The 55609-nt window shown below is 67.0% G+C and carries 53 protein-coding genes and 2 tRNA genes (2 of these 55 only partly in view); 21 read left to right on the top strand and 34 right to left on the bottom strand.

From position 1 onward, the window contains the following. Positions 1-488, top strand: partial view of a threonine ammonia-lyase gene (gene ilvA, locus BM337_RS15955; RefSeq protein WP_089817717.1) — the 3' end only. 790 nt of this gene lie to the left of the window's left edge; 488 of the gene's 1278 nt are visible here — the last part of the coding sequence; its start codon lies off the left edge, out of view; it ends in the stop codon at positions 486-488. 59 nt (positions 489-547) lie between these two features. Here the strand turns inward: ilvA and BM337_RS15960 are convergent, their stop codons facing one another. The 6 genes from BM337_RS15960 to BM337_RS15985 form a co-directional block, all read right to left on the bottom strand. After that, a complete protein-coding gene (locus BM337_RS15960) occupies positions 548-1909 on the bottom strand; it encodes an aminotransferase class III-fold pyridoxal phosphate-dependent enzyme (protein ID WP_089817719.1) in 1362 nt (453 codons plus the stop codon). A 78-nt stretch (positions 1910-1987) separates the two neighbouring features. Continuing rightward, entirely contained in the window at positions 1988-3658 is a 1671-nt protein-coding gene (locus BM337_RS15965; RefSeq protein ID WP_177227567.1) for a BCCT family transporter, read from the bottom strand. Positions 3659-4088: 430 nt separating this feature from the next. Then, complete coding sequence (locus BM337_RS15970; RefSeq protein ID WP_089817721.1) at positions 4089-4736, bottom strand: DUF8102 family protein; 648 nt, start codon at positions 4734-4736, stop codon at positions 4089-4091. Positions 4737-4876: 140 nt separating this feature from the next. Next, positions 4877-6157: an amidohydrolase gene (locus BM337_RS15975; protein ID WP_089817723.1), complete on the bottom strand. Its 1281-nt coding sequence runs from the start codon at positions 6155-6157 to the stop codon at positions 4877-4879. 143 nt (positions 6158-6300) lie between these two features. Continuing rightward, positions 6301-6696, bottom strand: a complete 396-nt coding sequence (locus tag BM337_RS15980) for a Rid family detoxifying hydrolase (RefSeq protein WP_089817725.1) — start codon at positions 6694-6696, stop codon at positions 6301-6303. 12 nt (positions 6697-6708) lie between these two features. Further along, positions 6709-8091, bottom strand: a complete 1383-nt coding sequence (locus BM337_RS15985) for an aspartate aminotransferase family protein (protein ID WP_089817728.1) — start codon at positions 8089-8091, stop codon at positions 6709-6711. A gap of 240 nt (positions 8092-8331) precedes the next feature. Between BM337_RS15985 and purD the strand changes: the two genes are divergently transcribed. The 3 genes from purD (at position 8332) to BM337_RS16000 (ending at position 11151) form a co-directional block, all read left to right on the top strand. Then, a complete protein-coding gene (gene purD / locus BM337_RS15990) occupies positions 8332-9624 on the top strand; it encodes a phosphoribosylamine--glycine ligase (protein WP_089817730.1) in 1293 nt (430 codons plus the stop codon). 184 nt (positions 9625-9808) lie between these two features. Further along, positions 9809-10279 carry an acyltransferase gene (locus BM337_RS15995; RefSeq protein ID WP_245778688.1) on the top strand — a complete coding sequence of 157 codons (471 nt, stop codon included), beginning with the start codon at positions 9809-9811 and terminating at the stop codon, positions 10277-10279. 86 nt (positions 10280-10365) lie between these two features. Next, positions 10366-11151 carry a class I SAM-dependent methyltransferase gene (locus BM337_RS16000; RefSeq protein WP_089817732.1) on the top strand — a complete coding sequence of 262 codons (786 nt, stop codon included), beginning with the start codon at positions 10366-10368 and terminating at the stop codon, positions 11149-11151. A 147-nt stretch (positions 11152-11298) separates the two neighbouring features. Here BM337_RS16000 and BM337_RS16005 read toward each other — a convergent pair whose 3' ends face one another. The 4 genes from BM337_RS16005 to cobT all read right to left on the bottom strand — a co-directional run bounded on the left by BM337_RS16005 (position 11299) and on the right by cobT (position 15318). Next, complete coding sequence (locus BM337_RS16005) at positions 11299-12087, bottom strand: mechanosensitive ion channel domain-containing protein (RefSeq protein ID WP_089817734.1); 789 nt, start codon at positions 12085-12087, stop codon at positions 11299-11301. Then, positions 12087-12899, bottom strand: coding sequence for a diadenylate cyclase DacZ (gene dacZ / locus BM337_RS16010; RefSeq protein WP_089817736.1), 813 nt, complete (start codon positions 12897-12899; stop codon positions 12087-12089). The genes BM337_RS16005 and dacZ overlap by 1 nt, the downstream gene beginning before the upstream one ends. Before the next feature lie 96 nt (positions 12900-12995). Next, entirely contained in the window at positions 12996-14294 is a 1299-nt protein-coding gene (locus BM337_RS16015) for a cobyrinic acid a,c-diamide synthase (RefSeq protein WP_089817738.1), read from the bottom strand. 19 nt (positions 14295-14313) lie between these two features. Then, a complete protein-coding gene (cobT, locus tag BM337_RS16020) occupies positions 14314-15318 on the bottom strand; it encodes a nicotinate mononucleotide-dependent phosphoribosyltransferase CobT (protein ID WP_089817740.1) in 1005 nt (334 codons plus the stop codon). A 130-nt stretch (positions 15319-15448) separates the two neighbouring features. Between cobT and BM337_RS16025 the strand changes: the two genes are divergently transcribed. Further along, on the top strand, positions 15449-15676 hold the full coding sequence (locus BM337_RS16025; protein WP_089817742.1) for a DUF7385 family protein: 228 nt from the start codon (positions 15449-15451) through the stop codon (positions 15674-15676). A 456-nt stretch (positions 15677-16132) separates the two neighbouring features. Then, on the top strand, positions 16133-17410 hold the full coding sequence (locus tag BM337_RS16030; RefSeq protein ID WP_089817745.1) for an MFS transporter: 1278 nt from the start codon (positions 16133-16135) through the stop codon (positions 17408-17410). Positions 17411-17694: 284 nt separating this feature from the next. Here the strand turns inward: BM337_RS16030 and BM337_RS16035 are convergent. Next, positions 17695-17778 (bottom strand) — tRNA-Leu (locus BM337_RS16035). A 172-nt stretch (positions 17779-17950) separates the two neighbouring features. On the opposite strand from BM337_RS16035, the gene BM337_RS16040 reads away from it, so the two are divergent. After that, complete coding sequence (locus BM337_RS16040; protein ID WP_089817747.1) at positions 17951-18259, top strand: transcription initiation factor IIB family protein; 309 nt, start codon at positions 17951-17953, stop codon at positions 18257-18259. Between the two features lie 36 nt (positions 18260-18295). Here the strand turns inward: BM337_RS16040 and BM337_RS16045 are convergent, their stop codons facing one another. Continuing rightward, positions 18296-18790, bottom strand: coding sequence for a phosphopantetheine adenylyltransferase (locus tag BM337_RS16045; protein ID WP_089817749.1), 495 nt, complete (start codon positions 18788-18790; stop codon positions 18296-18298). 205 nt (positions 18791-18995) lie between these two features. After that, complete coding sequence (locus tag BM337_RS16050) at positions 18996-19595, bottom strand: winged helix-turn-helix domain-containing protein (protein ID WP_089817751.1); 600 nt, start codon at positions 19593-19595, stop codon at positions 18996-18998. Positions 19596-19735: 140 nt separating this feature from the next. On the opposite strand from BM337_RS16050, the gene BM337_RS16055 reads away from it, so the two are divergent. Beyond that, the gene (locus BM337_RS16055; protein ID WP_089817753.1) at positions 19736-20116 is read left to right on the top strand and encodes a putative zinc-binding protein; all 381 of its coding nucleotides are present in this window, start codon (positions 19736-19738) and stop codon (positions 20114-20116) included. Between the two features lie 295 nt (positions 20117-20411). On the opposite strand, the gene BM337_RS16060 is transcribed toward BM337_RS16055, so the two are convergent. From BM337_RS16060 to BM337_RS16070, 3 genes are read right to left on the bottom strand one after another with little or no spacing between them, the layout of a single operon-like run. Then, complete coding sequence (locus BM337_RS16060; protein ID WP_089817755.1) at positions 20412-21488, bottom strand: glutamate--cysteine ligase; 1077 nt, start codon at positions 21486-21488, stop codon at positions 20412-20414. Positions 21489-21513: 25 nt separating this feature from the next. After that, positions 21514-22212 (bottom strand): fibrillarin-like rRNA/tRNA 2'-O-methyltransferase, encoded by a 699-nt coding sequence (locus BM337_RS16065; RefSeq protein ID WP_218155579.1) that lies wholly within the window; start codon positions 22210-22212, stop codon positions 21514-21516. Next, positions 22209-23051: an NOP5/NOP56 family protein gene (locus BM337_RS16070; RefSeq protein WP_089817757.1), complete on the bottom strand. Its 843-nt coding sequence runs from the start codon at positions 23049-23051 to the stop codon at positions 22209-22211. Before BM337_RS16070 ends, BM337_RS16065 begins: the two co-directional genes overlap by 4 nt. A gap of 172 nt (positions 23052-23223) precedes the next feature. Here BM337_RS16070 and BM337_RS16075 point away from each other — a divergent pair, with 172 nt between their 5' ends. Then, complete coding sequence (locus BM337_RS16075; protein ID WP_089817759.1) at positions 23224-23670, top strand: Hsp20/alpha crystallin family protein; 447 nt, start codon at positions 23224-23226, stop codon at positions 23668-23670. Positions 23671-23765: 95 nt separating this feature from the next. Beyond that, positions 23766-25769, top strand: a complete 2004-nt coding sequence (locus tag BM337_RS16080) for an AMP-dependent synthetase/ligase (protein ID WP_089817761.1) — start codon at positions 23766-23768, stop codon at positions 25767-25769. Between the two features lie 48 nt (positions 25770-25817). Here the strand turns inward: BM337_RS16080 and BM337_RS16085 are convergent, their stop codons facing one another. Next, complete coding sequence (locus BM337_RS16085) at positions 25818-26198, bottom strand: secondary thiamine-phosphate synthase enzyme YjbQ (protein WP_089817763.1); 381 nt, start codon at positions 26196-26198, stop codon at positions 25818-25820. A gap of 139 nt (positions 26199-26337) precedes the next feature. Beyond that, a complete protein-coding gene (locus BM337_RS16090; protein WP_089817765.1) occupies positions 26338-26754 on the bottom strand; it encodes a DoxX family protein in 417 nt (138 codons plus the stop codon). A 151-nt stretch (positions 26755-26905) separates the two neighbouring features. Here BM337_RS16090 and BM337_RS16095 point away from each other — a divergent pair, with 151 nt between their 5' ends. Further along, entirely contained in the window at positions 26906-27244 is a 339-nt protein-coding gene (locus BM337_RS16095; protein ID WP_089817767.1) for a winged helix-turn-helix transcriptional regulator, read from the top strand. Between the two features lie 78 nt (positions 27245-27322). After that, the gene (locus BM337_RS16100; RefSeq protein ID WP_089817769.1) at positions 27323-28264 is read left to right on the top strand and encodes a ring-cleaving dioxygenase; all 942 of its coding nucleotides are present in this window, start codon (positions 27323-27325) and stop codon (positions 28262-28264) included. Between the two features lie 41 nt (positions 28265-28305). Here the strand turns inward: BM337_RS16100 and BM337_RS16105 are convergent, their stop codons facing one another. From BM337_RS16105 to BM337_RS16135, 7 genes are all read right to left on the bottom strand, one after another. Then, on the bottom strand, positions 28306-28638 hold the full coding sequence (locus BM337_RS16105; RefSeq protein WP_089817771.1) for a DUF7521 family protein: 333 nt from the start codon (positions 28636-28638) through the stop codon (positions 28306-28308). Position 28639: 1 nt separating this feature from the next. Next, on the bottom strand, positions 28640-28999 hold the full coding sequence (locus tag BM337_RS16110; RefSeq protein ID WP_089817773.1) for a winged helix-turn-helix domain-containing protein: 360 nt from the start codon (positions 28997-28999) through the stop codon (positions 28640-28642). An 80-nt stretch (positions 29000-29079) separates the two neighbouring features. After that, entirely contained in the window at positions 29080-30312 is a 1233-nt protein-coding gene (locus BM337_RS16115; RefSeq protein ID WP_177227569.1) for a hypothetical protein, read from the bottom strand. A 255-nt stretch (positions 30313-30567) separates the two neighbouring features. Continuing rightward, positions 30568-32562, bottom strand: coding sequence for a SpoVR family protein (locus BM337_RS16120; protein WP_089817775.1), 1995 nt, complete (start codon positions 32560-32562; stop codon positions 30568-30570). Continuing rightward, positions 32559-33875: a YeaH/YhbH family protein gene (locus BM337_RS16125; protein WP_089817778.1), complete on the bottom strand. Its 1317-nt coding sequence runs from the start codon at positions 33873-33875 to the stop codon at positions 32559-32561. Before BM337_RS16125 ends, BM337_RS16120 begins: the two co-directional genes overlap by 4 nt. Then, positions 33866-36148, bottom strand: a complete 2283-nt coding sequence (locus tag BM337_RS16130) for a PrkA family serine protein kinase (RefSeq protein WP_089817780.1) — start codon at positions 36146-36148, stop codon at positions 33866-33868. Before BM337_RS16130 ends, BM337_RS16125 begins: the two co-directional genes overlap by 10 nt. A 5-nt stretch (positions 36149-36153) precedes the next feature. Then, positions 36154-38226, bottom strand: a complete 2073-nt coding sequence (locus BM337_RS16135) for a PrkA family serine protein kinase (protein WP_089817782.1) — start codon at positions 38224-38226, stop codon at positions 36154-36156. 470 nt (positions 38227-38696) lie between these two features. Here BM337_RS16135 and BM337_RS16140 point away from each other — a divergent pair, with 470 nt between their 5' ends. From BM337_RS16140 to BM337_RS16150, 3 genes are all read left to right on the top strand, one after another. Then, on the top strand, positions 38697-39077 hold the full coding sequence (locus BM337_RS16140) for a DUF5820 family protein (RefSeq protein ID WP_089817784.1): 381 nt from the start codon (positions 38697-38699) through the stop codon (positions 39075-39077). Positions 39078-39155: 78 nt separating this feature from the next. Continuing rightward, entirely contained in the window at positions 39156-39608 is a 453-nt protein-coding gene (locus BM337_RS16145; RefSeq protein WP_089817787.1) for a UPF0179 family protein, read from the top strand. A 113-nt stretch (positions 39609-39721) separates the two neighbouring features. Beyond that, entirely contained in the window at positions 39722-40039 is a 318-nt protein-coding gene (locus tag BM337_RS16150) for a DdfA family disk-determining factor (protein WP_177227571.1), read from the top strand. On the opposite strand, the gene BM337_RS16155 is transcribed toward BM337_RS16150, so the two are convergent. The 4 genes from BM337_RS16155 to BM337_RS16170 form a co-directional block, all read right to left on the bottom strand. Further along, positions 40036-40746, bottom strand: a complete 711-nt coding sequence (locus tag BM337_RS16155) for a helix-turn-helix domain-containing protein (RefSeq protein ID WP_089817788.1) — start codon at positions 40744-40746, stop codon at positions 40036-40038. The two genes, BM337_RS16150 and BM337_RS16155, sit on opposite strands and share 4 nt — an antisense overlap. Positions 40747-40913: 167 nt before the next feature. Further along, on the bottom strand, positions 40914-41714 hold the full coding sequence (locus tag BM337_RS16160; RefSeq protein ID WP_089817790.1) for a M14 family metallopeptidase: 801 nt from the start codon (positions 41712-41714) through the stop codon (positions 40914-40916). 187 nt (positions 41715-41901) lie between these two features. Next, positions 41902-44712, bottom strand: coding sequence for a PAS domain-containing sensor histidine kinase (locus BM337_RS16165; protein ID WP_089817792.1), 2811 nt, complete (start codon positions 44710-44712; stop codon positions 41902-41904). Positions 44713-44845: 133 nt separating this feature from the next. Beyond that, positions 44846-45325, bottom strand: a complete 480-nt coding sequence (locus tag BM337_RS16170) for a DUF309 domain-containing protein (RefSeq protein ID WP_089817794.1) — start codon at positions 45323-45325, stop codon at positions 44846-44848. A 90-nt stretch (positions 45326-45415) separates the two neighbouring features. Between BM337_RS16170 and BM337_RS16175 the strand changes: the two genes are divergently transcribed. Further along, positions 45416-46219 (top strand): formate/nitrite transporter family protein, encoded by an 804-nt coding sequence (locus BM337_RS16175; protein WP_089817796.1) that lies wholly within the window; start codon positions 45416-45418, stop codon positions 46217-46219. A gap of 57 nt (positions 46220-46276) precedes the next feature. Then, positions 46277-46360: transfer RNA gene (locus BM337_RS16180), tRNA-Leu, on the top strand. Positions 46361-46460: 100 nt separating this feature from the next. Here the strand turns inward: BM337_RS16180 and BM337_RS16185 are convergent. Next, on the bottom strand, positions 46461-47009 hold the full coding sequence (locus tag BM337_RS16185) for an NADPH-dependent FMN reductase (RefSeq protein WP_089817798.1): 549 nt from the start codon (positions 47007-47009) through the stop codon (positions 46461-46463). Positions 47010-47115: 106 nt separating this feature from the next. On the opposite strand from BM337_RS16185, the gene BM337_RS16190 reads away from it, so the two are divergent. The 3 genes from BM337_RS16190 (at position 47116) to BM337_RS16200 (ending at position 49560) form a co-directional block, all read left to right on the top strand. Next, positions 47116-47319: a hypothetical protein gene (locus tag BM337_RS16190; protein ID WP_089817799.1), complete on the top strand. Its 204-nt coding sequence runs from the start codon at positions 47116-47118 to the stop codon at positions 47317-47319. A 103-nt stretch (positions 47320-47422) separates the two neighbouring features. Continuing rightward, on the top strand, positions 47423-48259 hold the full coding sequence (locus BM337_RS16195) for an inositol monophosphatase family protein (protein WP_089817801.1): 837 nt from the start codon (positions 47423-47425) through the stop codon (positions 48257-48259). A gap of 140 nt (positions 48260-48399) precedes the next feature. Continuing rightward, positions 48400-49560, top strand: a complete 1161-nt coding sequence (locus BM337_RS16200) for a DUF63 family protein (protein WP_089817803.1) — start codon at positions 48400-48402, stop codon at positions 49558-49560. Here BM337_RS16200 and BM337_RS21240 read toward each other — a convergent pair. The 4 genes from BM337_RS21240 to BM337_RS16215 form a co-directional block, all read right to left on the bottom strand. Continuing rightward, positions 49557-49721, bottom strand: a complete 165-nt coding sequence (locus BM337_RS21240) for a hypothetical protein (RefSeq protein WP_177227573.1) — start codon at positions 49719-49721, stop codon at positions 49557-49559. The two genes, BM337_RS16200 and BM337_RS21240, sit on opposite strands and share 4 nt — an antisense overlap. Before the next feature lie 127 nt (positions 49722-49848). Continuing rightward, a complete protein-coding gene (locus BM337_RS16205; protein WP_089817806.1) occupies positions 49849-51597 on the bottom strand; it encodes a YcaO-like family protein in 1749 nt (582 codons plus the stop codon). A 33-nt stretch (positions 51598-51630) separates the two neighbouring features. Continuing rightward, on the bottom strand, positions 51631-52449 hold the full coding sequence (gene tbsP, locus BM337_RS16210; protein WP_089818192.1) for a transcriptional regulator TbsP: 819 nt from the start codon (positions 52447-52449) through the stop codon (positions 51631-51633). 227 nt (positions 52450-52676) lie between these two features. After that, positions 52677-54782 carry a hypothetical protein gene (locus tag BM337_RS16215; protein ID WP_143117732.1) on the bottom strand — a complete coding sequence of 702 codons (2106 nt, stop codon included), beginning with the start codon at positions 54780-54782 and terminating at the stop codon, positions 52677-52679. 153 nt (positions 54783-54935) lie between these two features. Here BM337_RS16215 and glyA point away from each other — a divergent pair, with 153 nt between their 5' ends. Next, positions 54936-55609, top strand: the 5' portion of a protein-coding gene (glyA, locus tag BM337_RS16220; RefSeq protein WP_089817809.1) for a serine hydroxymethyltransferase. The gene runs 574 nt beyond the window's last position; 674 of the gene's 1248 nt are visible here — the first part of the coding sequence; the start codon lies at positions 54936-54938; its stop codon lies off the right edge, out of view.

A 55609-nucleotide genomic window follows, 5' to 3' on the forward strand; every position in this document is an offset into this window, starting at 1 on the left:
CTCGCGAGGTGGTCGACGACGTGGTGAGCGTCACCGACCTGGAGATAGCCACGGCCGTCACGCTGCTGGCCGAGCGCGCGAAGACCGTCGCCGAGAGCGCCGGCGCCGCGCCGCTCGCGGGCCTCCTGTCGGCGGAGGCCGACGTCGCCGGCGACGACGTCGGGGTCGTGGTCTCGGGCGGCAACGTCGACCTCACCGAGCACGCGGCGCTGACCCGGATCGGCCTGCACGAACTCGGCCGGTACGCAGACGCCAGGCTCGCACTCGACGGGTGGCCCGCGACCCTCGCCGACGTCGTCGGAGTTATCGAGTCCCAGGGGGCCGAACTAGACCACGTGAACCGGGCCCGTCCCAGCGGGGACGACCAACCGAACCGGACGCCGGTCGCGATCGGCGTGGAGGGCAGCGGCGCCGACCACCTCCGGGGCGTGCTGGCGGAACTCGCCAGTCTGGACGGGGCGTCCGTCGTCGAACACTCGCTCGAATAATCGCCCGAGAAGTCCCTCGAAAGAACGAGTCGGACCCTCGACCGGCTCCGAAAGCGGCCCTAGACGCCTCTCGCGACCGCACCCGCGGCCTCGATGGCGTCGACGAAGATGCCGACGCCGAGTTCTATCTCCCGAGTCGTTGAGTCCAACGGCGGGAGGAGTCGGATCGTCTGCTTTCCGCAACCGAGGGTCAGGAGGCCGCGCTGCAGCGACTCGCGGACGACGGCGTCCCGTCGGTCGGGAGTGTCGAACGTCACCGCCAGCATCAGGCCCTTCCCGCGGACGTCCTCGACGTGGCCCGGCGCGTCGTCTCTGAGCAGTTCCTTCGCCTGCCGACCGCGGACCGTGGCGTTGTCGAGCAGGTCGTGTTCGTCGATGGCCGCGAGCGTGAACGCGCCCATCATCGACCCGAGCAGGTCGCCGCCGCCGAACGTCGACCCGAGGCGGTTCTTCTCGGCGGGGAAGATATCGGAGCGAGAAATGGTCGCGCCGACGCGCAGTCCCTTCGCGCTCGCGATCACGTCCGGTTCGATCGGGTAGTGGTCCGAGGCCCAGATCTCGCCGGTCCGGCCCACGCCGGACTGTATCTCGTCGACGATCAGCGGGATGTCGTACTCCCCGGTCACGTCGGCTATCTCCTGCATGAACGCCTCGCTGGGGAAGCGATAGCCCCCAACGCCCTGGATCGGTTCGAGGGCGACGAAGGCGATTTCCGCGGGGTCGATGTATCCGCCCTCCGGTGACAGAGACGTTCGGAGCTGGGACCCCGTGCCGGTGAAGAAGCCGCAGTCGCAGCTCCCGGCGTCACAGGACCGGTCGTCACAGAACGGCACGGTCTCGACCCCGCTGATCTCGGGGTAGTGGCGCGTGTACACCTCCTTGGACTTCGTCAGCGAGAGCGTGCCGAGCGTCCGGCCGTGGAAGCTGCCGGCGAACACGACGCCGTACTTGGCGGGCGCGCGGTGGTCGTGGGTTATCTTCATCGCGTTCTCCATGGCCTCGGCCCCGGAGTTCGAGAGGAACACGGTGTCCATCCCGTAGTGGGTCGAAACGTCCACGAGCTTCTCCATCAGGTGGCTGGAGCCGGGAAATTCGGCAGTCGCCGGGTCCGGACCGAAGCCGAAGTAGAGGTCCTGGCCCGCGATCTTCATCGGCTCGACCAGGTCGAACTCGCGGACCTTCGAGAGGACCTTCTCGTTGTGGTACCCGAGCGGGGCCGCGCCGATGTGGCAGGTAAAATCGAGCAGGACGTTTCCGTCGACGTCGGTGACGAAGGGGCCGTCCGCCTCGCCCGTCACGTCCCACACGAACTCGTGAGAGTACTCGCTTGGCGCCGAGTGCGCCTGGTGGAACGTCACCCACTTCCGGGCGTTCGGACCGGGAAACGCGCCGACGTCGGGTTCCGCCGTGTCCCTATCCATGAACAGAAATTGTGTACACCGTACATTAAATCTTGGTATTGGTTGGCGCGACGTACCGCGAAACGGGGGAGGAGCGACCTAGTCGTCGTCGGCCTCCATGGGACCGCCGGGTCCTGGTCCGGACGGTGATTCGGACTCGGTTTCCCGGCCCGGACCGTACAGCACTGTCTCGTCCTGGAGGAGCACCTTGCCGGACGTCTCTCCGAAGTCCCGTATCAGCGAGAGCATCGCGAGGAAGCAGACGAAGGCGAAGGGCGTCCCAGTGATGATGGCCGCCTGCTGGAGCGTGTTCGCGCTCCCGGTCCCGCCGAGGATCATGAGGATGGCGGCGGTCATCCCGAGCACGACGCCCCAGAAGATCCGGTTGAACGTCGACGGACGGGCCTTTCCGCCGGTCGTCATCATCGAAACCGCCAGCGTCGACGAGTCCGCGGACGTGACGAAGAACGTCGTCACCAGGACCATGAAGGCCAGCATGAACACCGAGCCCAGGGGGAAGGTCTCGAACAGGATGAAGCCGGAGACCTCCGCACCCATGTCGCCAGCCATCACCGCACCGAAGTCGGCGATGCCGTTGTGCTGGGACCAGACGGCGGTCCCGCCGACGATGGTGAACCACGGGATGGTGGCCGCGGACGTCGCGACGATCCCGGTGAACGCGACCTCTCGGACGGTCCGTCCCTTCGAGATCCGGGCGATGAACAGGCCCGCGAACGGGGACCACGAGAGGGCCCACGCCCAGTAGAATACCGTCCAGGCGTTCATCCAGCCGGTCGCGTCGGGGTTCCCCGAACCGAAGAGGCCGGCACCGGTGTAGAGGCTCATCGAGACGAAGTCGGTCATCATGCCACCGATCGCCTGGGTCCCGAGCAGGATCAGGAACAGCGTCGGGCCGACGACGAACGTCGCCACCATGAGGACGACGAACAGGATCATGTTGAAGTTCGATAGCCGGCGGATCCCCTTGTCGACCCCGAGGACCATCGTGGTCGTGAACAACAGCGTCATCACCGTCACCACGAGGAGGATACCGAGGTTCCCCATCTCGATACCCCACTGGTAGTCGAGCCCGGTGATGAACTGGCTCCCGATGAAGCCCAGCGACGTCGCGACGCCACCGATGGTCGCGAAGACGGCGAGGATGTCGATGACCTTCGCGGCCGGGCCGTCGAGGTTGTCGGCCCCCAGTATCGGCGTCAGCGCCGAAGACACCCTGAGGGGGACGTTCTCGTAATTGTAGGCGAAGTAGCCGATGGCGATACCCATGATCGTGAACACGGCGAGCTGTGGGAGCGCCCAGTGGAACAGCGTCTGCTGGATGGCGACGGTCATTGCCTCGGCTGAACCGCCCTCGACGCCACCGAACAGCGGTGGGACGCTGTCGTAGTAGAACAGCGCCTCCGTCGGTCCCCAGAAGACGACACCGGCGGCGAACCCCGCCGAGTACAGCATCGCGAAGAAGGACAGGAAGCTGTACTCCGGCGACTCGTCCCCCAGCTTGATCGACCCCCACGGGCCCACGATCAGGAACAGGAGGAACACGACGATGACGAACACGATGGACAGCAGCGCCCAGTTGAACATCCCGAGCATCTGGTCGTTCAGTGCCGAGATGCCGTTCTCCACGGCGGTCGGGCTAACGAAGAACGCGGCGATGACACCGAGCGTGATAACCGCGCCGAACAGGAACACCGCCGGATCGATCTCGTCGAGGAACTTGCCGAACATCCCCTCCTCGGCGTCACTCATCGCGTTGCACCTCCGTCGACCGACCACTGCGTACTGGTCGTGCGTGACACCACCGACCCGTTGCCATGGCGAGTAATGGCATACCAATGCCATTGATGGCGTAAACAATAAGCGTTTCCCAGACTGGCCAGATAACTGCGGATTGCGGTGCTCGTAATTCCCTGTCCCGGCTCACCTCTCTGTTCATCGGCAGTTCCACGACACCGTTAGGGAGCCACTAACACGTGAGAAACGCAGTTTTCGCTGGAACAGATCGTTCGTCCCCGTCGTTCGATCGACCAGACTGCACGTTTACTTCGATTCGGCAGCGATGGCCCTCGTAAACAGTAACCGAAAGTCGAATCGGACGGTCGCGCAGGCGCCGACCCCTACCGACGAAACCGGAGACCCAGACGGTAGTCACCGACTACCGGGCGTTGCACCGGGCAGCTTAGCCCGTCAGCTCTTCTAGCTTCCGTTCACGGGCCTCGTCGCTCTCGGAGACCAGTTCGGCGAACTCGTCGACGTGGTCTCTGATCTCCTCGCGGGTGTCCTCCGGCGAGAATCCGTCGGACATCGTCAACAGCCGCACGAAGGCACGCAGTTCCTCGTCCGTGAGCTGGGCGAACTCCTCGTTTTCGAGTTTCTCGACGACGTCGTCGACGTCTATCTGGCCCACCGGCTCGACGTCGAACTCCACGTCGACCATGCGGTAGTTCGACCCCGCGAGGCGCTGTTCGGCCTTACCGACGCCCTCGGACAGCATGTCCTTGAACGGCGTGTGATACCCCATCGTACCGAGGTGGAGGAACGCGAGCACGTCCGTGATACCCCGGGTGTACGCGTCGCGGTCCTCGTCGTCGGGGTCGAACACGGTCTCCCGGTCGCGTTCCTCCATGTACTCGAAGAGGATACTGAAATCGAGGATCGCGTTGCGAACCCGGCGCCGGATCCGGTTGCGCTTTTGCTTCTTCGAGTGGTCGGTGTAGTCCGTCTTCCGGCCGATGAGGAAGTCGCGGTCGGAGGGCGTGAGGATGCCGCGCGGGCGGTCCGAGTCCGCTGCCGTCTGCAGCGACTCCGGCACGTCGTCCTGGCTCATAGCGAACGTACGGCGAGCGCGAGAAATAACGCTTCTGCCTCGGCAACGAGGGCCGGAACTGGACGGCCACGACGCCGGGACGGACTCCGGCGCGAACGGGACGCGAAAGGGACGCGAACTGAGTGGAACTAGACGCCACGTCAGGGTCGCTGGCGGGAGAGCTGAAGCGCGGTCTCGGTCAGCAGCGACACGCCGATGTCGAGACTGCGCTCGTCGACGTCGAACGTCGGCGTGTGGTGGTTGGTCGGGTGGTCCGTGCCGACGAGGACGTACGACGCCAGGCCGCCGTCGTCCTGGACCCGCTGCATCAGGTACGTCGCGTCCTCGCTGACCCCGAGGTCGTAGGATGGCACGACTCGCTCGACGCCCTCTACCGTCCAGGCCACGTTGCCGATGAGGTCGCGAAGCGCGGGATGGCTGTCGACGCTGGGCGAGTCGCTGATGACCCGGGGTGAGACGTCGCAGTCGTGCATCTCGGCGGCGGCGTACAGCACGCGCTCGAGTTCCGTGCGCGCGTACTCCATCAGCGCGGTCGTCTCGCCCCGGACCTCGGCCTCGATCGTCACCTCCTCGGCGATGACGTTGCTCGCACACCCACCCTCGATGCGGCCGACGTTCACGCGCGTCATCCCGTCGCTATGACGAGGTATCGCGTACGCGTTCTGGATCGCGGTCGCCGCCGCCTGCATGGCGTTGGCCCCCTCGTTCGGGGCCTTCCCGGCGTGGGCGCTCGCCCCCTCGAACGTCGCGGTCACGTGGGCCATCGCCAGGGGCCTGTCACTGCCCGCGACTATCTCGCCGGTCGGATGGTCGAGACCCACGTGGACCGCCAAAAGGTAGTCGACGTCGTCGAGGTAGCCGCTCTCGGCCATCGCCTTCCCGCCGCCGGATATCTCCTCGGCGGGCTGGAAGAACACTTTCAGCGTCCCCTCGAAGTCGCTCTCCGTGACCGCCCCGATCGTCCCCAGTGCGATGGCGAGGTGGGCGTCGTGGCCACAGGCGTGCATGTAGCCGTCGTGTTCGGACCGGAATCCCTCCGCGGCGGGTCTGTGGTCGCTCTCGGCCGACTCCTCCATCGAGATGGCGTCGAGGTCGACTCGCAGCCCGAGGCACGGCCCATCGCCCTGGTCGAGGACCGCGACGACGCCCGTGTGGCCGCCGTCGGTCCGTTCGAGGATGTCAGAGCGGACGCCCGTCTCGCGGGCCCGTTCGCGCCAGTCGGCCAGTTCCGAGTCCGGCGGCACCGCCATGCGTTCGTCCGTCGCGAGGGCTTCGCGGCCGACGGCTATCTCGTCGACGCCGATGCGTTCGAGTTCCTCGACGACCCGGGCCGTCGTCCGGAACTCGCGCCACCCCGGTTCGGGGTGGCGATGGAACGCGCGTCGTAACTCGCTCAGTCTGTCCCGATCCAAGTGTGACATGCGTTACCGAATGCACAACGCGGAGACACTTAATCGTACGCAGTAATCGTATACTGTTTACGCGCGTTTGGTGTAGAAATGGCGCCTTCCGCCGATACCGGCCGGGCCGCCAGGGAGCTGATCACCAGCGGGACGCGACCGCGTCACTCCCCACCGAGAGACGCGATAGCGTCCAGTTCGACGCGGACGTCACCGGGCAGTCGCGACACCTCGACGCAGACTCTGGCCGGGAACGGTTCGTCGAACCGCTTCTCGTAGGCCCCGTTGACGCTGTCGTAGTCGTCCAGGTCGGTCAGGTAGACGGTGACCTTGACGACGTCGGCGAGCCCGTCGCCGCCGGCCCCGTCGACGACCGCGGCGATACTGTCGAGCACCTGGTCGGTCTGGGCCCGGACGTCGCCGTCGACGTCCACACCCGTGTCCGGGTCCACTGGGCCGAACCCGGAGACGTACAGCGTGTCGCCGGCCCGGACTCCCTGCGAGTAGGGATTGTCGTTGCGTGGGGCGTCTGCCGTCGAAACCCGGGTTGGATCGGACATCAGACCACCCGGTCAGGCCGTCCGTTTCGCTTCGGTGGTCGTCGCCTCGACGGCTTCGACGACGACGTCGAGCGCCGTCTCGGCGAGGTCGCGGGTCAGGACGAGCGGCGGCAGGAACCGCAACACGTTGCCGTAGCGACCCGCCGTCCAGATCAGGACGCCGTGCTCGAAACAGTACTGCTGAATCGCGTCGACGAGGTCACCGTCAGGGTTCCCGTCTGCGTCGACGAACTCCGCGCCGACGAACAGCCCCCTGCCACGGACGACTGCCAGGTGGTCGTTGTCTGCGGCGACTTCCCGGAGGCGTCCCTGGATGTACTCGCCCAGGTCGCGGGCGTGCGCGAGGAGGTCGTGTTCCTGGACGTACTCGATAGCGCGAGTGCCGGCGCGCATCCCGACGACGTGGCCGCGATACGTGCCGGCGTGGTCGCCCGGGCCCCACGTGTCCAGGTCTTCGTGGTAGATGGTCGCCGACAGCGGGAAGCCGGCGCCCCCGAGCGCCTTCGCGGAGGTCATCACGTCGGGGGCCACGCCGTCCCAGTCACAGGCCCACCACTCGCCGGTCCGCCCGAGTCCGCTCTGGATCTCGTCGAAGACGAGCAGGAGGTCGTTGTCGTCCGCGATGTCTCGGAGTCCCTGCAGGAACCCCTCGGGCGGCGCGACGATGCCGCCTTCGCCCAGCATCGGCTCGACGATCATCCCGGCCGGGTTGGCGAGACCGCCGTAGGGGTCCTCGACGATGGCCCGGACCTCCGCCAGGGCGTGGTCGACGGCCTCCCGGGGCGACCTGTCGAGGTGGAACGGGTACGGGTAGGGCGCGTGGACGACGTCGGGAAGGAGCGGCGTGTAGTGGCCCTTGAACTTCGTGTTCGACGTGACGCTCATCGCGCCCGACGTCGCGCCGTGGTACGCGCCGCGGAAGGCGATGAGCCCGTCGCCGCCCGTGTTGTACTTCGCGAGTTTGATAGCGGCCTCGATGGCGTCGCTCCCGGTCGGGCCGCCGAACACAACGCGGTTGCGGCCCCGCAGTCCGTCGGGAGCGATCTCGTCGAGTTTCTCGATCAGTTCGAGTCGCGCCTCGGTCGGGAAGTCCACGGTGTGGACGAACTTGTCGGCCTGTTCGTGGACGGCCTCCAGGACGTACGGGTTCGAGTGACCGACGTTGAGGACGCCGATCCCGGCGAACAGGTCGATGTACGTGTTCCCGTCGGCGTCGCGGACGGTCGCGCCACGCCCCTCCTCGAACGCGATCGGGATGTCGTCCGGGTACGCGACCGCGCTGCTGTCGATCTCGCGCTGTCGCTCGAGCAACGCCCGCGTGTTCGGCCCCGGCACGTCGTCGACGTCGGGGGCGTCGGCGTAGTGTAGCTCCTCGATCGGCGGTCCTGCCGTCATATCAACGAAGATGGTGGACAGGAGTAAATAACTTATCCACAGTTTCCATATCAGCCATATACGAATTGCGATTACAGCCATGCGCCAGTAGTCCCCGCCGTGCGCGCACCCAGAGACGGCGCGTTCGGGCCGAAACCTCCCGCCGACGCCGGGCGATACCGTTCCGGCGGTCGGCCGTCAGGGCCGAACCAGGTCGGACGAAAGGTAAGGTTTAGGCGTCCACCGGGTGGGGTTGGGCGTATGACAGAGACAGTGCTGCTCGTCGGCGGCGGCGGCCGGGAACACGCCATCGCACGCGCGCTGGCCGACTCCGAGGCGGACCTGTACGCCTGCGCGGGGAACCGGAACCCCGGCATCGCGGCCGTCGCGGCGGGATTCGAAGCGCTCGACACGACCAACCCGACGGCGGTGACGACGTACGCGAACGAAGTCGGCGCGACGCTCGCCGTCGTGGGTCCGGAGGCCCCGCTGGCGGCGGGCGTCGCCGACGCGCTGGACGAAGCCGGCGTCTACGCCTTCGGCCCGCAGGAGGCCGAGGCCCGCATCGAGACGGACAAGGCCTTCCAGCGACGGTTCATGCGCGAGAACGACATCCCGGGCTGTCCGGACTTCGCGACGTTCGACGACATGGACGCGGCCTGCGAGTACATCGACGAGTACGACGGCGACCTGGCGGTCAAGCCCGCCGGCCTCACCGGCGGCAAGGGCGTCAAGGTCACCGGCGACCAGGTTACCAAGGAGGAGGCCAAGGAGTACCTCCGGAACTCGGACTACGACCGCGTCGTCCTCGAGGAGCGCCTCGTCGGCGAGGAGTTCACCGTCCAGGCGCTCGTCGCCAACGGCGACGTCCGGGTCAGCCCCGCAGTCCAGGACCACAAGCGCGCCTACGAGGGCGACGAGGGCCCCAACACGGGCGGAATGGGATCCTACTCCGACGCGACCCTGGAACTGCCGTTCATGACCGAGGACGAGTACATGGACGCCGTCGACGTGCTGGAGGCCACCGTCGACGCCCTGGAGGGGTTCAAGGGCGTCCTCTACGGCCAGTTCATGCTCACCGCCGAGGGCATCAAGGTCGTCGAGTTCAACGCCCGCTTCGGCGACCCCGAGGCGATGAACACCCTCCCGGTGCTCAACACGGACTTCCTCGACGTCCTCGTCGCCGCGCGCGAGGGCGAGGAACTGCCCCAGCTCTCCTTCGCCCCGCAGGCCACCGTCTGCAAGTACGCCGTCCCCGACGGCTACCCGACGGAACCCGAAGCGGGCGCGAAAGTCCAGATAAACGAGGAGAACGCGGGCGAGGCCATCCTCTTCTACGCCAGCGTCGACGAGCGCGACGACGGCATCTACACGACCACGTCCCGGTCGTTCGCCGTCGTCGGCGTCGCGGACACCATCTCCGAGGCCGAACAGATAGCGGAGGACGCGCTGGCCGCCGCCGGCGAGGAGGGCCTGCGGATGCGCCACGACATCGGTAAAGCAGACCTCGTCCAGCAGCGCATCGACCACGTGAGAGAGCTTCGGGGCGACTAGCGAGGGGCGCCGTCGCGACGAGCGCTTCTCTGCCCCGCGGTCGGTCGCGGGGTTCAAGTCGCCCGCCGCGGTACGTGCCACCGTGACCGAAGACGGGCGGGCGGGGTCGACGACCCCGCGAGAGCCGGCATCGGACGAGAGCGCGAGCGGCGCCGAGCGGGACCCGCCGGCGCGTCACGGCCGCATCGACCGGCATCCGACGACCGGGCCCCACAACTCCCTGATGCACTGGCCCGACGCGAAACACCCGCTCCGGCTGGTCGTCAACTTCCTCGTCGTCTGGACCGTCCGGTACTCGCCGAGTCTACGACTGAAGAATTGGCTCCTCCGCAGGCTGGGCGCCGACGTCGGAGAGGGCGTCGCCTTCGCTCTGACCGCGACGCCGGACGTGTTCTGGCCCGAGCTCGTCACCGTCGGCGACCACGCGATCGTCGGCTACGACGCGACGCTGCTGTGCCACGAGTTCCTCCAGGACGAGTACCGCACCGGGGAAATCGTCGTCGGCGAGCGCGTGATGATCGGCGCCGGCGCCGTCGTGCTCCCGGGCGTGGAAATCGGGGACGGCGCGCAGGTCGGGGCCAACTCCGTCGTGACGCGGGACGTCCCGCCGGAGACGACGGTCGCCGGAATTCCGGCGGAACCGATCGAGGAATAACGGGGTCGCGCGAGCGGCCCGGACCGGTGTGACACGCAGTGACAATCGTGCGGTACCGTTTTGCCGGCCCTCCGACACGTTCGGGTATGACCGAGTACGACGCCGAGAACCGGGCGCTCTGGGACGCCTGGAGCGACGAATTCCAGGCGATGTGGAACGCCGACACGGCCGACGGGGAACTGCCCCCGATCTACTCGCCACTGCCAGATGCCGACTCGCTGGCGGACTGGCAGGCCGAACGACTTCCCGAGTTGGACGAGATGGCGTTCGTCGAACTGGGCTGTGGCGGCGGTCAGGGGACGGTGGGTGCCGCCCGGGAGGGGGTCGGAACCGCCGTCGGCGTGGACTTCTCGACCGAACAGCTCCGTCACGCAGTTCGCTTGCGAAACCTCTACGGCGTCGACGCCCGGTTCGTCGGCGGTGACGTGACGGACCTGCCGCTGGACGACAGCGAGTTCGACCTGGCCCACTCGGGCTACGTCTACTTCATGGTCGAGGACGTCGAGTCGGCGTTCGCGGAAGCGCACCGGGTGCTCCGCGAGGGCGGTCTCCTCGACGTCGAGATACCGCACCCGTACCACGAACAGTTCGACCCGGAGACGCTCGAATTCGAACACAGCTACCACGCCGATGGCCCCCGTCGGGAGAAGCACGACGAGGTGCTCCACGAGGACATCGTCGTCTTCGACCGGCGCGTGAGCGACCTCCACAACGCACTGGTCGACGCTGGTTTCGAAGTGAAGCGAATCACGGAGACGCCGAATCACGACGTCGCGAGCGACTACGACGAGGAGGACGTCGCCCCCGGCACGTCCCGGGAACTCCTCGCGAACGTCCCGCGCACGCTCGGATTCTGGGCGGTTGCGACGTGACGCTGCCGACGGATCCCGCAGACGGACGGCATCGTAGGCATCCTCGGCGATGGGTTCCGCTGGAGACACGGGGGCGCGACGTGCTCCGGGATCCGTCGAAAATGCTACTGGTTCCGCGAACGGACCGTCAGCTCGGCGATCGGCAGCTCACTCCCGGACGCGGACGATGCCGGACTGAAACACCCGCTGGTTCGGGACGATGTACTCCTCGCCGTCGTTCTCGATGTGGGTGACGAACACGCCGACCTCCTGGACGATGCCGCGGCGGTCGTCGATCTCGACTTCGTCCCCGATGCCGTAGGGTTGCGTCAGCACGAGGTAGAAACCCGCTCCAGCGGCCGCGAGGAGTTTCCAGAACGCCAGGCCGCTGAAGAACACCAGCCCGAACGTGTAGGCGGCGAGCAGGATCAACAGCGCCTCGATGGCGACGTTGAGCTGGCCGAGCGCGACGAGCGCGGCGAGGTAGAAGATACTGTACTTGACGAGTTCCGGGAGCAGGCCGACCTCGGGGACCTTGACGCTCCGGAGGCGTTCACTGACGACCAGCTTGGCCTTGTCGCCGGCGATGAGGCCGACGATGAGGGCGAAGATGGCGACGAACAGGTTCGGCAGGAAGCTGGTCAGGCGCGACCAGAAGATTGCGGTGTTGAACAGCTGCGAGACGTTGAGCGCCAGGAGCACCGAGCCGACGTAGACGAACAGGGCGGCGAGATTCGAGACCAGACCGATCGTCGACGTGCCGAGGCTCCGTGTCGTCCGTTCGAACGGGGTGCCTTCCACGGCCTCGTCGACGCCTGCTTCGTACAGCAGCCGGCGCGTCGCCCGCCAGACGGCGTAGCCGAGCACGGCGCCCGTGACCAGGATCAGCAGGGAGATGACGAACGCGCCCTGTTCCGAGAAGATCGTTCGGATGATCTCCGGCCAGTCGAACTGCATCAGTACTCCTCCGGATCCAACTCCAGGATCAGCTCACCGCCCTTGAACCCCCTGACCAGCCCGTCGCTCTCGGAGAGGACGATGGCGATGGCGTTGGTATCGCGGGTGATGGCGCCGGCGGCCATGTGGCGGGCGCCCAGTCCCTTGGGGATGTCCACGCCCTCGGCGGAGGGCTCGAGGTAGCGGTACGCGGAGACGATCTTCCCCGCGTCGCTGATGACGAACGCACCGTCGAGCCGGGAGAACTCCTTGAGCATCACGTTCACGATCGGGTCACCGACGTGGACGTGGGACTTCTCGAAGGGGTTGTACGACAGCGGGCGGGACTTGTTCATCACCTTGCCGGCGTCGCCGACGACGAACAGGGCGCCGACGGGCTTGCCCTTCTGGCCCTTCTTCCCGAGGCCGATGGCCACCTCCAGCACGTCGCGGATGACGGCGGGTTCGGCCCGGCTGTTGACGAACAGGTCGTAGACACCGGACCGGGAGAACTCGCTGGCCTGTACCCGGGTGATCGTGTCGGCCTGTTCGCCGAAGACGTCGACGACGCAGACGACCTCCGCTTCCTCCTCGACGAACCCCTGGTCGACGGCGCCCTCGATGCCGAATCGGACGCGTCCCTGGAGGTCGGTGAAGTCGATCGGAAGCTCGACGAAGGCGTCCGAGTCGACCGCGTTCTCCGGGGCGACGACCACGAGTTCGACGTCGTTCAGGTCGTCGAACCGCTCGTAGAACGACCCGCTCGGGGAGAAGAGGAAGAGTGCGTCGGCGTCGGCTACCACGTCGTCGAGCAGGTCACGCAACTCGCTCATCGTCAGAACCAATCGTACCGACGGGAAAAAGCTTTGCGGGCCGTCTGACGCCCGTCAGCCGCCGCACGAACTCCGATCTCCGCGTGCCGAACGGTCTCACACCAGTCCGAGAAACTGGTCGAACGCGCCGCTGGCCGGGTGGCAGTGGCAGTACGTCCCCAGCGTCCGGTACTCCAGGAGTCCGTCGCGGTCCCCGTCGATGCCCGACCCCCGCTCGACGTCGAAGGCGAACGTCGCGTCCGACCCGACGTCGGCCCGGGAGTAGTGGAACTCGTGGCCACGGAGTCGGTCGCCCGGCGACGCGACGGGGCTGGCCTGTGTCCCGACCAGTTCGACGTGGTCCAGCGCCTGGTACCGGTCGACCATCTCGACGGCCGCCGGGAGGACCCCGGCCATCTCGAAGGTGTCGCCCTCGGCCGTCGTCAGCGATTCGGCCAGGGCCATCATCCCGCCGCACTCGCCGTACACCGGAAGCCCGTCGGCGGCCCGGTCCGCGAGCGTGCCGAGTGCCGACGAGTCTTCCAGTGCTTCGGCGTGGAGTTCGGGATAGCCGCCGGGGAGGTAGACCCCGTCGGCATCGGGCAGGTCGTCGCCGGCGACGGGCGAAAACGTCACCACCTCGGCGCGTTCGCTGAGGCGTTCGAGCGTCGCGGCGTACGTGAAGCAGAAGGCCTCGTCCTGCGCTACTGCTACCCGTGCGTCAGTGGCCGGTCGCGGTCGATTCGCGTCGGGTTCTGGCGGTTCGCGGGCGACGTCGAGCAGCGCACTCACGTCCAGCGATTCCGCGGCGGCCGCCAGCGCGTCGGCGTCGACCGGCGACTCGGACCCCATCTCCAGCCCCAGGTGTCGGTCCGGGATCTCGAGGTCGGACTGGGGCGGTATCCTGCCCAGGAACTCGATGCCGTCGGGCAGCGCGTCGCGGATACCCTGTTCGTGTCGCCCGCCGTGACAGCGCTGGGCGACGACGCCGGCGACGTCGACGTCCCGGTCGGCCGTCGCGGCGTACTCGCGGAATCCCAGGGCCGTCGCCGCGACGCTCTCCATCCCCGCCTTGGCGTCGACGACGAGGACGACGGGCAGGTTCAGCGCCTCCGCGACCATCGCCGTGCTGGAGCCGTCGCCGTCGTACATCCCCATCACGCCCTCGACGAGGCAGACGTCGCCGTCGCCGCGCCAGTAGTTCTGCCGGAGGCCGTCCTCGCCCTGGAGCCACAGGTCGAGGGTCCGAGAGGGCACCCCGCCGACGGCCTCGTGGTGGCTCGGGTCGATGAAGTCCGGGCCGGCTTTTGCCGGCTGGACCGAGTGTCCCTCGCGCTTGAGCGCCTCGATCATCGCCAGCGTCGCCACCGTTTTGCCCACGCCGGAGGCCGTGCCGGCGACGACGAGACCTTCCATGGTCACTCTTCCTCCATGGTCAATCCCCCGCGAGTTCGTCGGCGATGGCAGCGACGCGCTCGCGGACGTCTGCCATCGGGATTCCGGCGCGCGTCGCGAGGGCGAGGGCACCGCCCATCCCCACGCCCTCCTTGGCCTCGCCGGCGGCGTAGGTCGCCATCGCCGGGTGGTCGCTCCGGCCGAACCCGGGATCGGCCACCGTCAGATCGAGGGCCAGTTCGTCGGCCGCCGTCTCGACGGCCGCCGTCTCGTCCTCCGCGACGTACGACGTCGTCGCCAGCGGGAGCGATTGCTCGACGCCGGCGTGGCGAAGGAGCGCCGCGACCGCGACCATCTGGGTTCCGCCGGCGAGCGTCACCGCCGTCTCGGACTCGATGGCTCCCAGTGCGATGCCCGAGACTACGGCGAGAACCGGGTCGCCCATCCGTCGGACGGCCCGCTTGGGTTCGCCGCTCGCGTCGCCCGGCGCCAGCGAACTCGCGGCCAGTCCCTCCTCGACGACGTCCCGCTTCGTTTCGATGGGGTTCTCCGGCAGCGAGGAGGAGACGGCACCGCGCTCGCCCAGCGCGCGAAGGACGCCCAGAGCGGTCGTCGTTCCGCCTGGAATCGTCTCCGCGAGAAACACCTCTTCCTCCGGGAGCGCGTGCCCGAACTGCCGCGCCGCCTCGAACGCCCCGGGCGCGCTCGACACGGGGTCCTGTTCGCGCACGTCGTCACCGGGCCGCGCGCCGACCGTCACCGTCGGCGCGCCAGTCGGTTCGACGAGGCCGCCGTCGACGACGGTCGCCTCGAACCCGACGAGGTCACGCACCGCACGGGTCACCACCGCGGGCGTGAGACAGCCCGTCGGACTCCGGGGGACTTCCGGCGCTCGCACAGTCGTTCCGTAGGTCAGAATCTCCGCGTCCGCGGCTGGCGTGTGCACCATCGCGTCGGGGTCGGCGCCCGCCGCGCTGATCCCCTCGATGGCCGCAGTGCGGGTCGTCCCCGCGGTCAACACGAACCGCGTCCGGTCGTTGGTCATTGCTGATTGGATTAGCGCAAGTCACCTTTAACACCAGCGGTCGCCCCCGGCAGATTCGCGAGGTAGCCGAAACGCCGACGCGTGGTAGGCCTGCGCATGATTTATACCGTCCCGGCTACCCCGTTCCCCTATGGACGACTTCGAGGAACTCGTCTCGTCGCTGACGCCGCGCGAGGACAACGACGCCATCTCGTCGTACCAGAACACGACCGCCGTCGCCTGCCCGGCCTGCGATCAGCCCTTCGACGACATGGTCGTCTGCAAGCAGGAGTTTACGTCGCTGAACCTCGACGTCGAACTGGACCTGTGTGCGACCACCGACGACGACCGCGTGGTCCTGTTCACGCACAAGCCGTGACGGCGTTCACGAGGTCGGTTCGGCTGGGGGAGCCACTAAAAGGCATCCAGTCACCCCGTTCGTAGCCCCACGTCAACCGTGTCTTGTCCGTACAGGACCAGAACCGACGTGACAGACGTGAACAAGACCGTTCTGCGGAAAGGAGTTAGATTCAAAAACAAACGCCCTCTCTGACTTCGAAATTCTAATTCGTCGGTCGAACTCCCCTTGGATCGCTGCGAGAAATCGCATTGAACGATGCCTGCGTTGGTTCAGGCGACAGATGTCCCCACGACGCCCGCCTTCGTCTCTGGAATGCAGTGCCGCTCGACGGAACACAGATCCGGCTTCGACTGCCGACCGGACGTTCGTGAACGAACTGAATGTGAGCCCTGTCGCGCTGCAGCTGACGGCGGGGCGGTGGTCGAACAGCGACGGAACGGGACCCTGTTACCCGCCTCGCTCCGGTGACCGGCGATGAACGCGAACGACCGGGCCATCACCGGTTTCGCGATGGCCGGGCACGGGATGGTCCACGTTTTCGAGCTATCGATTCCCATCCTGATGACGGTCTGGTTAGTCGAGTTCCCGGTGACGGCGGCGACGCTCGGGGCCATCGTCGGCGTCGGCTACGGGCTGTTCGGCCTCGGCGCGTTACCGGGCGGCGTCCTCGTCGACCGGGTCGGCGGGCGGACTATGATCGTCGCTTGCCTGTTCGGCATGGGCGGTTCGTTCCTGGCGCTCGCCGTCGTTCCGGGCGTCGCCGGCATCGCCGTCGGCCTCGCCCTCTGGGGTCTCACCGCGAGCGTCTACCACCCGGCGGGCCTCTCACTGATTAGCAACGGCGTCGAGGAGCGAGGCCGCGCGTTCGCCTACCACGGCATGGCCGCGAACGTCGGTACCGCCGCCGGCCCCTTCGCGACGGCGCTGTTACTCGTCGCGTTCGACTGGCAGACCGCCGCGATGGCCCTGGCCCTGCCAGCCCTGGCGACCGCACTCGTCGGACTGAACGTGGAGTTCGACGAGACCGCAGCCGTCGACGTCGCCGCGGACGGCGGCGACGCCCCATCAGCGGACGTCGACTCGCTGGGGGAGTTCGTCTCGGCCTCGCGCGGCCTCTTCACCGTCGGCTTCCTGACCGTGCTCGCCCTCGTGTTGTTCAACGGCCTGTACTACCGCGGGATGCTCACGTTCCTTCCCGACCTGCTCGGCGAGTTCCTCGATCCGCTGGTCGGTACGACGTCCGGGGCGGGAATCGGACTGTTCGCTGACGGCGCGTTCGCCCGGGAGTTCGACCTCTCACAGTACCTCTACGCCGGCCTGCTGGCCGTCGGCATCGGCGGGCAGTACGTCGGCGGCCGCCTGACCGAAGCCCTCGACCCGGAGCAGGGCCTGGCGGTCATGCTCACCGCGCTCGTCGCCATCGGCCTCCTCTTCGTCCCCGCTGCCGAGACGCTCCCGACGTTACTCGCCGTCAGCGTCGCCCTGGGATTCGCGCTCTTCGCGATGCAGCCGCTCAGCCAGGCAACCGTCGCCAAGTACTCGCCGGCCGAGCACCGGGGCCTCTCCTTCGGTTACACCTACCTCGCCATCTTCGGCCTCGGCGCCATCGGGGCGTCGACCACCGGCGCCGCCCTCACTTACGCCACGCCCGCAGTCGCGTTCCTCTCGCTGGCCGGCTTCGCAACGGTCGCCCTCGTTCTGGCGCTGTCGCTCCTCCGTTGGGACAGTCGGGCGTCCAGTTCGACCGAGTAACGTCATACGGTTCTCACGACGCGAAAAGGGCGCTCGTGAGTTGTTCGGTGAAAAAGTGCGCGGGACTGGATTTGAACCACGCCCGAGAACCTGCGCCTTCGGCGCAGAACCTCGGTCTACCTCAAATCCGCTCGTCTTGCATTTGCTGCTCGCGTAGTGCTCGCAGCAAAATGCGCGGGACCGGATTTGAACCGGATGAAGACTCGCTGACGCTCGTCTTCCAGGGTTCAGAATCCGGTCCTGCTCCCTCACTCGTTTCTCGCTACGCTCGAAAACTCGTTCAGTGCGCGGGACCGGATTTGAACCGGCGGATCCCTACGGAACAGCGTCCTAAGCGCTGCGCCTTTTCCTGGCTTGGCTACCCGCGCGCACTCCATCGTATCCACGACCCGGCCATGAAGGTATCGCTCTCGGGCGACCGAATCCCCCTCCTGTCCAACCAATCGAAATTACCCACGTCGCCGGAGGCATTCCCCCCACCGGTTCGTTTCACTCCGAGCCCACCATTCAAATACCAGGGCGACCAACGCCGCACAAGTCATGTACAGAGCGAGCGACCAGTTCGAGCACGCGGAGTGGCTGAACGAACTCGAGGCCGCGGCGGACGAACTCGGACTGGAGGAGCAGGCGCGCTCCCGGGCGGGGGACCTCTTTCTTTCGAACGTGCCGGAAGAGGAGCGGTCCAAGCGAGCGACGATGGCGGCGTGTCTCTACGTGGGGGCGCTGGTCAGCGGCCAGCAACGGACACAGACCAGCGTTGCGGACGCGGCGGACGTCTCGCGACTGACTGTCCAGCAGCGCTGGAAGGACCTGCTCGAAGACGTCGGACTCGACGCGCCGGACTGGTAGGCGCTCGGTGCCACGCTGCGGTGAAGCCGCCAGAAATCACTCGTCGGAGGGTTGCGTGCGACCGTCGCTCTCCGGAGTGAGATTGCCGTGTTCGTCGATTTCGCCGCGGACGATGCGCGTACTGGAGATGATGTCGCCATCGTCGGCGTGGACGTGCGGAACCACCTCGATCTCGAGCGGATCGTGGCCTCGTTCACGTCGGATCTCGTTGATGCGCTTGCCGCCTGTTTCGGTCTCGGGGGAGACGACCAGTGCGTCGAACTGGGGCTCGGTCGCGATGCCGGTCGGCTCGTCGAGGCGGCGGACCTCGAACTCGCGGTCGTACTCCGCGGCGAAACTTCGCAGTTCGTTCTCGATGTCGCGCTTTCGGTCCGCGAACGACCGAACGTGGCGGTCGGCGCGGCGCGTCTTCGGCGCGAGGTCGTCGCTGGTCAGTCCGACCGTCACGTCGCCGAGTTCGAACGCGCGCTCGAACAGCGCGCGGTGTCCGTCGTGGAGGGGATCGAACGTCCCACCCAACGCGACCTTCATACACCACGGGAGGACGGCTCACGGTTTAGTGGCTTCGACTCGGGCAACCGGTGGAACGTCGGCCTCCGGGCGCCACACCTTCCTCGAGTTCAGCCCCACCGACGAACGCGACGGTGCCGAACTCATAGTGGTGATCGTACATCCGTACCGGCGTTCGACGGCACCGGTCACGTCGAACGTCGGTGAAAAGTCACAGTCACCACTCTCAGTAGTCGCCGGGCTCGTTGTCTCCGTCGTCGGATCCGTCGTCACCGTCGTCGGTCTCGTCTTCGACGTTGATGGTCACCGGCTCGGAGCTGCTCTCGTCGACGTCGTCAGATCCACCGCCGACGCCGGTGTCGAGGTACCGATCGAGGTTGAAGACGGTGTTGAGTTCTTCCTGGACGTCGTCGACGACGTCACCGACGAGTTCGCTCGGCGGGATCGTCGCGTACTCGTAGGGGTTGTTACCCGCGCCGTCGTTCTGGCGTTTCTGGCGCAGGACCGTCCCCTCCTCGTGGAGTTCGGCGAGCGCTTCGCGGACTGTACTCGGATAGAGCCCGGTCCCTTCGGCGATCTCCTCGCTCGTGCTGTGTGGTCGCTGGCGGAGGTGGACGTAGATGCGCGCACGCGTCTCGGTGTCGAGTACCCACGCGAGCAGGTCGACGATCCCCTCGTCGAACTGTTCGACGGCGCGGTCGGCTTCCTGTTCGATCCGTTCGCGAACGTCGGACTCGCCGCGGTCGTCCTCGGCGCCCTCAGTCACCTCACCGTCCGTCTCGTCGCTCTCGCCCGGGTCGTCGTCCGGAGTCTCGTCGGTAGACATACGTCGTTTCTAGGAGGACAAAAGCCGGTCCGGACCAAAAAGCTTGGCTCGGCCAGACACCGTCGTTCGGCTTCGGACGGCCTCGGAGCCGAACGACTTCGGGAAAATCTTTTCACGGACGTCACGGGCACGTCTCCCTGATGACCACGGAGTACGACGAACTGCCGCTGGTGTACTCGTGTTCGGGCTGTTCGAGCGCGGCGCAGATGGCAAACGACCTCGCCGTCCGGCTGGACCGGGAACGGCTGGCGGAGATGTCGTGTATCGCGGGCGTCGGCGGGAACGTCGCCCCGCTGGTGGATACGGCGACGTCGGGCCGCCCGACCGTCGTCATCGACGGCTGTCCCCTCGAATGCGCGAAACAGAGCCTCGCGAAACACGACGTCACGCCGGACGCTCACGTCAACCTCGCTGCCGAAGGCGTCCCCAAGGAGTACCACACCGACTACGACGACGAACAGGCCGGTAAACTGTTCGAAGAACTCGTCCAGGAGATCGGTCGAGTGACGACGTCGGGGTGACGCCCGTACCAGATCCGTTCGTGATCACTGTACGGCAGTGCGACCGGACTGGCGATCATCCGTCTCCGGCCCGTTTCACGCCCGATTTGACTTAAAGTAGCCTCGAATCGGCCGCCTGTTATCGTCGGTGAAACGGCTCGGTATCTATTTACAAGGAAACGTGTAATGGAAGCGTAGCGGTGTAGCAAGGGCAGACACCGCTGCTTGGGGCACTCAGACGACGGTGGGCTATCGGCAGGGAAGCTGACTCAGACGGGTGGACGCCAGGGGTGGCATCCAGTTTCCGTTTTTATATCTACAGCCGTACGAGGTCGGCGAGCGCCGCAGTTCCGTGCTCGCGCCGAACTCGTCGCTGCACCGCGGCGCCGCTTTCCGCGTCGTACAGCGACCGAATGCCACCGATATCGAGCCGTTCACACTCGCGGTCGACGATCTCACCGAGCGCCCGCGTCGTGGAGAATTCGCGCCCGAGGAGGTCGGCGTCGTGGCCGTACCGGAGCGCGCGCCACTTGTTCTCGTCGAGGAACTCCCGCCGGACGTCGGTGGCCGACTCGCCGTCCGCGTAGCGGGCAGCAAGGTCCTCGACGAGGGCGTGGACGTACTCGACGAACGCCATCACGACGTCTGGGTCGTGGTGGGCGTCCGGCGTCCGCACCTCGACGGTGCCGTGGCCGGAGTGGGGCCGGACGTCGAACCAGAGTTCGCCGCGGTCGTCGATGCGGCCGGTCTCCACCATCCGCCGCTCGAACTCCTGGTACGTCTCGAAGGAGTCGAAGGCGGTCGGCATCCCGGTGTTGGGTAACCCCTCGAATATCTTCGCGCGCGCCGACGCGAGCCCCGTGTCGAAGCCGTTCCAGAACGGCGAGTTCGCCGACAGCGCCAGCATGACCGGGAGGTGCCAGCGGAGTTCGTTGGCGACCCAGGTGGCCTTGTCCGCGTCGTCGACGCCCACGTGGACGTGCAGGCCGGCGGTTACGTTGCGGTGCTGTGGATACTGGATACGGTCGAGCTGGGACTGGTAGCGGGGTTTCTCGGCGTGTTCGAGTTCGCGCCACTTCGCCAGCGGGTGGAGCCCCGCGGCGGCGATACCGAACCCGTGGGCCGCGGCGTGGTCGACGAGGGCACCGCGGACCGCGTCGAGGTGGTCGCGCGCCTCGGCGAGCGACTCGATGACTGGCGTCTGCGTCTCGATGACGCACTTGAACAGTTCGTGGTCGAGGCGTCCCTCGAGAAGTTCCGGCGGGTCGTGCTCGTAGACGAGTTCGTCGGTGCCCGACGTCGGCCGACCGTGCTCGTCGACGACGTAGAACTCTTCTTCGATCCCGAGCGTGCCCATCCGGGTGAACGCCTCCGCTGCGCCCGTCTCCTCCATCGAACGGGTGGTCGGTCCCCTGGGCTTAAAGCGTTCCGTCAGCGGTCGGCCGCGCGACGACGCCCAGGTGGTCCTCGTGGTACGGCGAGAGCCGCTCGGTCTCCAGGACCTCGTACTCGCCGCGCAGGTCGTCGAGGGCGTCGTCGAACACGTCGTCGGGCGCACGCGTGACGTCCTCGCTCCGGGACTTGATCGCCAGCAGTAGCCGTCCGTCCTCGCGGAGGAACTGACTGTTCAGCCGGGCGACCCGGGCCTGTCCGCGCGTGGCGACGTCCTGGACGAGGACGTCGACCGGTTCGACGACGTGGGCGTACGTCGCGGGCTGCCGGGCGTCCTTCAGCAGGGGGACCAGGTTCGGGCGCGACTCGGTCGCGTCGAGCAGGTCACTCATCGGTCGCGCGGCGAACTCGACGGCGTAGGTCGGGCCGGCGAAGTCGGCGACGTGGCTCACCGTCGTCCCGGCGGCCGCGCCCAGGTACAGCGCCGTCTCGGCGCCGGCGAGGCCTGTGTCCATCCCCAGCGCCAGCATCGCGCCGAGTTTCGACCGGTGGGGGTCCCAGCGCCGGTACTCCCCGTCAGTGGGTTCCCCGTACACCGGTTCCCCACGTGTCGCCAGTGACCCGGGGCCGTCGTCGCCCTTGCCGTCGCCTTCGATTCCGTCGCCCTCGTCGTCGTCGCCGGAATCACCGAATACGTGGTACTCCACGCCGTCTGGGAGCGTCACTGGTCCTCACCCCCGGTAGAGCGGGCCTGGATCGTATCGATCCGGTCGGCGAGCTGGGCCTCGAGTTCCGGCCGCAGGTCGCCGCTGTAGTGGTCGATTCGTGCGGCGATGGTGAGTTTCCCGGCGAGCGCCCGGGCCGCCGACCCCCGGTGTTCGGGATGGGTGCCCTGGACGGCCTCGTGAGTGTAGATGACGCCGTGTTTGGGCGAGGGCGCCCGGCCCCGGAGGTGGGCGAACAGCGCGTCCTCGGCGCCGAGGACCTGGACGGTCCCGCTGGGCTTCTTCGCCAGCGCTTCGAGCCCGCCTGCCAGATCGAGGAGGCGGGCGGCCAGCACCGGGTCGGCGAGGTTCGCGAGGTTCGGGACGACGTCCGGCGCCGTCCGTTCGACGAACGCCCGGTGCGCGTCGGCCTCGTCGGCGAGCCCCGCGACGCGGTCTGCCAGCGAGATCAGTCGCTCGTCGGCGGCGTCTTCTGGCGACCTGTCGGCGACGGACCGTGCGTACTCGACGCCGGATCCTGCGTCGTCGTACCGGCTGGCGGCCCACTCGGCCACTCGCTCGGCGAGTTCGTTGGCTGTGCGCCGACAGTCGTCCATGGCCCGGACGGCGTGGATTAGCTGGCGGTCGTCGGCACGCTCGCTGTCCCGGGCGGCTCCTCGCGCGGCCGCGACGGCGGCCGACTGGAGACGGTCGTAGTACTCGTCCTCGTCGGCGGCGAAGCCCGCCTCGACCGCCTGTGCGGGCCAGTCGGCCGGCTCGTCCGCGCTCCCGTCGCGTATCGCGCGGGCTCCCCCGTCGACGTCGTCGGGGTCCAGCCCGGCGAACCACCCGTCTGTCATGCCACGACGTTGCGCCTCCCCGGCGAAAAAGCCACGCGATCCGTCCGTGGGTCGCTCCGGTCGATTCGCCACAGTCCACCGCACAGATCTTCCTATAGAGAGCCTCTAACGGACGATTGATAGCACACGTCCTGCTGTCTATATATAGACTCGCAACCAAGTACAATCCGTTATGCGAAGAGCAAACGACCCCTTCGAGCAGATGGAAGCGATATTCGAACAGATGCGACGTTCGATGCTGGGGGCTCAGGGCGCCGCCGGGCGTCCGATGCTCGGTGACGGGACGCAGGCAGGTCCGACCCTCACAGCGGACGGGAGTCACGACGCGGGCGTCACGGTAGAAGAACGGGACGGTGAGTACGTGGTCCTCGCCGACCTCCCCGGGTTCGAGCGCGAGGAGATAGACCTGACCTTCGACGACGGCGTCCTCACCATCGACGGGACCCACGAGGTGACCGACGACCACGAGTACCGCCAGCGCACGGTGTCGGAGTCGGTCCGGATACCCGCCGAGGTGGTAGTCGACGACGTGAACGCGACTTACCGCAACGGCGTCCTCGAAGTGACGCTCCCCGTCGAGGCGGCGGCGAGCGACGCGGTCCGAATCGACGTCGAGTAACGGTTCCCTCGAAGGAACGAGGCGGAAACTCCCGACAACGGAACCGACTCCGGAGACCGGGGCCTATATTTGCGTGCCACTCCTACGCATGGGTTATGAGTCGCGACGCATCGGCCCCGGCCTGGCGGGTGGCCGAGGCCGAGTACGACGACCCGGTGATCGGGGAAGACACGCTCTCCGAGATGTTCGAGGCCACTGCAGACCGAAACGCGAACCGGATGGCCCAGCGATACAAGGGCGGGGTCTACGACCGGTCGCTCGGCGGCGACGTCGTTCCCGAGGCACCTGACGGTGAGTATCGAGATATTTCCTACGACGAGATGCGGGCGATCGTCCGCCGCCTCGCGACCGGCTTCCGTGAAATCGGCGTCGACTTCGACGACCGCATCGGCATCTACGCGAACACGCGCATGGAGTGGGCGCTGTCGGACTTCGGCCTGCTCGCCGCCGGTGGCGTCGTCACGACGGTGTACACCGAATCGTCGACGAAGCAGGTCCGGTACCTGCTCGAGGACCCCGACGCCACCGGCGTCGTCGTCGAGAACGGCGAACTACTGGAGCGGGTCCTCACCGTCGAGGACGACCTGGACCTCGAGTTCTTCGTGGTGATGGATGCCTTCGAGAGCGACCGCGACGACGTCTACTCGCTGGGGGAGGTGTACGAACTCGGCGACGAGGCCTTTGACGAGGACGAGTACCGCGGCTGGCTGGCGGCCCGCGACACCGAGGACCTCGCGAGCCTCATCTACACCTCGGGGACGACCGGCCAGCCCAAGGGCGTGAAGCTGACCCACTGGAACTTCCGCGTGAACGTCAACCAGGTCCACAGGCGACTCGCCCCGCGGCCGGACAAAACCCCGGACTTGCCGGCGCTCACCCCCGGGACGAAGACGATCTCCTTCCTGCCACTGGCCCACGTCTTCGAGCGGCTGGCAGGTCACTTCGTCATGTTCGCCGCGGGCGCGGCCGTCGGCTACGCCGAGCACCCCGATACGCTCGCGGACGACCTGAAACTGCTCGAACCGAACACCGGCGCCAGCGTCCCCCGCGTGTACGAACGCATCTTCGATACGATGCGCGAACAGGCCAGCGAATCCGGCGTCAAGAAGCGCATCTTCGAGTGGGCGCTGGGCGTCGCTCGCGAGTGGCAGCGGACCGAGGACCCTGGTCCCGGGCTCAGGACCAAACACGCCCTCGCCGACCGCCTCGTCTACAGCACGGTCAAGGAGAACATCGGCGGCGAGATCGAGTTCATGGTCAGCGGCGGCGGGAGCCTCGCGAAGGAGCTCTGCGAGACGTTCAACGGGATGGGGATCACCATCGTCGAGGGGTACGGGTTGACCGAGACGGCCCCCGTCGTCACGATAAACCCGCCGGAGGACATCCGACCGGGAACACTCGGCGTCCCCGTCTACGGGGTCGACGTGCGCCTGGACGAGTCCGTCGTCGACGCCACCGAGTTCGACGACGTCGAGGGCGCCGTCGGCGAACTCCAGGTCCGCGGCCCGAACGTCACAGCGGGGTACTGGAACCGCCTGGGAGAGACGGAACGCGCGTTCACGGAAGACGGTTGGTTCCGGACGGGGGACATCGTCGAACAGACCGACGACGGCTTCCTGACCTACCACGACCGCATCAAGGAGATCATCGTCCTCTCGACGGGGAAGAACGTCGCGCCACAGCCGATCGAGGACGCGTTCTCGACGAACGACCGGGTCGACCAGGTCATGGTCGTCGGCGACGAGCGGAAGTTCATCGGTGCCATCCTCGTCCCGAACTTCGAGGCGCTCCGCCACTGGGCCGACAGCGAGGGGATCGACCTCCCGGCGGACGACGAGGCGCTCTGTGAGGACGACCGCGTGAGAGACTGGATAGGGGAGGCCGTCGACGAGGTCAACGAGGACCTCGAACGCGTCGAGCGCATCAAGGAGTTCGTGCTCGTCTCGCAGGAGTGGACCGCCGAGAACGACCTGCTGACCCCGTCGATGAAGAAGAAACGCCGCAACATCCGGAACGCCTTCGAATCGAAGCTGGCCGAGATTTACGGGGCCGAAGACGCGGCAGACGGAGACAGTGAGGAGGAAGCGGTCGCCAATTGAGAGCCAGGTACAGCGAGCCAGCAACTGATAGCCGGGAGCACCGAATTCTCACGCGCGGACGTCGACCGTCCGCGACCGCGGCCCGTCGCACTCGACGAGGAGGACGGACTGCCAGGTTCCCAGGTCGAGGTCGCCGTCCGAAACCGGAACCGCCGCGTCCGGACCGATCAGCGCGGCCCGGAGGTGTGAATCGGCGTTCCCATCTAGCTGATCGTGCGCCCAGCCTTCGTCTGCGACGAGTTCGGCGAGTCCGTCTTCGAAGTCACCGAGCAGGCGCGGTTCCGCCTCGTTGACTGTGACGGCAGCAGTCGTGTGCCGGACGAACACCGTCGCCGTCCCGTGGGCGTCCGGTGGGAGCGCCTGTCGTACCTGGTCCGTGACGTCGACGACCGAGAGCCGCTGGTCAGTGTCGACCGTGAACGTTGTCATCGACGGAACTGTTCGGCGCCAGCGCAGTATAACGTCACGGTGACGGACGGTGGCGTCCGACGGTATCGCTCACGCCGGTGTGGAGCGCGAAAACCGCGAAGGGATCGCAGGCTCGTGGGCAAGCAGTTACAGAGAGAGCTCAGAACGCGCCGAGGCCGACGCTGAACGCCCAGCGTTCCACGGCGAGGACGGCCAGCGCGAGCGCACCGCCCGCCAGCGCGACGTTCTTGAGGAAGTGCGTCATCTCGTCCTGTTGCTGGTCCTCGGGGACGGCCCAGAAGTCGTGGAAGAGCACGCCCGCGACGACGAGGAATCCGGCGACGACGACGCCACCCACAGTCGGGAAGATACCGAGGACGATGGCGAGCCCCCCCAGGATCAGTGCCAGTCCCGACCCGAGAACCGCCAGCTTCGGCGCTGGAAGCCCCTTGTGCTGGGCGTAGCCCGTCATCTGTTCGGTCTGCATGAAGTGATTGAGCCCGGTGAAGGCGATGACGCCGCCGAAGAGCACGCGCGCGACGAGGAGGACGAGTCCCTCGGTTCCCGTAAACGCCATCAGGCGCTCACCTCGGAGGCGGGAACGGCAAGTGCAGTCGTTCGGCCAGGTACTACTGGTGTGGTTCGCACAGCAGGTATCATTGCGTTACCTGGTTCACTCCGGAACTAATATATACGTTAGGCGATAGAAGTGATACTAGATTACGTCCATGTCATCCACGTTCGAGCAATCGGAGGAGACGGTCGAGGAGAAGAACGCCGGCGCCTGCCCGGTGATCGAGGCGGTCAACCAGATCGGCTCCCAGTGGCGTCTCATCGTCCTCCACGACCTGGCCGAGGGGGAAAAGCGGTTCAACGAACTCAAGCGCTCGACGGACGCGAGTTCCCGGACCCTCTCGCGCGTGCTGGACGACCTGGAGGACGCCGAACTCGTCAACCGCCGGGTCGAGGACCAGCCCATCGCCACCTACTACACGCTGACCGAGAAGGGCGAGGCGCTCTGTCCCGTCTTCAGCGACATCGAGGACTGGGCCGACGACTGGCTCTGAGGTCGCTCGCCGACCGCGGACGGTATCGGAGGTCGTGAGAGCCAGAGGATTATCCCCGTCGCATTCCTACGGTGACACATGCCCACGGAGATCGCCGGAATTCACCACGTCACCGCCGTCGGCAGCGACCCGGGCCGAAACCTGGCGTTCTACACCGAGACGCTGGGACTCAGGCTAGTCAAGCGAAGCATCAACCAGGACGACGTCTCCGTCTACCACCTGTTCTACGCCGACCACGACGGGACGCCCGGAACGAGCATGACGTTCTTCCCCTACCCGGGCGCGCGTAGCGGTCGCGTCGGGACCGGACAGGTCAGCACGACGGCGTTCACGATTCCGGCCGACTCCGTCGAGTTCTGGACGGAACGGCTGGCCGCGGAGGGGGTCGACGTCGACGAGCCCAGCGAGCGGTTCGGCGACATCGTGGTTCCGTTCCGCGACCCAGACGGACTCCCACTGGAACTCGTCGCGACGGCCGACGCGCCGCCGGCGAACCTGCCCGACGGGCCCGCCCCCGAGGAACACGCCATCCGAGGGTTCTACGGTGTGACCCTCTCGCTGCAGAGCGCCGAACCGACCGTCGACCTCCTGGAGACGATGGGGTACGAGGAGACGCAGGCTGGAGGCGACGGCGAGGCCGAGCACGACCGCTGGCGCTTCGAGGCCAGCGGCGACCTGGGGGCAGTCCTCGACGTGGTGGAACAGCCCCAGGCGCCACGCGGCCAGCCCGGCGCCGGGACGATTCACCACGTCGCGTTCCGGGTCGAAAACGACGAGCAGGAAGAGTGGCGCGAGGTGTTACAGGACGAGGGGCTCCGGCCGACGCAGATAATCGACCGCAAGTGGTTCAGGTCGGTGTACGTCCGCGAACACGGCGGCATCCTCTTCGAGTTCGCCACGAAGTCGCCAGGCTACACCGTCGACGAGGACGTGAACGAGCTGGGAGAGAAGCTGGTCCTGCCGGAGTGGCTCGAAGACAGGCGCGGGGAGATCGAGGCCGGACTGCCCGACCTGTCCTGAGCGGTGTCGTCGGAGGGGGCGAGCGTCAGCGGGGGTGGAGGCTACGAAGCGGTGCGGTGGCCGTTCGCTGCGATACGCAACGAGTACGCGATGGTCACGAGACCGGCGAACTGGAGGAGGCGGACGGCGAGCCGGAACACGTTCTGGTACCGAACGGGAACGACCCGGAAGGTTATCAGCCCCTGTCCGGCGAGCGCCAGGACGTACGTCACGCCGAAGAGGAGGATCATCCCGATGGAGAGGTACCGCATCGAGCGGTCGTCGTTCCGCCGGAGCCCGCGATAGGCGTGGACACCGATGTACAGGCCGACGACGGCCGAACCCGTCGCGGCGACCCCGGCCGCGAGCCCGACCGTGTCGAAGAACCCGATCATCTCAGAAGTTCCCCCACATCCGCGATAGCTCGTCGGCGACGTCCCCGTCGGCGCGTTCGAGGGTCCACTCGAGGTCCCCGTCACGGATCGTCAGTTCGAACCGGGCGAGCGCGGAGGCGTACACCGTCTCGTGGTGGCCGTCGCTCCGGGGCCTGGTCCGCTCTTCGAGCAGGTCGAGGTCGCGGAGTTCGTCGACCCGCCGGTAGATGGACGACACCGAGAGGTCACAGCGGTCGCCCAGTTCCTTCGCCGATAGCGGTTCCGCGCTCGTCGCGACGAGGATCGACCGGACGTGCTCGTCGTCGAGTAGCGCGACGACGTCGGCCAGGTCGTGGTCCCCGTTCACAACTTCGTCTGTCATAAGTGGAAGAAATAGCTTGCTCTCGACCGGCAGGGCCGACGTGCGGTCCGGCCCGGGGCAGCGGGAACCGGCGGCCGCGCTCATTCGTCTCCCTCCAGCCGATAGTAGAACAGCGTCCTCGATCCGATGCCCTCGGGACCGTACACTAGCTGGATCCCGTCGGCGTCGGGGCCGTCACTCAGGTCGATAGTCGCCCGGTCGCCCGGACCGACGGCGTCCCGCTCCGACCAGAGCGGTTCCTTCGCTATCTCGCCGTAGTCGTCCGGGAAGTCGACGTCGTACCACAGCCAGTCCGCGTCGACCTCCTCGCCGGCCTCGTGTCGGATCGTGACGGTCCGCGCGTCGGCGTCGAACGACGCCCCCCAGGTGACCTGCGGCGGATCGCGAATCGGGTCGCGGTCCCGGTCCGGCGCCAGCGGGACGCGCGCCTCGACCCGCGCGAGGCGCCCTTCCACCCCGACGTCGGCCGTCTCGGCCTCGGACGTGAGTTCGTGCGGCTCGTCCTCGAGGATCCGCCGGATCCGTCCGGCTGGGACGGCCTGCCCCTCGGGATACCGCTCCAGGAGGATCTGGTAGCTGGCGTCGCTGATCCTGAAGGCGTCCGCGCCCATCGTCGCGTACTCCGTGGCGAGGCCCGGGTGGCCGCTGCCGACGTACAGCAGCCGACTCGCTCCGACGGCCTCGGTGACCGCAGCGAAGTCGTCGTCGGCCTCGTGGTACCGTTCGACGTCGCCGCGCCCCGCGTCGATGGTCGCCTCCAGGTTCGTCGCGTCGAAGCCGACGCTGCTCGTCCAGACGACGACGCCGTCGCGCACCGCAACGCGCCGGGGGACGTCGGAGCGGGCGTACAGGTCGTAGTCGCGGTAGGACCCGTCCGGTTCGTAGGCGGTGTCGGCGAGCGTCGCCGCGACCTCGTCGGCGGCGAACTCGGCCTCGATCACCGTCGCGAGGTTCGTGGTGACGAGTCGGTCGTAGTTCTCGTATCCGATCCCGAAGTAGTCAAGTTCGGCCCGGTGGTAGCCCCTGCGGGCTACGAACTCCTCCGGGACGGGGCCGTCGAACGGTCCCGGTTCGGCGTACGTGATCAGCCAGTCGTCGTCGGTTTCGACGACCGACTGGGACGGGAGCCATCGCCGGTAGTCGGGCGGGCCGGCGTCGGGGACGTCGACGCGCCCGTACGATGGTTTGCTACCGAGCGGCGGGAGTCCGGTACACCCCGCCGCGCTCGCCGTCAGTCCGGTCGTCGCGGCCAACGCGCCGGCCCTGAGGAGGGAGCGACGCGTCGGTCGGGAGGGCTCGTCAGTGGGATTCATCGTCGCATTCGAGAGGCTGACCGCCATCCCCTTGATAACAGCACGTCGACCGCGGGGTCGCGCACACCGGCGAAGGGTTTAAATAATCGGCAGCCACCCGGCGGGTACTCCGTACGCAGTCTGGAAGTGACTGCGGCGGTAAGGACTTCGGCGGTAAAGACTGCGGCGGTAAGTTCGGACCGTCAGCCGGCGAAGCGGGGCGTCACGGGCGCGCCACGTCCGGGAGAAGGGGCGATCGGGTCGGCTACCGGACGTTCAGGCCAGCCACTCCTCGGGCTTGGTGTCGTAGTCGATGTCGTCGGCCGCGAGGTGTTCGACCTCGGCCCAGTCGACCTCCTGGACGGTGACTTCCTCGCCGTCGTAGCGCAGGCGCTTGCCCACCTCCTCGGGTTCGGGTTCGCGGTCCCGTCGCCGGGCCACCTCCACGTCGTGTTCGTCGAACACCTTGTCGATGGTCAGGAGGTTCACGGGCCGGCCCCACAGTTCGAAGACGCGTTCGAGCGTGTCCTTTGCCTGCTCCATGTCGAGGACGACGCCGTTGAACTGGTGGGTGAGCAGCAGTTCGTTGCGATTCTGATAGTTCCCATCCTCCACAGTGATGGTGGGCTTGCCGAAGTTGGTGAACTGCAACATCAGCTTCTTCTTGACGTCGCGGTAGTCCGTCGAGGTCACCCGGTAGTCGCCGGTGGACTGGGTGTACTCGTAGGTGAAGTAGTCGTTGTCGTCGACGAACTCCTGGCTGAGGAACTCGTCGAGGAAGGTGACGTCGTTGTGGCTCTCACGGATCTCGCGCATGCGGTCCCAGCCGCGGGCGTAGTCCACGTCCGCGAGGGCTTCCGCGACGCTCTCGTACCGGGAGTCGTCGAACATGTACCGCGAGATGCGCTCCAGGTCCTCCTGCCCGATGCGCGAGACGAACCCGCGGTACTGGGGCTTGACCAGCGAGTAGTGGCGCTCGGCCAGCCCCTCGTAGGTGAGGACCTTCCAGGGGTACCGTTCGACGTCGAAATCACCGCTCTTCGCGGCTTCCAGCATCTCCGTGTCGACCCGCGGGTCGTCCGCGGGAATCTCGTCGAGCGACCCGGGAATGTCCTGAAGCCAGGGTTCGGGCGCGAGGTTGTCCTGGACCTCGCGGAAGTCGACGACGTCCTGGAAGTTCCGCCAGGTGATCCCCTCGACCCGGAGGAGTCGCTCGGCGACCTCCCGGCGGTTGACCGTGTTTTCCACGTAACTCCACAGTTCGAGGCCTAATTTGTAGGGATTGAGTCCCCCAGAGCCGAGCACTTTCGCCATGTGGTCGGCGTAGAGGACGAACTCGTCGTCACCGGCGAAACCCTCCTCGCCCATCATCTTCGATTCCCAAAAACTGGCCCACCCCTCGTTCATCACCTTCGTCATCTTCTGGGGGGCGAAGTAGTAGGCCTCGCGGCGGAGGATTTCGAGGACGTCGACCTGCCAGTCTTCCATCTCGACGGCCTTCTCGCCGTCCTCGTCGTACTGCATGCCGTGGGTCCGGAGGAAGGCCAGCAGGTCCTTCTCCGGTTCGGCGGGGAAGGTGATCGAGTCGTCGTCGGCCGACTGGGCGTCCAGCCACTCCTGGCTGAACACCTGCTTTTTGACCTCGTCGGAGACGTTCAGGTCCTCCAGCTGGTCGGCGACGTCCTCGAAGTCCTCGTCTATCTCGGGGACGTCCGGGTCGCCGACGGGGGCGTAGGGCCGGTGCTGGTCGATGTTGTCCTCGAGGCAGAGGACGTGGTCGATCCACTTCTCGACTTCTGCTCGATCGATCTCCGGGTCCTGCATGTACTCCCGGATGGTGTCGCCGTGGCGGGCCAACATTGCGGAGGCGTCGGGATTGTCCGCGAACATCCCGAACCACTCGTTGTTCGAGAAGAAGTCTGCGTGGGCCTCGACGTGGGTGATGACGGCCTTCTGGTCGGCCAGGTCGTTCGACTCCTGGAGGAACGCGTGGGCGGGGTTGTCGTTGTTGACGATCTCGAACGCCTTGCCCCCGAGGAACTGGCCCTGCTTTTGCTGGCGGTCGTAGGCCATTCCCCAGCGCCAGTGGGGGTAGCGCTGCTGGAACCCACCGTAGGCGATGAGTTCGTTCATCTCGTCGTAGTCGACGATCCAGTAGTTCACCGGGTACGGCTCCAGTCCGAGGTGTTTGGCCAGGTTGGCTGCCTCCTCGACCGGTTCCTCGAGTTGCTCGGCCGCGCGCTGGGCGCGGATGCGGTCCTTTCTGCTCATGCGTCTTCCTCCTCCGTGCTCAGAATCTCGTAGATGGCGTCGACGACGTCCTCCGGCGAGGAGACGTAGGCGACGGCGACGTCGCCCGCGTCGCGGAAGTGACGCCCGACCTCCTCCGCGTGGGTCGCGTTGATCGCGTTCCCGCTGGGCTGGGTCTCCACGTAGGCGTGGAGGTTCGCCGGAATCTGCTCCATCAGCGGGATGACGTGCTCCTCGGTGTCGTTCGAGGAGTTCTCGGAGTCACCGGCGGCGAACACGTAGCGGTTCCACTCGCTCCAGGGGTACTCCGCTTCGAGGCGCTCCATCGCCACCTCGTAGGCGCTGGAGATGCGCGTCCCACCACCGGAACGGATGCCGAAGAACTCCTCGCGGTCGACCTCCCAGGCGTCGGCGTCGTGGGCGATGTAGACGAACTCGGCGTTGTCGTACTTGCCCTGGAGGTACCAGTCCAGCGGGGTGAACGTCCGCTCGACGAGTTCGCGCTTCTTCTGGCGCATGCTCCCCGAGACGTCGCGGATGTTGACCACGACGACGTTGCGCTCTTTCTCCTCGACGATCTCGGGGTAGCGGTAGCGCTCGTCCTCGCGGCGGAAGGGGATCTGGTCGACCCCTTCCCGGCGGATGCGTGCCGCCGTGTCGGTTCGCTCGACGTTCGCCTCCATCTCCTCGATGGAGTCCCACGTGGCCTTCTCGGCGTCGTCTATCTCGTCGTAGGTCTCCTCCAGCCAGGCCTTCGAGACGGGGACGTGCTGGTCGCGGGCCCAGTCGAAGACGGTCGCCGGGCCCCAGCCGTCGACCTTGAGCGCCTCGCGGACGAACTCGCGGTCGAAGTCCATCGCCAGCTTGCGCTTGAGTCCCTCCTTGAACAGGTGCTCGAAGTCGAGCGTGCTGGAGGGACCGGTCCGGGTGATGTCCGTGAAGTCGCCCTCGGACTCCTCGACGACCTTCTTCCCCTTCGGGTCGAGGTCGAGGCCGAGTTGCTCGTCGAGTTCCTGGGCGAACTCCTCGGGGTTCATCTCGTAGTACTCGTGCTCGCCGCCTTCCTCGCCCGGTTCGCCGTCCTCGTCGCCGTCGCCGGGCTGCGGCTGGGGCTGGCCGACGGGGTCGCCCTCCTCGGCGCCCTCGCCCTGGCCGACACCACCCGTGTCGCGCTGGTCGTAGGCGAACTCGGGGAGGTCGACGATCTTGATGGGGATCCGTACCTCGTCCTGGCGGCTCTGGCCCAGGTCGCCGTACTGGATGAACTCCGCCAGGTCCTGGCGACGCTCCTCGCCGACCGCGCGGTACCGTTCGAGGTCCTCTCTCAGTCCCATTTGTAGCTCACCTGGCTCATGACGTAGCGACTCGTCAACTCGGCCGAGGCCTCGCTGTAGCCGAACAGTTCCTGCATGTTCCGGACGGTCTTGGCCTTCAGGTCGGCCGTCTCCGTCCCGCTCGGCGGGTTGTCCCACTGCCGCGGGTCGAAGTCCTCGTAGGTCCGCTTGACGGCGTCCCAGTCGTGGCTCTCGAGGACGGTCTCGATGACCGGTATCTCCTTGGGGTTGACGTCCTCGACGCGGAACTCGTGGTCGCGGGACTGCCAGGCGTGGCGGTTGAGCGCGGTGATGATCTTCTCGGTCCGGAAGTGGCGGACGGCCTCGTCTGGCGCGTTCCCCTCGTAGTTCCGGTCGTCGAACCGACCGAGGTGCTCGATCTCGAACACCTTCATCTTCAGCGGGTCCGGCTCCTCGTACTCGCCGCGGTCGTTCTCGATCTGTTCGCCCGCCTCCCAGGCGTAGACGTGCTCGATGTACTCCTCGACGGTGGCCTGGTCGACGCGCTTGTCGCGCATGACGGCGTCGAGGACGTCCCGCTCCTGCTCGGTGAAGACGTGGTTCTTCACGGGGACGACGCGCTCCTCGAACTCGCTGGCCTCGGTCGGCGAGAACACCGGCGCGCCGCCGAGGTTCTCCGCCATCGTGTTCAGCACGTCCCGGGGCATGATCACGTTCTCGACGTCCAGGTCGGCGTGGTGGCGGTCCTGCCGGTCGTGCAGCAGGTCGGCGATGACGTCCCGCGTAAACGTCACGGGGATGCCGTGCTCGCCGTCGTTGGCGTCCGTATCGAGTTCGTAGTCGTCGACGTCGATGCGCTCGTCGCCCTCCTGGAGGTACCCCCGGTCGAAGAGGAGGGCCTTGTCGACCAGGTCCAGCCCGGCGGGTATCTCACCGGCGTCCAGCCGGGAGGCGACGGCGTACAGCGCCGCCGCCTCGATGGCGTGGGGCGCCAGTTCCTTGCCGGTGACCTCGTTGGAGCTATCGCGAACCTGGACGGTCAGGGGTTCCTGGATCCACTCCTCCAGTTCCTCCCAGGAGTCGGCCTGCCACACCGACGTCTCGTTGGTCAACTCGCGGCGCAGCAACTCGGCCTCCAGCGAGAGGTTGGTGAGGTAGCTGAACTCGTGTTTGTCCAGCCGACGCTTGAGCGCCTTCAGCGGGTCCTGGCCCTCGCGCTCGGCGTGTTGATTGAGCTGGGCCTCCAGGTCGGGATTCGAGATGATGACGAGCTGCGTGTCGATGTCCATCCCGATGCCCTTGTCCAGCTTGACGTGGCCCTCGTCGGGCACGTTCAGCAGTTTCTGGAGCAGGTCGGCGTGCTGGGCCGCGTCCTCGACGATGGTCAGGAGGCCGTTGCCCTGCGAGAGGACGCCGTCGTAGCTGAACGCCTGCGGGTTCTTCCGGCCCCGGGAGTCCAGTTCGCGGAGCATGCCGTGCATCCAGGACCCGACGAGGCGTTCCTTGGGCGAACCCTCGTCTTCGGAGTGGAGGACGCCGATGCCGTCGCCGACGTCGACGACGTAGTTTTTCACCCGGAGGTGCCGGGGGTCCGTCACGGTCGAGAACAGGTCCTCGCTCCCCTCGCGCCGGTAGAGTTCCTCCAGGAAGTCGTACGCTTCGCGGCTGAAGGGATCCAGTTTCCCATCGACGCGGACGGGGACGTGGTCGTCGAGGCGTTCGTTGAGGTCCGCGACGAGTTCGTCCCGGACGTCGTCGGGGAACACCGACAGCGGGTGGGCCTGGACCGGGCTCTCGTACCAGTCGTCCTCGTCCTCGACCGGGCTGTCCCCGTAGGTGATGCCCGTGCTGGTCTCGCCCGCGCCGGCGACGTTCCACTCGACGGTGTAGCGGCGACCGGCGTCGGTCTTGGAGTACTCGCGCAGGCCGTTGATGAGACACCGCTTCAGTTCGGACTTGCCGGTCGCCGTGGGGCCTTCGAGCCAGATTATCTTCTCGTCCTTGCCCCGGCCCGCTGCTATCGATCGGAGGTCGTCGACGAAGTCGTTGAGCACCTCCGTGTTGCCGAGGATGGCGTGTTCGCCGTCGTTGTGCGGGTCGTCGAAGAACTGGTAGCGTTCCTTCTCCTCGCCCTCCTCGATGACGGTCCTGGTTCCGGCCTCCTCGATGGCCTCCAGGAGGTACTTCGAGGCGTGAGCGGCCAGCCCGGGGTCTTCGAGGATAGCGTCCACGTACTCCGAGAGGGTCATCGGCTCCTGGTAGGTGGCGTCGAGCGCGTCGTCGGCGCGGCCGATGAAGTCCTCTGCCGTCATGGTGGTCAGTCCTCCATCTCGCTCTTGGCGACCTCGGCGCCGGCGAACTCGAGCACCTCCTTTGCCCCTTCCTCGGAGTAGCCCTGCTCGACGAGCGCGTCGATCCACTGGTTGCGCTCGTCGTCGTCCATCTCGCCGCTGGAGACCAGCGCCGAGAAGTTGATGTTGTGCTTCTTGTCCTCCCAGAGTTTGCGTTCGAGCGCACGGCGCAGGCGGTCGTTGTCCTGCGGGTTGAACGTATCACCCTCGCGGGCGCGACGGGAGACCCAGTTCGAGACCTCCTGGCGGAAGTCGTCCTTGCGGTCCTCGGGCAGGTCGAGTTTCTCCTCGACCGAGCGAAGGAACTGCTCGTCGGGCTCCTGCTCGCGGCCGGTGATCTCGTCCTCGACGGTGTCGTCGTCGATGTAGGCCATCACGTGGTCCATGTACTTCTCGCCCTGGCGCTGGATCTCGTCGACGTCGTAGGCCAGCGCGTGGCGGACGTCCTCGATGGCCCGTTCCTTGTACTCCTCGCGGACGAGTTCGAGGTAGCGGTAGTACTGATCGAACTTGTCCGTCGGGATGGAGCCGTGGTTCTCCAGGTTGTCCTCGAAGTGGTTGAACGTCGTCAGCGGCGAGAGGAACTGCCGGTCCCGGTGCATCGAGTCCATGATCGCCTCGGCGATCTCGTCGCCGATGAACCGCGGAGAGACGCCCTCCATCCCCTCGCCGATCTCCGCCTTGTCCGCGGCCTCGTCGCGGAGTTTCTTCACGTCGACGTCGTCGGCCTCGCCGATCTCGCCGTTGTAGGCCTTGACCTTCTGGAGCATGTCGACCGTCTCGGTGTCGGGTTCCTCGACGCGGGTGAGCACGCCAAACAGGCCGGCCATCTCCAGGGTGTGGGGCTCGACCTGGATGTCCGGGAGGTCGGCGTTGCGCAGCATCTTCCGGTAGATCTTCGCCTCGTCCTCGTAGCTGAGGACGTACGGGAAGTCGATACGCTTGGTCCGGTCGTTGAACGCCTCCATCTTCTCGTCGCCCTTCTTGTCCCGGTACTCGGGCATGTTCGTCCGCCCGACGATGACCTGGTCGATGTCGATCCGGGGGTTGGCCTTGGGCTTGATCGTCTGTTCCTGGGTGGCGTGGAGGAAGTCGTAGAGGAACTCGCGCTGGAGTTTGAGTAACTCCTCGCCGGAGAAGATGCCGCGATTCGCGTTACAGAACGCCCCGGAGTAGTCGAAGGCGCGCGGGTCGCTCTCGCCGTAGACGGCGATCTTCGAGTAGTTGACGTCGCCGGTGAGTTCGGTCTCGTCCTGGTTCTTCTTGTCCTTGGGCTCGAAGGTCTCGATCCCGCGGCGCTGGTTCTCGTCGGCGATGAACCGGACGATCTCGACGTGATTGTCGAGCACCTGCTGGAGGTCGTCGTCGTAGTACGCCAGCAGTCGGTCCATGTAGAACTCGCTGGCCGGATCGAGGGCCTGCTCGTTGCGGATGGTGTAGGGGGCGTCCAGGTCCTCGTTGATGTCGTCGATGACCCGGTCGCGCTGGTCCTGCGGGAGGAGGACGATGGGGTCCTGGTTCATCGGCGAGCGCACGACGTCGTCCGCGGGGTCCTGGTCGCCGATGACGTCACAGAGGTTCGTCCACCTGAAGGTGTACATCCGCCCTTCGTCGCGCGTGGTGTAGTCCTCGAAGTACCGCCGGACCTGGCGGTCGAAGTCCGACTTGCCCGACCCCACCGGCCCGAGCAGGAGTTTGATGCGCTTCTGGGGTCCGAGGCCGCGCGCGCCGGACTTGACCTTGTTGACGAACTCGTGCATCGCCTCGTGGACGACGGGGCCGTAGAAGGTGTTCTCCCCGTCGTTGAGGGGGTCCTCCGAGGCCAGCTTGTACTCGACGACGCCGGCGTCCTCGTCGTACTCGGTGCCGTAGTAGTCGAACATGTCGGCAACGCGCTGGTGGGCGTTGCGGGCGATTCGCGGGTCTTCGTACAGCTGGTCAAGGTACCAGTCGAACGAATGGGTGGCTCGCAGGTCCGACGGGATGGCGTCCTGGTACTCTCGGCTCAGCTCTTCGAGTGTCTCTTTCGTGTCTGTCATGCTATCACGGACAGTTCGCGTCGGTAGCTGGCTCGCGTGCCAGACGCGGTCGACGTGGAATCGCTGCCGCGCGTCTCGGGAACAGTACGGGGTGGCCAACATCGAACGCTCCGTCCGTACCTGCCGACAACCGCCTCGCGGCCCGGCCGCCCGGGCCGACTGCGCTCGATTCGTGCCATGCTATCACTTACCGATCCAGAACGCGGGGACGATGCTCCGGATCTGTTTCGATACGCCGTTCGGAACTGTTTCCGATACTATTTATTGTAGAAGGACTGTGCCAGTATAACCCTTTCCCCAAATCGTGTACATAACGATCATCGTTCCGCGCCAGTACGGGTGGAAACTACAGGGTGTAACGCGTCCGTGCGCATCACCCACACGCGGAATAATCTCGTATTAAAACGTTCCGGCACGCCAGCCACCGCCGGAACGGTGGACTCTTTCGCACACCCGTCCAAGCGCTGCCCATGAGCTTCGACTCGCTCGCGGATGACTGGGTCGTCTGGAGCGACGAGGGCGAGAAGGCCGTCCTCGCCTTCCGCCCGGACGTCTTCGACGGCGACGAGTTCCCCGCGCCCTGTCTCCCGACGATCTACCTCACTCGCGGCCAGCGTGACCGCCGGCCCGGCAGCCGGCGCGTCGGGGCCGACTGGTACGTCACGCTCGCGCTCGAACCGGAGATCACCCGCGAGGCAGACGCCTACGAGGACCGCGAGGGAGCCGTGGCGGGCGCCGTCGCCCTCGCCGAGGCGTTCGCGACGGGGGAAATCGACTACCGCGACCTCTACCAGGTCCCCCGCCCCGACTACTTCGAGCGCCTCGACGAACTGACGGGTCGTGGGAACTGACGGTCCGAACGCACGCGCCAGATCCGCTCGCACGCGCCAGGCCATACGCTTACTTTCGTCGCCCCACTAGCCTCCGCTATGACCACGGTTACGCTAGTCGGGTCCCGCCTCGCCGAAGTGGACCAGGAGTTCGTCTACCGGGGAGAAGCCAGCGGGTGCGAAGGGTGCCCCTACCGGACCCAGTGCCTGAATCTCACGGAGGGCGTCCGCTATCGCGTCACCGACGTCCGCGAGGACGGCCAGACGCTCGACTGCGCCGTCCACGACGCCGGCGTCAACGCCGTCGAAGTCGAGCCCGCGCGCGTCAGGGCGAACGTGGCCTCGAAGGGCGCCTACGCCGGCAGCAAGGCGACGCTCATGGGACCGTGCCCGTACACCGGCTGTCCGAGTCACGAGTACTGTGAACCCGCGGGCGCCGACTTCGACGAGGAGTATCGCATCGACGAGGTGGTCGGTGACCCGCCCCACGACTACTGCGCACTCGACCGCGACCTGACGCTCGTGGAGTTCGCACCGCCGGAAGACGGCTGAGCGAAGCCTGGTTCCCGACGACTGCAGACGGCTAACTGGAGCCTCGAACTGTAGGGATCCGACCCAAGTGGTCGCTCCCGCTAGTGGTGACACCGGTAATCGGACGGGTATCTATGGGAACGCACAGCGACACACCGACCGACGAGCCGAGGAACAGCCGTTCGAACACGACGACGTACACCCGAGCCCCCGACGAATTGCCGTCCGAGAGCGTCGTCCGGGCCGTCGCCGCAGTGACTGGAACCGAACCGATGGCACTGGACCCGCTCTACGGATCTATCGACCCGGACGCGCTGGATGCCGTCGTCGAATCGGCTCCCACCACTGGGGAGGAAGGCCTCACGTCCAGTGTTCGGTTTCGATACCAGGGCACGACAGTCACCATCCACGGAGACGGGCGAACGATCGTCTCTCCTGTGGCCGCCGACTAGACCCCACGTCCAGCGCCGGCACCGAACAGGACGGTGAGGAGTTTACGCTCCGCCGCGTGGATGTGTTCGGAGAACGTGGCCGAGGAGATACCCAGATCTGAGGCTATCTCGCTGCCCGTTCGCTCGCGGGGCCAGTCGTAGTACCCCGCATCGTAGGCGGCCTCGACGACCTCACGTTGCCTGTCGGTGAGGTCGTTCTCGAGGATCGTCCGGAACGCCGATTCGGCGAACATCGGTCTGACAGACTCTTTCTCCCGCTTGCAGGCCAGTTCGGCGTCGTCGTGCTCGTCGAGAAACGCCGCCACTACCGCCGAGGCGTCGTACTCCGTCGGGATGTCCGCCACGATGCGACCCGTCCCCTCGACCCCCTCGACCGTCCGCGGAAGGGCGCCGAGTTCGGCCAGCGAGAAGGCCGGACAGTCACCGTAGACGGTGAACTCGAAGAGACCACCGCGCTCGTACTCGGCGAGGAGTGTAGCGTCGAGAGTCTCGTGGGTGGACGCGAGCGATACGATCCCGTCGGGATCGGTCCCCGTCACGTCGAAAAACTCCGCGTACTGCCCCCCGGGACGGGGGAGCATCTTCGCGAGTTCCATCGTACACTCCCGGGCGGCAGACACGCCGACGAAGGGGTACGTTTCGCTCTGGACGCGAAACTCGACCTCCACGACGGACTCGGCCTCGGTCTTGCCGGCCACGTCGGACATGTCTGATCTTCTGTCAATTCCCCGCTCTCGTGTAAGTGCCTTTGCAATTATTACGGAACAGTCCGCCCAAAATTCCGCAACACTGCCCGATTATCCAATCCCCTCGCCCCCGAATACAACGCCCCGATTCGAACGGCTAGAAGAGCTACGATGTCGGCATCCACAGATCAGTGCTCGTCGGCCGAGAGCGTCCCCACCCGCTCGGCCCGGTAGCCGAAGACGTCCTCGTAGCCGTGTGAGGAGAGCAGGACGGGGTGGAACGGTTCCTCCGCGACGACGTTCTCCTCGTCGACGGCGGCGAACACCTCGCCGGCTGTCACCTCCTCGAAGTTCGAGACGTAGACGTCGTACGTGTCGGCGGTGCGCTTCGGGATCGGACCGCGGAGACGGAACACGGGCAGGTCTGTCTGCCTGGGGCCGCCCTCGTCCGGCAGCACACCGGTGGCGGCCAGGAACTCACGGGTCACCTGGACCGCGTTCTCGGCGGCCTGTGCCGAGCCCTGGTAGCCACACTCCACCTCGATGGCCTCGGGGATGACCGAGTAGATACGACCCTCGTTCGTACCTGTCGTCTCGACGACGGCGTCGATGGAGAGTCGCGGACAGATCGACCGTGCCGTCGGGCCCATCTCGTCGACGAGCGCGAACATGCCGTCGTAGGACTGGGTAGAGTGCAGTCCCAGAACAGTGCAACCCCGCAGTTCCTCGGCGACGGCGGCCGCGAGACGTCCCTCGTGGGTCGGCGCGTTCGGATCGCCGGGAAACGCCCGGTTGAGGTCGACCTCCACGTACCGCTCGTTCCGGTCGCGGGCCAGTTCGTTGGCGACGACGAACTTCACCGGTCGCTGCACGGCCGGCCGTTCGTCCAGCAGCGTCCTGACCGCGTGCTCGCCACAGGGCTCGTCGCCGTGGATTCCGCCCACGACGGCTATCTCTGGGTCGCCAGTGCCGAGCTGCTCGACGTACACGTGAGATGCCTCGGACGCGATCCATTAGAGTGGTCCGCTTCGAACCGGACGCGGAATCGCCGGTTCCGGACCGGCGCGTCGGAGTGGTGGTTGTACCTCTTTACCGGGGTTCGGCCGAACTGTGAGAGGCCGGTACGTCGAACGCCAGGGTACGTCGAACGCCAGTACGGGCGTACAACCACCACCATCAGCCATCCATCGCCGGCAGCGTGAACGAGAACGTCGCCCCGTCTCCGGGCGCCGCGTCGACCCAGATCTCTCCCCCGTGACGTTCGACGATCCGCTGACAGAGGGCGAGTCCGATCCCGGTCCCGGTGTGTTCCTCGTGGGTGTGCAGGCGCTGGAACACCTCGAAGATCCGGTCCGCGTCGTCGGGGTCGATACCGACGCCCTGGTCCCGGACAGAGACGATCCAGTCCGAGCCGTCGCGTTCGGCCGAGACGTCGATACGCGGCGGCTCGTCCCCGCTGTACTCGATGGCGTTACTCAGGAGGTTCTGGAACACCTGGCGTAACTGGCTCGGGTCGCCCATCACCCGGGGGAGCGACGTCGTCTCGACGACCGCGTCACTCTCGTCGATGCGCACCTGCAGGTCGTCCACGACGACGTCGAGGACGTCGTCCAGGTCCACCGGCTCGAAGGGGTCGCCCTGTGTCTCCACCCGTGAGTACTGGAGCAACCCGTCGATCATGTCGCGCATCCGGTCGGCGCCGTCGACGGCGTACTCGAGGAACTCCTCGCCGTCCGCGTCGAGTTCGTCCCCGTACCGGGTCTCGATGAGCTGGAGGTAACTCGAGACCATCCGTAGCGGTTCCTGGAGGTCGTGTGACGCGGCGTAGGCGAACTGTTCGAGGCGCTCGTTGGACGCCTGGAGGTCGGCGACCAGGTCCTCGAGTTCGCCCTGATACCGGTCCCGTTCGATCGCCTCGGCGATGACGTTGGCGACGCTCTGGACGAATTTCACGTCTTCCCGGGAGAACTGCTGGGGTCCGGTGTCGTGAGTGCCGAAGATCCCCCAGGGGTCGTCGACCGACCCGATAATCGTGCTGATGCCGCTCCTGACGCCGTGGTCGGTGAGGAGGTCCGGGCCGGAGAACCGCGTCTCCGCAGGGAGGTCCTCGACGACCACTGGCCCCTCGGAGAGGAGGGTGTAGCCCGCCTGTGAGTCGTCGTCCGCGGCGACGGTGGCCTCGCCGACGATTCCCTCGTCCCAGCCGACGCCCTGGCGAACCAGCAACTCCCGCCGGTCGTCGTCCAGGTCGAGTACCTTGGTGTACTCGTTGTCGAGGACGCTGGCGACCTGTCGCGCGGCCTCCTCCATGAGTTCGTCGAGATCGTCGGTTTCGAGTGCGAACTGGCCGAGGTCCGCCACGACGTGTTGCTGGCGAGCGCGGCGTTCGAGTTCGCGCTCGCGCTCCTTGCGCTCGGTGACGTCCCGGAAGTAGACGGAGATGCCGGTCTCGGAGGGGTAGAGGTTCGCCTCGACCCAGAAGTCGAACGCCTCGACGTACGTCTCGTAACTGGTGGCCGCCTGTGACTCCATCGCCGTCCGGAAGGCGTCGCGAACCGCGTCCGTGTCCGCCGCCGAGGGGAACACGTCCCACAGGTGCGTCCCGAGCAGTTCGTCCTCGGACTGCTGGAGGAGTGCCTCGGCCTGCTCGTTCACGTGCGTGAACCGCAGGTCGTCGTCGACCGCGTAGAACGCGTCCGAGATGCGGCCGAGCACTTGCTGGAGTTCGCTCTCCAGTTCGCGCTCGCGCCTGCGCCGGTCGGTCATGTCGCGGGTGACCTTCACGAATCCCCGGTGGGTCCCGTCGTCGTCGTAGACGGCCGTTATCGTCACGTTCGCCCAGAACTCGCTCCCGTCCTTTCGTACCCGCCACCCCTCGTCCTCGACCGACCCCGATTCGGTCGCCTGCCGGAGGTTCCGTTCGGGAACGCCGGCCTCCCTGTCGGCCTCGGTGTAGAACGTCGAGAAGTGCTCGCCCAGGATCTCGTCGGGCTCGTACCCCTTGATCGCCTTCGCACCCTCGTTCCAGCTGACGACGTGTCCGTCCGGGTCCATGCGGAAGAGGGCGTACTCCTCGACGGCGTCGACGAGTGAATGGAACCGGGCCTCGGTCTCCAGTAGCTCGTCCGCCGAGCGCGTTCGCTCCGTGACGTCGTAGTAGAGCTCGATCCGGCCACCGGCGTACTGCCCCGAGTCGATCGGCCTGCTGTAGTGTTCGAGCCAGCGTTCCTCCCGGTCGTCACCGGCTGTGATGTGGCAGCCGAACTGTTCGACGCCGCTGGTGCCGTCGTAGGTAGCCAGTACGCGCCCGGCGAACTGCTCGGAATCCTCGACGCGGTCGGCCGCCTGCTCGGTCACGACCGTCCGTTTGTCTCGGCCGACGAGGTCGTCTCTGTCCAGGCCGAAGTACGTCGCGACCGTCTCGTCGGCCCACGCCACTCGATAACTCTCGTCGAGGACGAAGACGCCGATGTTCGCCTCGTCGAGGACGTCCGCCATCGGTCCGGAGAACGGCCGGTCGGACTCCGCGGGCTCGGCTTCCACCCCGCGTTCGCCCTCACTCACGTCGCGCGCGACGCCGATGGTCCCCTGGAACTCGCCGTCTTCGACCACCAGGCTGATCCGGAGTTCGAGCGGTACCGTCCCTCCGTCGGCGGTCCGGGCAGTGACTTCGAACGACGCGACGTCTCGCGTATCTGCGGCCAATCGAGTCGCGATCGCTCGCTGAATGCGTTCGACGTCGTCGTCGTGGAGGACGACCGAGACGTGCTCGCCGAGCAGGGTCTCGCGGGAATATCCAGTCGTCTCGATGACCGCGTCGTCGACCGCGACGAAGCGCCCCCCGTCGTCGAGTTGATAGACGCCCTCGTCTATGGTGTCGAGAAGCGTCCGGTACCGCGCGAGCGCGACGTCAACGTCGGCGTCGTCGTCACCGTCGTCGGCGTCCCCCCAGAACGCCGTGTCGGCGGCTCCCGGTCGTGAACTCATGTCTCGGTAAAACGTATCGACTCAGTTAAACTGCTCGTCGGTGACCTCCGGGTTCGAAGGGCGCGCCCGCGTTCGGTCGCCAAACGCACCGCGCGACGATCCGTGACCCCGTCGTCGATCGAGAACGCCGTCGTCAGTCGAGCGCTTCCGCGTACCGGTAGTCGGCCCGGTCGGCGGTCGGATACGCCCCGTCGACCGCAATTTGCCAGCCGTCGAGGACGTCGGGGTCGTTCAGCGCGTTCGTCAGCGTGGTCCGGACGTCCAGCAGGTCCACGCCGTAGTAGTCCCTGGGTACCCCCTGGAAGTACTGGAGTGCCGTCCGGAACAGCGAGCGCAGCCCGTCGTCGTCGAGAAAGTCGTAGTGCTTGTACGCCCCCGCCGCGACCTGGACCATCCCGTGGAGGAACTGGCTCTCGGTCGACCCACGCCCGTAGTTATACCACTCGTCCTCGAAGCAGTCGTGGGATTCGTGGTACGCGCCGTCGTTGTACAGCGCGACGCCGTGGACGACGGCGCGACGGAGCGTCGCGTGCTCCCACCGTCCGTCCTCGCGCCACCCGGTCGGGTCCCCCGCCGGCGGGTCGACGCTCGGGTCGCGAGTGTGGTCGTCCATGGTAAATTCGTGGCCCCGCAGGCGTGTAACTCCGTCGGACGGAGCCCCGTGTGGTAAAATCCTTTCAGTCAAACGAACTAAACGTTCGGTATGAGCGCCGCGCCGTCCCCCGACGAGATATTCGAGCGCGCAGTCGACGAGGGCGAGCGACGCCTCGACCAGTCGCTGCTCGAACTCGTCTCGACGAGTTTCATCGCCGGGTTCACGATAATCTTCGGCATCGTCGCACTCGGTATCGTCGAGGCCGCGGTCCACCCGCTGGTCCCCGAACTGTCGACGCTCGCCGGTGCGCTGGCCTTCGGTCCCGGCGTCGTCTTCCTCGTCGCCGGCCGGGCGGAGCTGTTCAACGAGAACTTCTTCGACCCCGTCGCGAAGGCCGTCGACGCGGACGAGGGCTGGCTCGTCGGTCCGCTCGTCCGCCTCTGGGTCGTCACCTTCGCGCTGAACATCGTGGGGGGCGTCGTCTTCGCCTGGTTCCTCTCGTTCGAGGGCGCGCTCCCGACGGGGACGGCGGACGCGCTCGCCCGGTACGCCGAGCACCTGCTCCGCCGGGAGACCGCCGGCGTCTTCGGCAGCGCCTTCGCCGGCGGGGCGCTCGTCTCGCTCCTCTCGTTCATGCTCGCGGCCGCGGACGACACCGGCAGCCGCATGGCGCTGGCCTACGCCGTCGGGGTCCTCCTCTCGCTGGGGCCCTTCGACCACGTCGTCGTCACCGCGCTCCACGCGGTCTTCGGCCTCTTCTTCGACGCCCAGGTCACACTCGTCTCCCTGGCGGTCACCGTCGGCGTCGTCACCGCCGGGAACCTCGCCGGCGGCCTCGGCCTCGTGACGCTCACCCACGTCACCCAGGTGATGGGCGCCCGCGAGGAAGCGGGCGAAAACGACGACTCGTGACGCACCGGTCCGGAGTCGCAATTCTTTAGCTACCTGCCCCGCGACTCTCCACTGCGTGCGAGGGTAGCCAAGCCTGGAAACGGCGGCGGACTCAAGATCCGCTCCTGTAGAGGTCCATGCGTTCAAATCGCATCCCTCGCATCGTCGGGGCCCACCCCCGTGATGCGGAAGACGCTCTCGGAGCGCTCTTCCCTCGCAAAACATTCTGGCCGAGTACCCAGATAGCTGTGCAGACGGCCTCTCACAGCTTCTCCGGTTCGATGAGCGCGTACTCCGCCGTCATCCGGCCCAGTTTCTCGACCCTGGCTGCCAGGTCGGGGTCGACGAACTCGCCGTCGGCGTCGAACGCGCTGGAGGCCCCGCGAATCCCGACCTCGTGGGGGAGCGTCCAGCCGTGGACCGTCCGGACGCCCGTGCGCAGGTGTTCGAGCGTCGGGGCGTAGGACCCGCCGCCGGCGGTGGCCAGCAGGCCGACGGTCTTACCCGCGAACTCGTCCTTCCCCAGGTAGTCGAAGGCGTTCTTCAGCGCCGAGGAGACCATGCCGTGGTAGACCGGTGTGCCCATGATGACGGCGTCGGCCTCGCCGACGACCCGTCGTAGCTTCTCGGCGTCGCCCCGGTCCCGGTCGTCGGGGTCGAACAGCGGGAGGTCCCACTCGCGGAGGTCGATGAGTTCGGTCTCGGCGCCCGCGTCCGCCGCCGCGTCGAGCGCGTGGCCGAGCGCTCGCTGGGTCGTACTCGGGTCGCCGAGGCTTCCGCAGATAGCGACGACCGTCGGAACTGGTTGCATGCGTCACACCAGTGGGTGTGGGGGGTTAATCTGTCGGATCCCGGAACTGTCGCCGCGTGGGCGGCCCGGACCGACCTTTAAGCAGCTTCGGATGTTACCATTACGCATGGGAAGCGAACACGCCGGCGACCGGAGGTCCCACGTGCCGCCCCTGGAGAACACGGCGTACTTCGCCATCGAACCGGACGACGGGTACGTTCGCATCGAGCAGTCCGTGGGCAACCAGACCCTCTACACACCGTCGGAGGCCCGCGACATCGCCGAGTCCATCCTGGACGCCGTCGACGACGCGAACGTCGACGAGACGTGATTCGACGGCGCGGGACCCGGCGAAGTGCGACCCGACCGCGCGTGATCCGGGGACGCGACATGGAAGCAACGGGAATTTGAGGGGGCGAGACCGAGGGTGCGGTATGACTGACGCTCACCACCGGGCCGCGATGGCGGAACGAGCGGCGCGAGCGGGCGGCGCCGTCGCCCGGGAGCACTTCCGGACCGACCTCAGCGTCCAGACGAAGCGGGACAAGAACGACCTCGTCACCGAGGCCGACCGTGACGCCCAGCAGCAGGTGCTGGCGACCATCCGCGAGGAGTTCCCCGACGACGACTTCGTCTGCGAGGAGGAAAGCGGCGTGCTGCGCGGTCCGGAGGCCGACGCGGACGAGGCGCGACTGGTCGAAGAGATCCCCGACAGCGGCGCGTGCTGGGTCGTCGACCCCATCGACGGCACGACGAACTTCGTTCGCCAGTCGCGCGTGTGGACGACGAGCGTCGCCGCCGTCGTCGACGGCGAGGCGGTCGGGTCCGCGACGTACATGCCGGCGATGGGCGACCTCTACGCCGGCGGTCCGGAGAGCGCCGAGCGAGAGGGGACGACGATGTCGGTGAGCGAGCGCGAGGACCCCGAGACGTTCGTCGCGTCGCCGGTGGGCTACTGGCCGCCGGAGAAGCGCCACGAGTTCGTCGACCTCTTCGAGGCCGTCGCCGAGCGCTTCGGCGACGAACGCCGCGTGGGGTCGTTCCAGACGACGCTCGCCTACGTCGCCGACGGCGGCCTCGACGCCGCTATCTGCACGCGACCGATGCGCCCCTGGGACACTGTCGCCGGGGTCCACATGGTCCGGAACGCCGGCGGAACCGTGACCGACGTCCACGGGAACGAGTGGCGCCACGACAGCGACAGCGTCGTCGCTTCGAACGGCAACGCCCACGACGTCGTCCTCGAAGCGGCGCGGCAGGCCCTCGACTGATAGCCTTCGACGGATAGCCTCCGACAGATAGCCCCCGACAGATCGTCCAACCCTCGGACAGAACGCACCGAGAGTACGCCCGGGCGCACGCGCCGCACACGACCGGAAGGCTGAAACTTGCGGGTGATGCCAACACGGACATGCAGACGCTCGAAGCACGACTGGACGGCGTCGACCCCTTGCGCGCGTGGCTGGCGGCGTTCGTCGCCCTGCTCGGGGCGTTCGTCGTCGGCGTGCTGGCCGCCCCGCGACTCGTCTGGGACAGGTTCATCTGGCAGTACTTCTGGGGACCCGTCGCGGCCGACGCCCAGGCCGCCAGCTGCGCAGTCAACGAGGGTGGGACGGTCGAGATTCTCTACGACTCGGGCGCGTGTTCGGCCGCCCAGGCGAGCGGCGCCGTCTACGCCCAGCCGGGGTACACCCTCGTCTCCGAACTGGGCTACGTGGTCGCGCTGATGTTCTTCCTGGTCGGCGCGTACTTCTTCCTCGAACGGTACGGACTCGCCCGTGACGTCGACCTCTACTACCCGCTGGTTCCCTTCATGCTCCTCGGCGGGACGCTCCGGGTCGTCGAGGACGCGACGGACAAGGCGGTCGCCGCCGGGGTCGAGCCCCTGATCAGTTACCCGCTGAACTCGCTCCTCGTGAGTCCGATCATCTACTTCGTGATGTTCGGGTTCACACTGGCTGTTCTCTTCGCGACGGTGGTGCTCGAAGACCGCGGCGTCGTCGACGACAGCTACCGGGCCCTCGGCACCGTCGGCGTCGCGCTGCTCGGCCTCAACATGGCCTATCTCGTCTACCTCGGTGCGACGACGGAGTACGTCTACCTGTTCCCGCAGATGCTCGCGGTGACCGTCGTCCTCGCGTCGGCCATCGCCTACGGCGTGTGGCGGGCCATCGAGGGCCAGTGGCCGGAAGTCGTCGGCGCGACGGGCGCCGTCGGCTTCTTCGTCCTCTGGGGCCACGCCATCGACGGGGTGGCGAACGTCATCTCCGCGGACTTCATCCACGACATCGGCATCCCGGAGAACTTCAACTACTACCCGAAGCACCCGGCCAACGCGTTCATCATCGACGTGACCCAGTCCCTCCAGCCGGCGTCGCTCTCGGCCGTGGTCGGCACCTCCTGGCCCTTCCTCGTCGTGAAGATGGTCGTCGCCTCGCTCGTGCTGTGGCTGTTCACCGACGAGTTCATGGAGGAGAGCCCGCGCTACTCGCTGCTGTTGCTCGTCGCGGTGACCGCGGTCGGTCTCGGCCCGGGAACCCGGGACATGGTGCGAGTAACCTTCGGCATCTAGAGGCGTTCGAGCGCCCCTCGCGGATAGTACCGGCTGCCGCAGTTCGGACAGTCGGCGACGGTGACGTCGGTGTCGGTCCCCAGGTCGTCGACGATAGTGCGTACGAGTTCGTGCCCGCATTCCGCACACGGGAGGTCGAATTCTTCGATCACGGCGCTCACGGTAACGCACACGCGCTACCAACCCACATGGATCTTCACGCGGTCGTGTCATAAAATTACGGATTATGGGGAAGGGTGGCGGGTCGGGGTGCGGAGGGGCAAGGCGGGACGAGTAGGCGGGAGCGAGTCAGGGGAAGGGGTGGTGGGGCCGGTCGGGCGTGAACTCGAACCCGAGGTCCGCAGGCACGGTCCGCGCACGCTCGCCGAAGAACGAGTCGCCGAGGAAGAGCGGCTGGGCGCCCGGGACGAGGACGCGCACGGCCTCGAAGTCGATCGATTCGAGGTCCCGCGTCGTGGTCCGCGTCGCGTACGGCGTCAGGCCCGCGTCGCTAATCCGGTCGACGAGTGCGTCGAGGTGAGCCCTGCCCTCGGGGACGTCGGCCGGCCCGACCGAGGCTGCCGGCACCCCCTGGTCGACGTCGATGAGTTCCCGGCCGGCGTCGGGCAGATCGGCGTACTCACCGATCGCTCCACCCGCCTCGGCCGCTCGTTCGGGGCCCATCCGCCGGAGCTCCATCCAGTTCTGGACGGCCTCTTCCAGCGCGCCGCGAGCAGCTTCCTCTGGGTCGAGGTGGGCCGACGACCCCAGCGCCAGCTTCGGCCACTCGTCTCGGTGGACTGCCACCGCAATCACGGGGACGTCGACGTCCTGGGTGAGCAGGAGCGTCGTCACGTCCAGTCCCTCGGCCCCGGCCCGCGCCGCGAGCGTCTGGAATTCCTCGTCCTCGACCGCCAGTCCGAGCGGGTCGTACGTGGAGTACCAGGCGATCATCGACGCGTCGCGTTCGACCACCTCGTATAGCCCGGACAGCATCGCGCCGACAGACGAGGAGCCAAGTCCGAGCCCCGTGGTCAGCGGCGGCCGAACGTCGCGGTTCCGCGGCGGGTGGAAGACCAGGTCCGCCGGGACCTGCGTCGAGCCGTCGGTGGCCAGATTGGTCGCGGGGACCCACTCCGTCTCGGTCCCGGCGTCCCAGGAGGGTTCCTCCGGCGTGACGAACGACGACGGGGGAACGCAGCTGTCGAGTTCGGTCGCCGGGGCCGTCTGGGCGTCGGCGGAGCGGTAGACGCCGGCCGCGTAGCGCTCGTAGGACTCGCCGAGCGCCTTCATGAAGGCGGCGTCCCAGTCGACCGCGACGCCCGCGGCCTGGCGCGGCGCGGTGGCGTCGCTGAAGCCCGACGTGTCGGAGAGATTCGCCAAGTAGTACGGCGCTGGATAGGACTCCACTTCGCCGACCTGGGTGGTGATGCCGACGCGGTCGTCGAGCCCCCGCTCGGCGCGCCCCAGGGCCTCCTCGACGGAGACGGCCTCGTAGTCGCGGCGAACGGTCATGTCGCGGTCCCCGCCGCAGTGACAGCCCGGGACCGGGAGAAGCCGCCGCTTTGCGTGTGGAATCTCGGTGACGCGACCGAGCACAGCCCCGTCTGAATCGCCGCGGACGACGGTGACAGCCGCCTCGCCGGCTATGGCGCCCGCGACGTACTGTTTCTCGGCGTCGACCGCGCCGACCGGGTCGGTCTCCTCGTCGACGTTGGCCGCGACCCGGTCGGCGAGGCAGTCGTAACAGGCGCCGTCGGGGTCGAAGCCGGTGACGGCCGCGGTCGTCACGGGAACGCCACCGATCCCGCCGAGTTCGACGGCGATCCAGGGCGTGGCGAACTCGATAGCCGACCGGTTCGCATCGGCGAACGCCGAGGCACCGACCCGGTCCACGACGACGACGAGGTCCGCGTCGTCGAATTCGGCTAGCCCGGGGCGCGTGACGACGACGGACGGGTCGTCCTCGTCGCGCTCCCGCTCGGCGTACTGGTGCAGCGTGGCGACGGCGGCGTCGGCGGCGGGGCCGCTCCCCACGACAGCGACGGCTGGGCACATGCCGTGAGCAACGACGAGGCGGGGGAAAAAGGCCTAGGAGGCGAGCAGGCTCTGGGCGACGCTCGCGAGTTCGTCAGTGCTGGCGTCTTCGAGACGCTCGTCGCCGAGCATCAGGCGCAGGCGCGGGCGGCCGACGTCGATGGGGACCTTCTCGGTGTCGATGAGCCCCATGTCCTCGAGGGTCGTCTTCGTCCGGGAGAAGGTGGCCTTGCTGGCGAGGCCGATGTCCTCGCCCCACTTGCTGATGTCGTACAGCAGTTCGCCGTTGCGCGCGGCGACGAGGAGGCTGATGGTCACTTCGTCGAGTCCGTCGCCGTCCCCGCGGGCCGTCTGGAGCGACGAGAGCACGGCGTCGAAGTCGCCCGCGGCGTCCGGTCCGATGTCGGATTCGAGCGTCTCACGGACGCGGGCGAGCGGCGGCGTGCGGAGCGAATACTGTTCGGCCCGGTCCCACTCGCTCTCGTAGTAGTCGGCGACGTCGTCGACGAACGCCGACTCCTCGGTGGCGAGCCCGGCGACGCTGTTGCCGACGGAGACGATCGAGATGGTCGTATCCTCGGTGGCGATCAGCGAGTGGTTCGGCGCGTGGTCGAGTACTTCGAGCGCGAGGTGGCCGGCGTCGACCAGGTCCGCCGCCTTGCTCGCGACGATGAAGTCGTCCATCACTTCCTTGAGGAGCGCGTCGTCGGCCAGGAGGCGTACGTCCGGTGGATCCTCGCTTTCGGTCAGTACAGTGACTAGTTCAGAGATGGAGTCACGAGACGGATTGACGACGTAAATCGTTCCCGAGAGGTCTGACAGCGCTGTCGACAACACGGAACCGACGTCGTCCTCGAGCAGATTCGATCGAATCATCTAGTAGTTAGTAGCGGATAAAGATATTTAATTTTACTGGCCATATCGAGTTGAATTCGTCAGCTGATAGAGAAGAGTCACTGAAGGGGGTGAGTAAATATTGTGAGAGGTCGATAAAACCACAAATCTCCGCCCGGCGAGACTCACGCTGACGAACGTAGCTGTTTCAGATAGTCCGCGAGGAGGCACAGAGAACGTGCCACGACGACGGCCGTCCGGCAGTCTCAGAGCCGGTCGACGAGTTCGTCCGACCAGTGGACGTCGTCGTCGTAGACGACAGGGACGGACGTCTCCGTGAGCGCCGTCGCAAGTTCTTCCCGGGAGAGTCGGAACTCCGTCGTGCTCCCGTTCAGCACCGGCGTCTCGCCGAAGGGGAGCCGGTAGCGCGCGCCGTTCGACCGGGCGTTGACGACTTCACACCGGACGACGAACTCGTCGTCGGACGCCTCCCGTATCCACACGACGGCCGGCTGTTTCGGGCTGGGCAGCAGGGCGTAGGTGCCGTCGCCGACGACGGCGTAGTCCTTGCCCATGAGGATGCGGCGCCGGGCGAGCGAGAGCGCGCGCTCGAAGCTGAATCCGTGGACGAGCAGGCGCGCGAAGGCCGTCCCGACCCGGGCCGCCTGGCCGTCGAGGACAGTTCTGAACGTCACTGCGCCGGTGACCGACCCCTGCTCGACCAGTTCCAGCCCCTGTTCGTAGGAGCCACAGGCGTTGAGGAAGAACATCTGCGTGCGCGACGTGTCCAGGTCCGCGACGTCGAGGTTCCCGTCGGGACACCGGAGTCCCTCGTCGTCGCAGTGACCGATGTAGTGGACGAAGTCGTTCTCGGACTCGAAGACGTCCGCGAGGTCGCCCCGCGGGAGGCGTTCGCGGACCGTCACGTCGATCGGGAGATTCGCCGCCCGGTCCCGGTAGATGTCCGAGACGGTCCCGTGTTCGTCCGCCATCCTGTCGTCGTTCAGCACGACCGACACCCGGAGGCGGTCGTTCGTCCGGTCCCGGTACTGGAACTGGTTCTCGAAGGCCCGTGTCGACGTCTTGAACGCGTCGATGGGCGTCCCCGACGCGAGCCAGGCGTGGACGTGACCCGCCTGGAGCGTCGGCTGGACGACGTCGGGCGGGGTCGCCGCGCCGCGGACCGGGTACGCGTCGTTCAGCGTGCTCTGGAGCAGGTCGCTACGTTCGAGCGTGGACGCCTGCGGGAGGTAGACGAGGCTGAGCCGATCGAGGAGATACGGGAGGCTGCGCGCGTGATGGGGCTCGGGGGAGACGTACGTCGTCAGGTGCCAGTCGGGTAACTCGGGGTCCAGTTCGCGGGGCGGAACGTCGAGGTAGTGTGCCAGCCGCTCGGCGGGACGGCCCGACTGGACGGCGGCGGGGTCGAGCCCGAACTGGCTCTGGAGTCGCCGCAGCGCCCGGTCGCGACAGGAGGCGACGCGGCGGACCTGGCAGTCGAGGAAGAACACGCGCCTGAGAAGCTGCGCGCACTGGTGCTGGAACGCCGGGAGCGGGTCGAACTGGTAGTCGACGTCCGCCTCCGGCGACGTCAGCCGCGGGGCGTCCCTGGCGTCGTCGACGAAGACGTGCGCGCCGAGGTAGTACGCCAGCGGCGCGGCGACGAACAGTGCGTCGAGCGATTCCGGGACGTGGACGGCGAGGCCCGCGTCCGGCGTGTCCTCGCGGACGGCCGAGGGGATCTCCGTCTCCTCCCCGATGCGAACGAGCGGCGGATGGTCGCGGAATCCCGGGTGCGAGCGGGCCGGCCCGGTGGTGTGGTGGGCCGCGGAGAGGTGTGAAACGGCGCTCGCGATTCCTCGTACCGTGGGCTCGACGGTCATCTGCGCCGGAAACGACGACCCGCTGGTCTCGTGACCCACAGTGACCTGCGTGCGCTCCCAGAACGAGAGGACGGCCGAACCGTTGTTCGGTTTGACCGACGCGGGACCGTCGAACCGGACGTGGACCGTCGCGGGTCTGTTCTGCTCGGTGATACCCCGGGAGCCCCGACTCGTGAGTCGGAACTTACCAGTCGGGAGTTCCGTCGGCGAGTTGATGGGGTACTGCGTCCCCAGTTCGACGTCGGTGACGGTGACGTCCCGCCCCGGAACCACGAGCCTGCGCGCCGTCCCGGAACACGTCCGTTCGACGGACGGCGCCAGGTCCCAGTCCGGTTCGCTCGTCGGCCCCAGCTGGTCCCGGATAGTGACGAGGATGTCTCGTCCGTCTATCTCGACACCGCTGGGCCCATCGATGCCGTCCCCCCAGTCGTTGGCATCCGGCCCACCCCTGATGAACATGTAGGCGTACGTGTTACTTTCCCGAACCATAACTATTGCTACTCAGATTGTTGCCACATACCATGGGCCAGGGCCGGTCACCGTGGGCCAGGGCCGGTCACCGGCCGGCGACAGTGTGTGATCCCGTCGCACTCTGCTCCACGGAAAGGTAGTTTATTGACGACCCGGCGTCGACTGGCAGGCATGAACTACGACCACGTCCGGGACCAGGACCCGGCAGTGGCGGACGCGCTCACCGGTGAGGTCGAGCGCCAGAACGACACGCTGGCGATGATCGCCTCCGAGAACCACGTCAGCGAGGCAGTGCTCGAGGCCCAGGGCTCGACGCTGACGAACAAGTACGCCGAGGGCTACCCCGGCGAGCGCTACTACGGCGGCTGTGAGTACGCCGACGAAGTCGAACAGCTGGCCATCGACCGCGCGCAGGAACTGTACGGCGCCGACCACGTCAACGTCCAGCCCCACTCCGGCTCGCAGGCCAACATGGGCGTCTACCTCGCCGTGCTTGACCCCGGCGACAAGATCCTCTCGCTGGACCTGACCCACGGCGGCCACCTCTCCCACGGCCACCCGGCCAACTTCGCCGGCCAGGTGTACGAGGTGGAGCAGTACGAAGTCGACGCGGAGACGGGCTACATCGACTACGACGACCTCCGCGAGCAGGCAGAGGAGTACGACCCCGACATCATCGTCTCGGGCTACTCCGCCTACCCCCGCGAGGTCGAGTGGGAGTCGATCCAGGAAGCCGCCGATTCCGTCGACGCCTACCACCTGGCCGACATCGCTCACATCACCGGCCTGGTCGCCGCGGACGTCCACGACTCGCCCGTCGGCGTCGCCGACTTCGTCACCGGCTC

The sequence above is a fragment of the Halomicrobium zhouii genome (assembly GCF_900114435.1).
Taxonomy (GTDB): Archaea; Halobacteriota; Halobacteria; order Halobacteriales; family Haloarculaceae; genus Halomicrobium; species Halomicrobium zhouii.

Bases quoted from the DNA above. Each gene is read 5' to 3' on its own strand.
- BM337_RS16150 (WP_177227571.1), top strand. From the start codon at position 39,722: ATGGGAACGCACAGCGACACACCGACCGACGAGCCGAGGAACAGCCGT.
- BM337_RS16165 (WP_089817792.1), bottom strand. From the start codon at position 44,712: ATGAGTTCACGACCGGGAGCCGCCGACACGGCGTTCTGGGGGGACGCC.
- BM337_RS16130 (WP_089817780.1), bottom strand. From the start codon at position 36,148: ATGACGGCAGAGGACTTCATCGGCCGCGCCGACGACGCGCTCGACGCC.
- BM337_RS16215 (WP_143117732.1), bottom strand. From the start codon at position 54,782: ATGGTTCGGGAAAGTAACACGTACGCCTACATGTTCATCAGGGGTGGG.
- BM337_RS16000 (WP_089817732.1), top strand. From the start codon at position 10,366: ATGACCGAGTACGACGCCGAGAACCGGGCGCTCTGGGACGCCTGGAGC.
- BM337_RS16145 (WP_089817787.1), top strand. From the start codon at position 39,156: ATGACCACGGTTACGCTAGTCGGGTCCCGCCTCGCCGAAGTGGACCAG.
- BM337_RS16015 (WP_089817738.1), bottom strand. From the start codon at position 14,294: ATGGAAGGTCTCGTCGTCGCCGGCACGGCCTCCGGCGTGGGCAAAACG.
- BM337_RS16170 (WP_089817794.1), bottom strand. From the start codon at position 45,325: ATGGACGACCACACTCGCGACCCGAGCGTCGACCCGCCGGCGGGGGAC.
- BM337_RS16050 (WP_089817751.1), bottom strand. From the start codon at position 19,595: ATGTCTACCGACGAGACTCCGGACGACGACCCGGGCGAGAGCGACGAG.
- BM337_RS16030 (WP_089817745.1), top strand. From the start codon at position 16,133: ATGAACGCGAACGACCGGGCCATCACCGGTTTCGCGATGGCCGGGCAC.
- BM337_RS16175 (WP_089817796.1), top strand. From the start codon at position 45,416: ATGAGCGCCGCGCCGTCCCCCGACGAGATATTCGAGCGCGCAGTCGAC.
- purD (WP_089817730.1), top strand. From the start codon at position 8,332: ATGACAGAGACAGTGCTGCTCGTCGGCGGCGGCGGCCGGGAACACGCC.
- BM337_RS15965 (WP_177227567.1), bottom strand. From the start codon at position 3,658: ATGAGTGACGCCGAGGAGGGGATGTTCGGCAAGTTCCTCGACGAGATC.
- BM337_RS16200 (WP_089817803.1), top strand. From the start codon at position 48,400: ATGCAGACGCTCGAAGCACGACTGGACGGCGTCGACCCCTTGCGCGCG.
- BM337_RS16115 (WP_177227569.1), bottom strand. From the start codon at position 30,312: ATGAATCCCACTGACGAGCCCTCCCGACCGACGCGTCGCTCCCTCCTC.
- BM337_RS16190 (WP_089817799.1), top strand. From the start codon at position 47,116: ATGGGAAGCGAACACGCCGGCGACCGGAGGTCCCACGTGCCGCCCCTG.
- BM337_RS16205 (WP_089817806.1), bottom strand. From the start codon at position 51,597: ATGTGCCCAGCCGTCGCTGTCGTGGGGAGCGGCCCCGCCGCCGACGCC.
- BM337_RS15975 (WP_089817723.1), bottom strand. From the start codon at position 6,157: ATGTCACACTTGGATCGGGACAGACTGAGCGAGTTACGACGCGCGTTC.
- BM337_RS16140 (WP_089817784.1), top strand. From the start codon at position 38,697: ATGAGCTTCGACTCGCTCGCGGATGACTGGGTCGTCTGGAGCGACGAG.
- BM337_RS16195 (WP_089817801.1), top strand. From the start codon at position 47,423: ATGACTGACGCTCACCACCGGGCCGCGATGGCGGAACGAGCGGCGCGA.
- dacZ (WP_089817736.1), bottom strand. From the start codon at position 12,899: ATGAGCGAGTTGCGTGACCTGCTCGACGACGTGGTAGCCGACGCCGAC.
- BM337_RS16075 (WP_089817759.1), top strand. From the start codon at position 23,224: ATGCGAAGAGCAAACGACCCCTTCGAGCAGATGGAAGCGATATTCGAA.
- BM337_RS16040 (WP_089817747.1), top strand. From the start codon at position 17,951: ATGTACAGAGCGAGCGACCAGTTCGAGCACGCGGAGTGGCTGAACGAA.
- BM337_RS16005 (WP_089817734.1), bottom strand. From the start codon at position 12,087: ATGCAGTTCGACTGGCCGGAGATCATCCGAACGATCTTCTCGGAACAG.
- BM337_RS16125 (WP_089817778.1), bottom strand. From the start codon at position 33,875: ATGGGACTGAGAGAGGACCTCGAACGGTACCGCGCGGTCGGCGAGGAG.
- BM337_RS16120 (WP_089817775.1), bottom strand. From the start codon at position 32,562: ATGAGCAGAAAGGACCGCATCCGCGCCCAGCGCGCGGCCGAGCAACTC.
- BM337_RS16155 (WP_089817788.1), bottom strand. From the start codon at position 40,746: ATGTCCGACGTGGCCGGCAAGACCGAGGCCGAGTCCGTCGTGGAGGTC.
- BM337_RS16045 (WP_089817749.1), bottom strand. From the start codon at position 18,790: ATGAAGGTCGCGTTGGGTGGGACGTTCGATCCCCTCCACGACGGACAC.
- BM337_RS16095 (WP_089817767.1), top strand. From the start codon at position 26,906: ATGTCATCCACGTTCGAGCAATCGGAGGAGACGGTCGAGGAGAAGAAC.
- BM337_RS15980 (WP_089817725.1), bottom strand. From the start codon at position 6,696: ATGTCCGATCCAACCCGGGTTTCGACGGCAGACGCCCCACGCAACGAC.
- BM337_RS16070 (WP_089817757.1), bottom strand. From the start codon at position 23,051: ATGACAGACGGGTGGTTCGCCGGGCTGGACCCCGACGACGTCGACGGG.
- BM337_RS15960 (WP_089817719.1), bottom strand. From the start codon at position 1,909: ATGGATAGGGACACGGCGGAACCCGACGTCGGCGCGTTTCCCGGTCCG.
- BM337_RS16025 (WP_089817742.1), top strand. From the start codon at position 15,449: ATGGACGACTTCGAGGAACTCGTCTCGTCGCTGACGCCGCGCGAGGAC.
- cobT (WP_089817740.1), bottom strand. From the start codon at position 15,318: ATGACCAACGACCGGACGCGGTTCGTGTTGACCGCGGGGACGACCCGC.
- BM337_RS16135 (WP_089817782.1), bottom strand. From the start codon at position 38,226: ATGACAGACACGAAAGAGACACTCGAAGAGCTGAGCCGAGAGTACCAG.
- BM337_RS16055 (WP_089817753.1), top strand. From the start codon at position 19,736: ATGACCACGGAGTACGACGAACTGCCGCTGGTGTACTCGTGTTCGGGC.
- BM337_RS16085 (WP_089817763.1), bottom strand. From the start codon at position 26,198: ATGACAACGTTCACGGTCGACACTGACCAGCGGCTCTCGGTCGTCGAC.
- BM337_RS15970 (WP_089817721.1), bottom strand. From the start codon at position 4,736: ATGAGCCAGGACGACGTGCCGGAGTCGCTGCAGACGGCAGCGGACTCG.
- BM337_RS16090 (WP_089817765.1), bottom strand. From the start codon at position 26,754: ATGGCGTTTACGGGAACCGAGGGACTCGTCCTCCTCGTCGCGCGCGTG.
- BM337_RS16110 (WP_089817773.1), bottom strand. From the start codon at position 28,999: ATGACAGACGAAGTTGTGAACGGGGACCACGACCTGGCCGACGTCGTC.
- BM337_RS16080 (WP_089817761.1), top strand. From the start codon at position 23,766: ATGAGTCGCGACGCATCGGCCCCGGCCTGGCGGGTGGCCGAGGCCGAG.
- BM337_RS16185 (WP_089817798.1), bottom strand. From the start codon at position 47,009: ATGCAACCAGTTCCGACGGTCGTCGCTATCTGCGGAAGCCTCGGCGAC.
- BM337_RS16060 (WP_089817755.1), bottom strand. From the start codon at position 21,488: ATGGAGGAGACGGGCGCAGCGGAGGCGTTCACCCGGATGGGCACGCTC.
- BM337_RS16105 (WP_089817771.1), bottom strand. From the start codon at position 28,638: ATGATCGGGTTCTTCGACACGGTCGGGCTCGCGGCCGGGGTCGCCGCG.
- BM337_RS15985 (WP_089817728.1), bottom strand. From the start codon at position 8,091: ATGACGGCAGGACCGCCGATCGAGGAGCTACACTACGCCGACGCCCCC.
- BM337_RS16100 (WP_089817769.1), top strand. From the start codon at position 27,323: ATGCCCACGGAGATCGCCGGAATTCACCACGTCACCGCCGTCGGCAGC.